Consider the following 56112-nt stretch of genomic DNA (forward strand, 5'->3'; position numbering starts at 1 on the left):
CGCGTCCACACCGAGCTTGCGCGCCGTGGCTGCGACTTCGAGCCCGATCCACCCGCCCCCGACCACCAGCACGCGCTTGCTTGCGCGCAGCCGTTCGCCGAGAACAACCGCTTCGTCGAGCGTACGCAGATAGGTGATGTGCGAGGTCCTCACCAGCGCGTCCGGCAAACGGCGCGCTGCGCCACCGGTTGCAATCACGAGGCGGTCGTATTGAACTTCGCGACCTGACTGCGTGCGCACGATGCGCTGTTCACGATCGATCGACGTCGCGCAATCGGGTTGCCATGCTTCCACGTTCAGCGCGTCGAAATCGTCAGGCTTCACGAGGCGCACGGTTTCAATATCGGCTTCACCTGAGAGCACGGCCTTCGACAACGGCGGACGCTCGTACGGCAGATGAATCTCATCGGCGATCATCACGAGGCGGCCATCGAAGCCTTCCTTGCGCAACGTCTTCACAACCCAGCCCGCCGCCTGGCCGCCGCCGATCACGACGATCGTGCGCGGCGCTTCGAGTCCGGCGTGTGCAGCTTGTGCCTTTTCAGCAGCAGCGTCAGTCATTTTTCCGCTCCGTCATGAACTTGCCTTCCGGCGCCTTCGCGTTTTTCTGGCGACGCGTGTTGCCGTCGATACCGCCGTCGATCGCCCATTCGGCGAACACAGTCGGACCCGGTTCGAAATCGCGCGGCTGCCATTCGGGCGTGAGCTGGTCTTCGTCGGCGTAGTACTCGATCAGGCCGCCAGCCGGATTCTGGAAGTACCAGAAGTAGGCAGACGACACCGGATGACGCCCCGGGCCGAGCTGCGTATCCCAACCGCAACGGCTGATATGCATGCCGCCGCCGAACACTTCGTGGATATCGCGTACGGTGAACGCCACGTGATTCAGGCCGCGCTTACCGCCGGGCAACGCCAGCAGGAAAATGTCGTGGTGGCCGCCGTGCGGCGCGCAGCGCATGAACGCGCCGCGGCCTGGATAGCGGTCCGACATTTCGAAGCCAAGCAGTTCCTGGTAGAACTTTTCCTGTTCCGCGAGTTGATTCGTGAAAAACACGACGTGACCCACTTCAACCGGTTCAGCGCGCTCATAAATTGGCGACGGTTGATCGACGCGCAACGTTTGGCCCCACACGTTCGAAGGCGACCCGTGAATATCCAAAGCACGCTTGCGAGTCACTTCAACGCGAATCGCCATGCCGTTCGGATCGATACAACCCACAGCGTCTTCCGTTTCGAAGTGGCCCGGCTGGCCGGCAAAGCGGCCGCGCAGTTCGTCGAGTTCGGCTTTCGTTGCCACGCCCCACGTCACTTCACGCAACGTCGGACCTTCTTCGAATGCGGGCGGCAGCGACGGGTCGTTTGCATCGGCCAGGAGAATCGTGCAGCCGTTCAGCGTTTCGAAACGTGCTTGAGTTTCGTCGTGCGCGACTTCCTTCAAGCCCCAGTCCGCGAAAAAGCGGCGACAGGTGGCGAGATCCGTCACGCCGTAAATAATCTGTTCAATGCCGAGAATCGTCATAACGTGCCTCTTGCGTATTTCGCGTATTAGTTCGCCCACGCCAGCGGCGCGTCGTTCAAGCCCCAGTAGAGGCTCTTCTGCTGCATGTATTCGCGGATGCCCAGTCGGCCTTTCTCGCGTCCCATACCACTCTCTTTCCAGCCGCTAAACGGCGTCGAGATCGAGAACAGCTTGTAGGTGTTGATCCATACCGTGCCGGTTTCGAGCGCACGGGCGATCCGGTAAGCGCGTTTGTAATCGCGCGTCCAGATACCGGCGGCAAGGCCGAACACACTGTTGTTGGCTTCTTTCAGGAGCGATGCTTCGTCGTCGAACGGCATTGCGACCAGCACCGGGCCGAAGATTTCTTCCCGGCAGATGCGGGCGTCGTTCGTGAGGCCTTCGAGAATGGTCGGCTGGAAATAGGTGCCTGCTTCGCGGCCATCGCCGACCGGACGTTCGCCGCCACACAGCAAGCGGCCGCCTTCTTCCAGGCCCAATGCAACGTAACGTTCGACGGTTTCACGATGCGCGGCAGTGATCAGCGGACCCATCTGCGTTTCCGCACGCGACGGATCGCCGACGCGCAGCTTGCGTGCGCCTTCCGCGAGACGCTTCATAAACGCGTCGTAGATCGAGCGCTGCACGAACAGGCGCGAGCCCGCGATGCACGCTTCGCCCGATGAACTGAAAATGCCGTAGAGCACGCCGTTCACTGCGTGATCGAGATCGGCGTCATCGAACACGATGGTCGGCGATTTGCCGCCCAGTTCGAGCGAGACCGGCATCAGCTTGTCCGCAGCGATGCGCGCGATGCCGCGGCCCACTTCGGTGCCGCCCGTGAACGACACTTTCTTCACCAGCGGATGGCGCACCAGCACGTCGCCGATCACCGAGCCTTTGCCCGGCACCACGCTGAGGACACCCTTGGGCACGCCGGCTTCTTCACAGATGCGCGCCAGCGCCAAAGAGACTAAAGGTGTCACTTCAGCGGGCTTCAGTACCACGGCGTTCCCGCCTGCTAACGCCGGAGCCAGCTTCTGCGCGTCCGAAGCAATCGGCGAATTCCACGGCGTAATCGCCGCTATCACACCGATCGGCTCGTAAATGCTCATCGTCAGATAGTCGCCACGCGAGGGCGTTACCTCTTCATCGAGCGTTTCGAGGCACGCCGCGAAATAGCGGAAGGTGTTCGCAGCACTCGCCACCAGCACGCGCGTTTCGCCGATCGGTTTGCCGTTGTCGCGGCGCTGCAATTGCGCGAGCGCTTCGTGACGCGCCATGATCAGATCGGCAATGCGGTACAGAATCAGCGCGCGTTGATGCGGCTTCAAACCCGACCAATCCGCGCGCCGCCATGCGATATCAGCGGCTTCTACAGCTTCGCGGGCGTCGTCTGCATTGGCCGTTGAGATTTCCATGTTGACCGACTGATCCGCCGGATACAGGCTTTTGTACGGGTTGCCACGCCCTTGCCGCCATTCGCCGCCGATGAAAATATCGCCGGTGGGCACGAGGCTGGTATCGAAGTGAGTCATGTCGGTCGTTCCAGATTGCTTCAGCTAATCAGCGAATGTCTTAAATCACGCAGCGAGCCGCGCGATTGCGTAGCGCACGGATCGCGCTATACGCGGTCAGTGCGGACGTCTTGGGGTTGTCCGGCAGCGGCTTGCCGCACATCTCCAGCGACATCTCGCCGAAGGCGCCGCGTGCCACGATGCGATGCACGTTGCGCGACACGTTCGGGTCGGCGATCAGGCGGACCATGGTGTGGTCCAGACCCAGACCGGCCAGCGCGATCGTCGCGGCGACGTTGGCGTTCTTCGGATAGAGGCGCGCGGCTTCGCGCGCGCTGCCTTCAAAAATCACGGTCTCTTCGCTCAGCGTATGCAAATTGCAGAGCTGTTCCGCGGGCGTGCCGAGCCAGCCCGAAGGCGGCTTGCGCCCCGTGTACAGCACTTCGTCGAGGCCGCCGAGCTTGGCGGCGGACAACGCATCCACGCCACCGATCGCGCCCGACAACAGCGTCAACGTCGCGTCGCCTTCGTCCGCCGCAGCGGAGAGCGCGTCCAGCAGCATCATGTCGGACAGCGCGCCGATCGACGCGACCGCGCAATCCGTACCGGCTTTCAGCAAGGGCACCACGTGATCGACCAGGGCGCTGTGCCCCGCGCATTCCAGCGCGAAATGCGGCTGGCTGCTCAACGCGGACACGGAAGCCACCACATCGACCGACGCGCCCACCACTTCACGCACCGACGCCATATGGCGCTCCGGCACGATCACATGCGACACGCGCACGGTCGGATCCGACTCGACCGAGCGATACACCGCCTGGCCGATCGCGCCGAAGCCGATCATCGCGACGTCGACGGGTGCGTGATGCCCCGCGTAGCCGGTCTCACGCATGTTCCGGCTCCTTTTCCTTGACCGGCGGCCCTGCGAACGCCGTGGCGAACGAGCCGACTGACAGCATGTCCACTTCAACCAGTACCGGACCGGTCTTCGCCATGCCTTCGCGGATGATCTCTTCGGCCTGGTCGAGCGATTTGATGCGGTAGTGCGTGAGCTTCAGGCTCTCGCAGAATTGCGCGAAATCCGGCTGGTGCAGATCGACGTAGCAGCGGCGGCCGCCGTATTGCGCGTCCTGAATGTTGCGGATCACGCCGTAGCACTGGTCGTTCATCAGCACGATCATCACGTTGGCGTTTTCCTGCACGGCCGTTGCGAGTTCGCCGACGTTGACCATCAAGCCGCCATCGCCAACCAGGCATACGGTCTTCGCTGCATTGCCCGCGAGTGCCGCGCCGATACCCATCTGCATGCCCTGGCCGATACCGCCGCCGAGTGCATGAACGCCTGCGCGCGGCGAGAAGATCTTCAGCATGCGGTTGCCCCACGTGCTGTTCGAGATCGTGACGTCGCGCACCCAGTTGTAGTCGCGGCCCACGGCCTGTTGCAGGGCGTCGACGAGGCGTTTGTACGGGCCGAGACCTTTGCCCACATCCGCAACGGCGCTTTCGCGCGCGGCAGCCAAGTCTGATGCGAACGTCGGATCGACTTTCAGACGGCCTTCGAGCAGCGTCGCGAGTTCTTCGAGAACCGCCGATGCATCGCCGTGAATGAACATGTCGTTGCGATAGCCACGGTTGTCGGCGAGCGCGTCGGCGTCGACGCGATACAGCGGTTGCGGCAGCGCCAGCTTGTACTTCAGCGTTTCATTGCCACGCAGACGCGAACCGACCACCACCAGCGCATCGCATGTCTTGTAGAAGCTTTCGACAGCGGCATGCACGTTGAACGCGCCGAGCGTCGCCGGATGATCTTCGGGCAGCACACCACGGCCCTGCACGCTGGTCACCACACCGAAGCCCAAGGCCACGAGACGTTCAACCGCAGCACGTGCATGACGCGTACCGCCGCCGAGCCACAACAGCGGACGCTTCGCATTCGCCAGTTGATCCGCGAGTTGCACAACACGCTGACTGCAATGCGTGAGCGTGGTGACGTGCGGCGCGGCCAGATCGGCGGGCCATTCGATTTCGGCGGCTTGAATGTCGATCGGAATTTCAACGCTGACCGGACCGCTCGGCGCGGTTTGCGCGACACGCACGGCTTCGCGGATCGTCGGCAGTGCGGTTTCGACCGAGCGCACGCGGAACGCGGCCTTCGAGATCGACGACAGCATCGACAATTGATCCGGTGCTTCGTGGATATACGCGAGGTCCTTGTCGAGGTATTCGGTTTCGATCTGGCCGGTGACGTGCAGCAACGCGGTGCCTGCGGTCAGCGCTTCGACCATCGCGCCGGCAGCATTACCTGCTGCAGTGCCCGTGCTGGTGAATGCAACACCGAGGCCGCCGGACACACGCGCCAGGCCATCAGCCATGTTCACCGCGCCCGCCTCGCCACGTGCGCCGACGTAGCGAATCTTGCCGCGGTTGTGGATCGCGTCGAGGATCGGCATGTTGTGGATCGAGATCACGCCGAATGCGGTTTGAACGCCGCATTGCTCGAGAAAAGCGGCGATCAGTTCGCCAACGGTGGTTTTATTAGACATGTCGTGCAACGCCTCCAGAAACATCGATATGACTGCCCGTCGTATAGGACGACAGCGTCGTAGCCAGATAAAAGAGCGCTTGAGCGGCTTCTTCGGGTTTGCCGAAGCGGCCCAGCGGAATGTTTTTCTTGCGCGCCAGTTCGGCGGTCCAGTCTTCCCAGCTCTGGCCCGGCTGCGCTTCTTTCGCGTAACGGCGGCGCCATTGACCCGATTCGACGATGCCGATCAGAATCGAATTCACGCGAATGCGTTGCGGCGCGAGTTCCACCGCGAGCGATTTGATGAGGCTCAGCACGCCGGCGCGTGCCGACGAAGTCGCCACCATGTGCGGTTCGGGTTGCAGGGCGAGCAGCGAGTTCACGCAGACCACAGCCGGGCTTGATGCGTCGCGCAGCATCGGCAGGAACGCGCGGGTCGGGCGGATCACGCTGAAGTACTTCAGGTCGAGTTCTTCGCGCCAGGCGTCGTCGGTGGTGTCGGTAAAAGTCGACACGCGCCCCTGGCCTGCGTTGTTCACCAGCATGTCAGTGCGGCCGAAACGCGCTTGCACCGCTTGCGCGAACGCTGCGACTTCGTCTGCGTCGAGCACGTCGCAGGTTTGCGCCAGCAATTGCGCTTGCGGAAACTGCGTCTTCAGCGAGGCTTCCGCTTGCGCGAGACGTTCGCTGTCGCGTCCGCAGATCGCAACCGAGGCGCCTGCTCGCAAAAACAGTTCGGCAGTCGCGAGGCCGATGCCGGACGAGCCGCCCGTCACCACCGCTACCTGTCCGGTCAAGTCGATTTGAATCATTTGAGCCCCAGTGCCTTAAAGTATTTCGCGCCCGAGTTCGAGCTGCCCGTCGGCCGATAGTTGAGCCGCTGCGAGAGTTCGTCAGCCGCGCGGCGGACCTTGTCGATCAGGCCGCTATCGAGCAGCGATGCATCGATCTCGTGGCGCGGAATCGTCGTCGTAATCACGGCGACGATGCGGCCCGTGTCGTTGCGCACCGGCGCGCTCACCACCGAAATGCCGCGTTCGAACGACGACTCGCTGATCGCGAAGCCGCGCCTGGCGTCGTCGCGAATGCGTTCGTACAGATCGTCGATGGTGGCCGGCGTTTGTTTCGTGAAGCGCTCGAGTTCCGGCTCGGGATAGAGCTTTTTCAGGTCGTCGAGCGTCATGTCACCCATCAGCACCTGACCATGCGTTGTCGCGTGGGCCGGCAGGCGCGTACCGACATTCACCTTCACCGAACTGAAAATCGGCGCATGGCTTTGTGCTTTGGCCACGAACACCACATCACGGCCGTCGCGAATCACGATGTGGCTGGTAAGGCCAGTGTCGTTACGCAGCGCTTCGATGATCGGCAAACCAAGGTCGGTCAATTCAAGCGAGCTCAGATATTCGAAACCGAGTCGCAGCACCGCGACGCCGAGGCGATAGTTGCGGTCTTTATCGGCACGCTCGAGAAAGCCGAGTGATTCGAGCGTTTGCAGCAGACGGAACACCGTCGTGCGGGGAATCTTCAGGCGCTTCGATAATTCCGGTGCGCCGAGAACCGGCTCGCGTGGCGAGAACTCCGTCAGAATCTTCAGACCGCGTTCCAGACCTGGCACGCGATAGCTGATATCGCTGCCTGTGTCTGCGTCGTTGCGGTCGTCGTCCGCGTCGCGCTCGGCGCTAACCATGTCATGCGTATCGGACGTCATTCATTGGCTCCGTTGTCCGTCGCTTACGCGGCAGAACGTGTCGATGATCGCGGTATACGCGGCGGGTGCTTCGATATAACCGGCGTGCCCGGCGCGCGGCACGACCAGCAGTTTGGTGCCCGCGGCCAGTACGAGTCGCTCGCAGGCTTCGGGGGGCGTAATGGTGTCCTCGGCACCGACCGCGACGTTGACGCGGCCTGTGTAGCGCGCGAGATCGCTGGTGAGATCGGCGTTGGCGAGCAGATGCGTCGCTTGCGCGTAGCCGTGCGGGATCACGCGCGACATGTTCCAGCGCACCCATGCGCGCGCTTCGTCGCTCGCGTGGGTGGACAACATATTGGTGCTGCGTTTTTCCGCGAGACCTTGCGGGCCGAGTTCGTTGATCATGGCGAGACGCTGATCGCGTTTTGTTTCGCGCACTTCAGCGGATGCCGCGCCATAACCACCAGCAGGCGACAACAACAGCAAACCAGCCACGCGCTGCGGATTCGTCACAGCAAACGCACCCGCGATGATCGCGCCGAGCGAGTGGCCCAGCAGCACGCAGCGTTCAATGCTGAGCGCGTCGAGCCATTCCTTCAATACAGTGGCGTAGTCGCTTGCAGCGGGCGAATCGGCTTCTACGGGTGTCGATGCGCCATACCCCGGCGCATCCCACGCCAGTACACGGCGCGTCTCGCCCAGCACTTCAAACTGCTGCACCCACGAAGCCGCGCCCGAACCGATACCGTGAAGCAGCACCAAAGGCAGCGCTCCACTTTCGGCGCTATCCACATCGCGATAGCTGACCGCACGTTGCGATGCCAGCCAGATCTGCTGGGCCGGGAAACGCGCAAGGCGCGCTTCGAGCGTAGCGTTCTGATCGACGGTATCGGACGGGACTGCGGACATGATTTCCTTCGTGGGTGTTTTCAAAGTGAACTTGAAGGCTTAGCGCTTCAGCTTGGCCAAAGGAGAATCCGGCGGATACGTCGGCGTAATCGGCTTGGCCGCACCGAGCATCACGCACATCAACGCGTCTTCTTCGCCGATATTCACTTCCGTGCGATACACACCCGGCGGCACCGAAATCAGATCGCGCTCGCCCAGCACGGCTTCCCACGTTTCGCCGTCTTTCTCGCAGATCACCTTCATCTTGCCTCGCAGCACGAAGAAAATTTCTTCGACATCCATATGGATATGGCTCGGACCGATGTTGCCGGCCGGGATCACCATCGTCGAAAACGTGAAGCCGCCTGCGGGCACCGTGTTCATGTCTTTCGCGACGCCCGTGCCGCCCGTGCCGACATAGCGCATTTGCGCGCGGCGATATTTGGGGTCGTAGTCGGCCTGGAACTTCAGCGCGTCCCAGTCATAGCGACGCGTTTCCAGGCGCGCGACGCGAGTGTCCAGCCATTGTGCAAAGCTCGCGTCCGCGGGTTGTTCCCACGATTTGCGTTCGAGTTCGGCGTCCGCCATCTCTTTCTCCTTTCGATTCGACAAGATCAATTCATCACGAAGCCGCCGTTGACCGGCAGCAATTGGCCAGTCACGAAGCGCGCGGCATCGGACAACAGGAACAGCACGGGCCCGGTAACGTCGTCGGGCACTTGTGCGCGCGTGAGCGCGCGGCCTTGCAGGTAATACTGATGACGCTCGGCGGGCACGTAAGCGGTGGCCTCGACTTCGGTGAGACCTGGCGCGATGGCGTTGACCGTCACTTGATGTGCACCGAACTCACGCGCCAGCGAGCGGGTCATCGAAATCACCGCGCCCTTGCTGGCCACATACGCGAGCAGCTTCGGCGCGCCCCACATCGCGGTATCCGACGCGATGTTGACGATGCTGCCGCGGCCCGAGTCGCGCAGATACGGCAGCGCGGCGGTGCTCATCAGCCACGTGCCGCGCACGTTGACGTTCATCACGGCGTCCCACGTCTCGACCGACAACTCGTCGGCGAACTTGCCGCCTGAGTTTGTGATCGCCGCGTTGTTGATCAACGCGTCGAGGCCACCGAGTTGCGTTACGGCCTGATCGGCGAATTGCTTGATGCTGACGGGGTCGGCGAGATCGAGCGGCAGATACGTCACTGCGTGGCCTTGCTCTACAAGGGACGCCGCGAGCGCCCGGCCTTCGTCATGCAGCACATCACCGAACACGACTTGCGCACCGGCTTGCACCAGCGAGCGGACGAACGCCGCGCCGAGGCCGCGCGCGCCGCCCGTCACGAGGACGCGCCTGCCCTGGAGTGCAGCCAATGCCGGAGACGCTTCGTTATGCATGGCTGTGGCCTGCCGCTTCGGTTTGCGCAGTGCCGGCCTGAGCGGCTTGAGCGTGATAGGCATCCAGCTCAGCAAAATGCTGCTGCGCGCGCTGACGGAACATGCGGCGCACACGCGTCATGCCGACGTCGTGCTGATAGAGGAACTCGTGCTCGCGTGCATTCGGCGCCATGCTTTCGAGAACATAGCGGTCCTGTTCCAGCACGGCCCAGTGCAGACCTTCCAGACGGTTGCGATACATGAAGCGCCATGCGTCGCGCTGCCAGCCCGACACCTTGCGCGTACGCCAGAAGTAAACCTGGCAATTGTTTTCGTCGACCGGCGTAGCAAAGCCGATGATCCCGAAGTTGCCGCCCGGGCCGAACTTCTTCTTGTACGGAATCGCGAGACGCATCCACAGCGCACCGGTTTCGCCCAGTTCGACCCAGTCGAAATTCACGTCGCGCTGGCCGACCTTTTCGAACATCAGGCCGGTTTCGGTCTTGCGCACGCGCATGTCGGCCTGCTTGTCGCCTTCGGCCATCGAGTGCGAGGTCGCATGCAGATACGCGCCGTGCATCGGGTCCATCACGTTGTCGATCGCGTACTGGTAATTGCACTTCCAGTTCGACATGCACAGGAAGTTCGCGTACTCGTCGCCCACCAGCTCTTCCGGCAGCACGAGCGGCGTGGGTTCTTTATGAGCGTCGTCGCCGAACCACAGGAAGATCGCGCCGGCATGCTCTTCAACCGGATACGACTTCACGCACTTCTGGCCTTCCAGCGGGCAGGCCGACACCGCCGGCACCTTGACGACCGTGCCGCCGCCGTCGATTTCAATGCCGTGATACCAGCACGCGACGCTGCCGCCGAGGTTCCAGCCGAGCGACAGACGCGCGCCACGGTGCGGGCAGCGGTCTTCGAGCGCGCGGACCTGGCCTTCCTTGTCGCGCCACAGCACGATCTGATCGCCGAGGCGCGTCACGCCGACCGGCGCGTCGCCAACTTGCCAGCTCGGTGCAACGGGATACCAGTAATTGCGCAGACCTTTGTTCAGATACGACTGAATCGGATCGGCCGCGCTTTGAGTCGTTGTATTGGGGGACGTCATGAAGAGACTCCGGATGCGAAAGCGAAGAGACGTGTGCGGAAGAGCGCGCTTATTCAGCGAGCAGGCGGAATTCGGCGGCAAGGCGATCGGCATCCCACGTGTTGCCTTCCGGGGTGCGGAAACCCACGCGGTTCAAACCGTCGACGACTTCCTGCAACTCATTCGCGCCGGCTTCGAAAACTTTCTCGAGCGCATCGCCGAAGTCGTTTTCGTACTGGGTCGGCTCAGCCTTGCGCGTTTGCCAGATGAAGTTTTCGGTCTCACCCGGCTTTTCGATCACGCCCTTGCCGGCAACGTTGGTCGGCTGCGGCGCGAGCCACGGCTTCAGGAAGGGATTGAAGTTCACGATGTGTTCTGACATGTCATTCCACCTTGATCTGGATTTCTTCGCCGGCGAGACGTACCGAGTACATCTTCAGGTCGCGGCCACCCGGCTCTTTCAGGCATTTGCCGGTCGGGATGTGGAACACGGCTTCGTGCAGCGGGCATTCGACGGTGTCGCCGTCGACAAAGCCCTGCGTCAGCAGCGCGTACGCATGGGGGCAGACGTTTTCCAGCGCGTACAGCGCATCGCCCACCTTGTAGATGCCGATTTCGGTGCCGTCGAGTTTGAACTCGAGCGGCGCGTCTTCGGACAGGTCGCCGGCATGGCCGGCGCAGCGCCATTGTTCAGTCATTTCTCGCCTTCTCCTGAAGCTCTATGTTCCATATAAGGAACATCAGTTCGTGTATGGATAATTATAGGAGTGGCTTTGGCTCGAGAAAATAAAAATCTGGGCTGGTAGGGGAAAACACCGACTGTGGCGTTGGCAAGACAGCTTTGCGTGAACTGGCGTGAGCGGCGGCTTCCGCTTGAAAGCCTTTCTGGGCTTGGGTTTCCCCATAATTTTCAGACAAATGCCGAAGCCCTCATGCGGGTTTGTACGGGGTCCGAAAATTTATTTTGACCACTTCCAGACTCACTATACTTTTCCATAGGCGATACAGACGCCCATAGGTGGAACATAAAGCGGAGCAGTTTTGGCGCATAAACCCGAAGCTGCATTCAACCCAAAGCAAGGATCAGGGACGACGAAATCGGCGCGAGCTATCCGTCGTGTGATCAGGAGAACCAACGGTGAAGCACATCATTGCGGCGGCCGGCTTGACGGCAATCTGCGCAACGACCGGCGCCTGGGCGCAAAGCAGCGTGACGCTATACGGCAGCCTGGATGCCGGTATTGCGTACATCAGCAATGCGGGTGGCCATTCGAAGTGGATCGAAGAGCAGGGCAACATGCAGCCGGACCGCTGGGGCCTGAAGGGCGTCGAGGATCTGGGCGGTGGCCTTAAGACGGTTTTCCAGCTGGAAAACGGCTTCTATACGAACACGGGGGCATTCGCCAAAGCCGGCACGCTGTTCAATCGCCAGGCTTTTGTCGGTTTGAGTTCGGACCAGTTCGGCACGGTGACGCTCGGCCATCAGACGCCGTTCAGCTTCGACGTGCTGGACCCGTTTAGCACGGCCTATCTGGCCGCGAGCTGGTATGCGTTCCACCCGGGTAACATCGACGAACTCGCCGACACAGGCGTGGTGCCGTTCGACAACTCAGTAAAGTTCCGCTCGGCGAGTTACGCCGGCTTCTCGGTCGGCGCGATGATGGGCCTCGGCAATACGACCAACTTCTCCACCGGCAAGACGCTGAGCTTTGCGCTTAGCTATGCGAACGGTCCATTCAAGGCCGGCGCGACCTATGCGAACGAGCACGACCGTACGCCGTCAATCGTGACGACGGGCATCACCAGCTTCCAGGGTGTCGCGGCGGCGAACTACACCGCAGCCAAGGTCGAGAACATGGGTGCAGGCGCGTCATATCAATTCGGCAAGCTGCTGGTGCACGGTTTGTACACGCGTGTGAAGCTGGAATCGTCCGGCCATTCGGACACGTATCAAAGCTACGACGCGGGCGCGAATTATCAGTTCACGCCGTTCAACAGCGTTGCAGGCGGCGCCGCGACCACGACGATGGCCGGCCATCGCTGGACGCAGTTCGAGATCGGCGACATCTACGCGCTTTCAAAATCGACGCAGTTGTATGTGAATGCGCTATATGAGCGCGCGGGCTCGAATACGGATGCCGCGTTCTTTACCGCGGGGGTGTCGAGTGGCCGGAGTCAGACGATTCTCCTGACAGGTATCCACCACTCCTTCTGAGATCAGTTCGCCGCAACCGGTCTGCGACGCGCTTGAGCCGCGGTCGGATCATCCGGCCGCGGACGATAGCTAAGCCGCTCGGACAATTCGAGCGCCGCCTGGCAAACCGCGATGATGAGCGGCTCGCGCTCTTCCGCTTCGCCGATATCGGAACGGGGAATGGTGACCGTCAACGCGGCCGTGATCTTGCCGCTTTGGTCGCGCACCGGCGCGCTCACCACTGAAATGCCACGTTCAAAAGACGCTTCGCTTAACGCGTAGCCGAGCGCCGCGCTTTCGCGCACTCGTCCGTACAGTTCTTCGACGGTCGCCGGCGTGCGCTCGGTGAAACGTTCGAGTTGCGGCTCGGGATACAGCTGACGCAATTCTTCGAAACTCAAATCGCCCATCAGCACCTGACCATGCACCGTGGCATGCGCGGGCAAGCGCGTGCCGACATGCACCTTCACCGAACTGAACATTGGTTCATGGGTTTGCGCTTTGGCGACGAACACCACATCACGCTGGTCGCGGATCAGCAGATGCGTGCTGAGGCCGGTTGCGTCGCGCAAACGTTCGAGAATCGGCGTGCCGACGTCGGTTAGTTCGAGCGAGCTCAGATATTCGAAACCGAGCCGCAGCACCGCGACGCTCAAACGGAAATAGCGGTCGCCGTTCACACGCTCGAGAAAGCCTAAAGCTTCGAGCGTTTGCAGCAGACGAAACGTGGTGGTGCGCGGAATGCCGATGCGCTTCGACAATTCGGGCGCGCCCAGTATCGGCTCGCGCGCGCTGAATTCCGCGAGGATGCGCAGGCCGCGCTCCAACCCCGGCACGAGATAAGTCGATCCGCCGGTGCTCTCTTCATCGGTGGAATCGGGGGAATCGGCGCCGTCCGCCTGGGACAAGACCGCCTCGTCTCGCGGAGTTGAAACCGTCGCGCCGCGTGGCCTCGCGTGCTTGCGTCCCGCTCCTGTCTGCTCTTCTTTTGCCATCTTGGCTGCCGTCTTTGCCGTTGTCTCTGCTGTTCATCGGATACAGATCAACATGATAGCGCGAAGCATAAGGCGGTCATTTCCGTTTCGCGCGGTGCTATGCTTTGATGCGGTCCATCGCGCGAGGTCTCACTGCCGCGCTTTGGCTCGCGCCAGGCGTCCGGAGGCCACGCTCATGTCCGATTCCGTACAGATCCAGGTTGCCGACTCACATCTTTATCCGGGCTGCGCAGTGCAGATCGCGCACCTGCCCGAACCGGCCCGCGCGGCGACTGCGATAGTCGAATTCGCGGACGGTTCCGGCGCGCACGCCACCTGCCATCGGCGAACATTCGACGAACTCGAATTGACCGTTGACCGCTACGCTACTCAGCGGCGTCATCCCGTGGACGCCCGGCATTGGCTTCTGTTCGCCGTCGACTCCACGCACAACAGTTGGCGCGTGAAGCGACGATTGCCGTAACCGTCACTGCGCCACCCCGTGAAGCTTGGCAATCACCGCATCTGAGATCTGCTGCGCGGTCTTCTCGATGGTCTTCTTCTCGTCACCGCTCGCCATCACGAACTTGGCCGCGATCACGTACGGATTGAGTTTGATCGCCGCGCCTGGCTTTCCCTTGCTGTCGGCTTCTTCGACGGCTTCATAGAGCGGCGGCAAATCAGCCGTCGCCAGGCTGTCGCACGATACGGCCACTTGAATATTGTTCTGACCTGCACCAAAACCGACCATTGCGCGTCTTAGACGATTGCCGTCGTCGACGTTCAGAAACACGCCGCGCACCTGCCAGCCCGTTGCGGGTAATGGCTGACCGGGAGCAATACGGCGCGCGTCGACACCGCCTTTTTTCAGGTCCGCAGTCAGCGCATCCCCCATCTCGTTCACGATGTCCCTGGCGTGGTCCTGAGGATTCTTGTCCTTGCCCATTGGCCCCGGACCGCTCGGCAGCAGACCGCGCAGGCGGCGCACACGTTGTCCCGGACCGCTGTCAGGCGTCACGTTGGCCACGTCGAGGTCGAAATCGGACACGTAAACGATCGGCACGGGCGCGGCGAACGGCGTACTGTCCGCGGCTGCGCTGAGCGTCGATATCGCGCCGAGGCATCCCGCCACCACCGTGAGTTGCAGCAATCGACGCAGCATGGCTTGCCCCCACAAAACGTGTTTCAGACGCGGCTATCGTACAGCCGTGCGCGCTCGGCATAAGTTTTTTTCGTGCCCGATCGTCGTACCTTTTCGCCTTGCATAACACGCGTTGCGACATAGACTGATAAAGCATTACTTCGCAATTTGTACGGAACTGCCATGCGCCTGACCATCCTCATCAACGGTTCCGATCCCACCGTCAGCCACGACTACGCTGTGTTATGGCTCGACACCGACGAACATCGGTGGTCGAGGGAAGCGCATCAAGGGATCGATCTGCCCCCGTGGGGCGAGTTACACGACGACAATGGCGTGACCACCCTCTGTGCGCCGAGCACGGATGCGCCGCTGTGCACGCTGCGCGGGTTGCACGTGGATCGCAAACAACGCGTGAGTGCTGCACAAGGTGCCGCTGCGTGGACAGCGTTGCCGACACGCTCGCCGGCCAGCGGTTTCTGGCGCTTGCAAGCTGTCGATCGGCAGAACGTGCACGCCGAACACAGTGTTTTCGGCAATTAGGTTTCGGCGCTTTTTTTCGTCGGTCGAATTTTCCACCTATCCAGACCGCGCCACCTGCGCGCGGATGGATGGGTGCATTCGTGTACGCGCCTGACCATCGGCCCATTTCCGAACTCCGCAAGCCGCGCTTAAGTCCGTCTTAAGTTTGCGTGCGTAGAGTCAGAATTCCACGCATTAGGGTCGCTGCAAAGCGGCCCGTTTTTTTTGGTGCAGCGGTTTTTGCCGTGCCCGTTCCGCTTCTTCCGCGTGCTGCGATTTTCGTCGTCGCGGGCACTGCGCAAAACCACTTCTCTCCCTCGCTTTCTTCCGCATTCCCCGTCGCTCGACACTGGTTCGCGACGCTATACTTGCGCCCCCGATCCTTCAACTGACCCACACATGAAGAAGTGGTATGCCTGTCTGCTGTTCGCCGTTGCCGCTCACGCGAGTGCGGCGCCTTCCTGCACCCAGTTCACCCCGAATGCGCAGTGGCCTGTTCTGACTAATCAGAAGATGACGCCGAAAACGCGCATGCTGTGCTATAGCGATTTCGCGGTGCTGCATTCGGGTATCACGCATGGTCCGCTATGGTCTGCAGAGCATCTGACGCGCGACCATATCGAAGCGGCTAAAGACATGGTGCGCACCAACAAGTTCTTCGAAGACGCGCGTTTGCCGGACGGTGAAGGCGCGACGCTCGCGGACTACAAACGCAGCGGTTTCGATCGCGGTCATATGAGCCCGGCAGGCAATCGCTGGAATCAGGAAGCGATGGCACAATCGTTTTCGCTGGCGAACGTCGTGCCGCAAAATCGCGAGAACAATCAGCGCCTGTGGGCGCGTATCGAAACGTCGGTGCGTAAAATCGCAATGTCGTACAACGATACGTATGTCATCACCGGCCCGATTTTCAGCGGCCAGCAATTGCAGACCATCGGACCGACGCGGGTCTTCGTGCCAACACAATTGTTCAAGGTGGTCTACGTGCCGTCCCGGCAGATGGCATTCGCGGTAGTCGTGGACAACGTCTCGACCAACCGCTACGACATCAGGACGATTCACGAACTCGAGACAGCATCGGGCATCCGTTTTCCGGGCATTCCGGAGAACCTCAAAGATCAGCGACCGGGAGGACTAAAAGGTGTTTAAACCCTATTCGAACGATGACGACGTGCTCAACATCCAGGGCGATTCACTCACCGTCAGCAACGGCACCACGCGCGTAGTGCTGAACGGAACGCTGGAGTTGACACAAGATCAGCGCGGACTGAAGGCGGCGCTAGCGCTGAAGGAAGCGATCGATGCGGTAGTTGCCGCGCTGCAGGCGCAGCGCAATCTGCCGGCGCAGGTGAAGGACGAACCAGATACGAAGCCGGGTGTCGCGCAGAATCCATTTCAATAGCGCATTCACGCATTCACGCAATCGCTCACGCGCGAAGGTATGGGACCTCCCCGCTGCCTTTGCGCCTGAGAAGTGAAACCGCTTCGGGCTGATTCAGGACCCCGATATGTATCCGCCGTTACGTTTTGTCACCAGAGCACCGTCAACTGCTGTCTTCCGGCCAACGTTAAACCGGCAGCGCTGAAACATTTCAGCCGCGACACAAAGAACAACCGGTTCAACCAGGAGTTACATCATGAAGACGCTTTTCGCTGCTCTCGCTTCCGCCCTCGTCGTGTCGACCGCATTCGCACAAACCGCAGCACCGGCGGCCGCGCAACCTGCGCAAACGCAACCTGCCGGTCAAGCGAATCTGAAGGCGAGCACCGCCGTGCAAACCAACGCCACGGACGAAGGCGCCGCCACGACCAAAGCGCCGACGAAGGCCGCAACAAAGGCGCATGTGAAAAAGGCTTCCGCCAGCCACACAGCAAAGGCCCATAAGGCCACCAAGAAGACTGCAGTAGATACAAGCGCAAGCAAGACAAAGACGGAGAGCGCGAAAGAGGCCAGCAATGCCCCGGCAAAAGCCGACGGCGCAAAGACCGACACGACGAAAACGCAATAACACGTGATCGGTTTTCGGCACGCACCGGCCAGGCATCTGTAGTTAATCGAAGCCGAACTCTGCCGTTCAGGGAGGGCGAGTCTCACGACTCGCCTTTTTTTATGGGCGCGTCATACGGACCTGGTTGCAGCTCACGCAAAGTCAACTTGCCAGCACGGCCCTTGATTCAATTTCAATTCGAGCAACTCGTCTAGTCCTCGTGATTTTTTCAGCGGACACCCCAATTTTTGCACTGCGTTTACCTGGAGACGTCTAATCTCGAACTGTCTTGATCAACCATGGCGTCAACGAACGCCGCATCAAATGGCACTCACGCAATCAATCGACAACTTCGAAACGCAGCCGCTTAGCGCGCCGCCCGTCCAGCGCAACAACGTCATCCCCTTCCCCGCGGCGCGCGCCCGCTTGCAGATCACTCTGCCTCATCCCCCGCATGATCTTCCTGGCACCCAGCTCCGCACACTGCTTCATTCGCCGCTCGGCGTGTACGTAGTGAGCACGGAGGCCGTGCGTGAAGAAGTGCGCGTGCAACTCGACATTGCGCTCGACGATCTCGACTTCACTTTGCATACGCTGATCTCGACACTCCCTGCAGCACTCATCGGACCATTGAAGCGCCGCCATGCCGTCGCAAAGGCGCGCTAATCATGTTCTCAGGAATCTGGCTGCCCATCGTCACTCCGTTTCGCAATGGTGAAGTCGACGTCGACGCGTTACAGCGCCTCGCGGACTATTACCTGCGCACGGAGATCAGCGGATTTGTCGCCTTGAGCACGACGGGCGAAGCCGCTTTGTTACAGGAATCCGAACGCCTCACCGTCTTGCAGGCGCTGACCGATGTGATCGGCTCCCGTCTGCCGATGCTGATCGGCGTTGGCGGCGCCAATACGCGCGACGTCCTGCACGATATTCAGCGCTATGAGCGCTGGGATTGCGCGGGCTATCTGGTGTCTCCACCGTCGTACGTTTGTCCGGATCAGGCCGGCGTGCAATGGCATTTCGAACAGGCCGCGCTCGCAACCGAACGCCCTATCGTTTTGTACGACGTGCCGCATCGCACCGGTGTGGCGATCGCGCCTGAGACGGTTGCGCGTTTGGTCGAATTCAGCAACATCGTCGCGATCAAGGAATGCGTGAAGGAACACTTCAGCAAGCTGCGCGGCCTGCCGATCAACGTGCTGTGCGGCACCGATGAAGCATTGGACGACTGTCTGCACAGCGGCGGCACCGGTGGCATTCTGGCAAGCGCACATGTTTGCGCAGACCTGTTGGTAGCCGTACAGGAATTGATCCGCGCCGATCGCGATCCGGACGAGCGCAATCTGTTCGCCAGTTTGCTGCCGGTATTGCGTCTGCTGTTCGCCGCACCCAATCCGTCCGCGATCAAGGCGATGCTGGCATTCGATCATTCAATGACCGACGAAACGCGTATGCCGATCACGCGCGCGTCGGCACAACTCGTCGAGCGACTGGGCACCGCGCGCGACAGGTTGCAGGATCTGCGCGCCGAGTTTGCCGGAGCGATGAGCTAAAGCGCTGGAGCAACAACAAGAGGGTTCAAGGAGGAATGCGCCGCGAATGAGTACATCATTCGTGGCGCAAACTTGCGTCCAGCCGCTGCATCCGCAGCACGACGCGCTGCGCGTAACCGCGGCCGCCGCCGCTGTAGCGAACGAGCGCGGCGTCGAGATCGCCGCCGCTCGCATCAAGGTAGCCGCGCAAAATGGTCGAGCCGATCCGCACGTTGATTGCGGGATCGGATAAATCGGTTGTGCCCGCAATCAATTGCGGATGCGCAGCCGGCAAGACCTGCATCAGCCCTCGCGCGCCCGCGATGCTGACGGCGTGGCGATCGAAACTCGACTCGACCGACATCACGGCAAGCAGCAATACCGGCGAGATAGCTTGACGCTCGGCTTCGATCAACACCGCGCGCGCGATCTTCATGGATTCCAATGGCGCCACGCGAAACTGCGCGCGCAGCATGGCGGTGATGTCGCTGAGCGCCGGCAAGCCGGCATCAGGTGATGCGTCGCTCGCGACAGTTGGAGCGGCCAACGGCAACACCGACTGCGCGTCGGCAGCGTGCGTCGCCGCGGCGAACGAGAAGGCGATCGCCGCGAATATCACCTTCAGGCCAGCTTTGCGGCGAGGATTTCGTTGTACCTGGACACCATCCAGAGCGCTATTTCCATGCATAGGTTCGCTTCCTGACCGGGGTACATCGACCTTACCGGGCTTGGTGTAGCGAATCGCCAAAGAAATAGGGGTGCGCCGTAAAATGCTTATAAAGATGCAGCGGCGCGCGAGTGGACGTATAGGGGCGGCAGCGGCGCGCTTTGCGCGTAGATCGCAACGATCAGTCCGCGGCCGGATTCAGATCGGCTAGCGTCCTGAGTTTTTGCACATCGGTGATTTCGATTTCCGCATAGCCCAGTTTCAACGCCCCCTGCGTTTCGAACTGCTTGAGCACCTGATTGATCGTCTGCCGCGACAACGCCAGCATCATCGCCAGGTCCTCCTGCGGTACTTTGAGTACACGCCTTAATGCGCCGGGTTCGCCGTAGCCGCCGGCCATCAACAACAAACGGCGCGCCACGCGTGGTGCGGCAGGCAGCAAGGCGGCTTCTTCAATGGCGTCGAAGGCGAGACGCAGCTTTTGCGTCAACAGCAAACCGAAGACATGCCAATACTCGGGCTTGCGTTCGAGCAATGCGGCAAGCGCGGCGCGCGACACATGAAACAACTCGGAATCACGTTCGGCATACGCGTCGTGGGTTCGCGGACGGTGATCGAACAGCGAGATCTCGCCGAACCAGTTGACCGGTTCGATGACCGCGAGCAACGCCTCTTTGCCATCCGAGCTGGCCGCGCCGATTCTCACGAGACCGTCGAGCACGCAATAGAGGCCGTCGTCGGAATCGCCGCGCGTGAACAGCCGTTGACCGGCGGCGAGGCGCTCGACACGCCCCGCTTCGATCAACTGCGCCTGCATGGCAGCGGGCGCCGAGCGAAACCACGCGCTGCGTTCAAGGCGCGCGGCAAGCTCATTGGATGAAAAACTCGCAGTCATAGAACGGTATCCGTGCCCGATTGTCGGCTACCCGATGGTTTCAAATTCCGCTGCCCGCGATTATGCTGGCTTTGATTGAGGAGCGGCATCCATGAGAACGCTGACGCAACAGCTTACGCAATACGCGGCCTACCATCGTGACCGGCGCAATATCGCCACGCATTTCATCGGCATTCCGATGATCGTGCTCGCGCTGGCGGTGTTGTTGAGCCGGCCTGCTTTCAGCATCGGCGCGCTGCCATTTGCCTTATCGCCCGCGTGGGTATTGTTCGCCGCAGCGACCGTCTATTACCTCGTGCTCGATGTGCCGCTTGGCGTAATGATGGCGGTCGTATCGTTACTGTGCGTTGCGTGCGGCGAGTGGCTCGCCGCGCAAACTACCCTCGCCTGGCTCGCCTCCGGCATCGGACTCTTCGTGGTCGGCTGGGTGTTTCAGTTCATCGGCCACGTCGCCTACGAACATCGCAAGCCGGCATTTGTGGACGATGTGATCGGTCTGCTGATCGGGCCGCTATTCGTCCTCGCTGAAGCGTTGTTCGGTTTTGGCTGGCGACCGGCGCTGCGCGAAGCGATCGAGGCACAGGTTGGCGCAACGCGTATCAATGCGGATCGTGCAGCGTATTAACGCGGTGCAAACCGAATGAGCCGCACGCTATGCAAGGCCGTCAGCGCAACCGCCATCCAGATCGGAATATATGTGGCTAACTGCGCGGCGCTGAGCGTCTCGCCAAGCAGCGTGATCGAGACAAACACAAGCAACACCGGTTCGACATAGCCAAGAATGCCGAACAAGGCGACCGGCAATAAACGGCTCGCTTTCAGATACGAAGCCAGCGCAATGGTGCTGAGGGCGCCGAGTCCCGGCAACAACAAGCACCACATGTCGATCCGGCCGCCGATCATCGCCAGCGAACCACCGATGGCAATGAACACAGCCGCCGCAGGCAACAGCAACGCCATTTCGACCGTGAACATGGCGAGCGAATCCTGGTTGATTTTGCGGCGCAGCACGAAATACGGCGGATAGCCGAGCGCAACGAGCAACGTGGGCCACGAAAAGGCGCCCGTCATCCACAGTTCATGCACGACGCCCAACGCGGCGCAGATAACGGCGAGCCACTGCAAGCCGTCGAGGCTCTCGCGATAGTAGAAGCGCCCCACCAGCACCATCACCAGCGGCAGCAGAAAATAACCGAGCGAGACTTCGAGCATGCGCCCATGCAGCGGCGCCCATAGAAACACCCACAGCTGCGCGCCTAGCAACGCCGCGCTGACAACCATCGCGGCGCCGAGCGTCGGCTCCGTCACCATGCGGTAAAGAAGTTGCCGGAGAATCGGCAGGCGTTTGCGCAATATGATTAGCACCAACGCCCCGGGGACAGTCCACACAACACGCCACGCGAAAATGTCGAGACCGCTCAACGGCGCAAGCAGCTTGGCGTAAGCCGACAGTAAAGCAAACATCGCCGACGCGCCGACCGACAACGCGATACCGCGCTTTGGGTCATACTGGTTCATTGCGCGGCCCGTGGCGCAATCGCTTTGACATGGGGTGCAGGTGTGTGCGGCGCAGCATAGGGCTGCACGCCTCGAGTTATTGTCATTGGAAGTAAAGTCTCTCAAGCAGGCAGTACGGCGGGTAGTGCATATCAAGCGCGAATCAAGTACGTGTCAAGCGCTGCGTTTTTATCTTCGATATGCGATGCAAGCCGGCATTCTAGACGGGTTCCCGAACAGCGTGCCCGTTCGTTCCTTGCAGTCAATAGCAATTTTTCCCGTGCGCATCGCGCGCCGATGCACTAGAACATAACTTCACGCGCGACAGGCGAATCAGCAGTTGCAACGCCGGCAACTTTCCGCGCAGTTGCGCAAGCGCGAATCTTGCTACGAAGTCTAGCGGCATGGTTTGCAACGTCATCCGAGACATCCTGGATATCCGTCGCAACCGTCATTTTCAACTGTCATCACAGCATCAATGAGCCGGGCCGGCAAAGGCAGTCCACACGGACCGAGCCCGCCCTTCTTTCCCGCGGCATACAGCAACTGTGAGCAGCAGCGCTCCGTTGCACCTGCCGCCGCCCGGCCAGCAATCCCGCTCATCGAATGTGACTACTGGAGCCAGCATGACCCAGCCAGCCCTATCGCACGACGCATCGCCCGACCTGCTCCGCGCCACCTTCGCCGCCGAAGTACGCGCCGGACTCACGCACACGCCGCAAAAAGAGTTGCCGTCGAAGTATCTGTATGACGAAGTGGGTTCTGCGCTGTTTGAAGTGATCACCGTACTGCCCGAGTACGGCGTGACACGCGCCGAGGAGCGCCTGCTCGCGAAGCACGCAGCGGACATCGTCGCGCATCTGCCGCACGACGTGACCGTTGCTGAGCTGGGCAGCGGCAGCGGTCGCAAAACGCGGCGCATTCTGGAGGCGCTGTGTAAAAAGCGCCCCACTTCTTACTTCCCGATTGAAATTTCGCGCAGCGCGTTGCAGTTATGCAGGCGCGAACTTGGCGACATCGAGCGGATTTCGATCGTCGGTTACGAGCGCGATTACCTGGCCGGGCTCGCTGAGGTGAGCCAGGACCGCGCGTCGGACGAGCGCTTACTCGTGCTGTTTCTTGGCAGCACGATCGGCAATTTCGGCCGGCTCGCGGCGACGCGTTTTCTGCGCGATATCCGCAACATGCTCGCACCCGGCGACGCATTGCTGCTCGGCACGGATCTGATCAAGCCGATACCGGTGCTGGTGGCCGCCTACGACGATTCGGTCGGCGTGACCGCATCGTTCAATCTGAATCTGCTGGCGCGTATCAATCGGGAGCTCGACGGCGATTTTCCGCTCGATGCGTTCGAACACGTTGCGCGCTTCAATCCGGACGCGCGCAGCATCGAGATGCATTTGCGTGCGAAGCGCGATGTCACCGCGCATGTGGGCGCTGCGCAATTGACGGTCTCGATCAAGACAGGCGAAACGATCTGGACCGAGAGCAGCCACAAATATCGCGCGGACGAGGTGCCCGCGATCGCCGACGACGCGGGCTTCGTATGCAGCCATCAATGGATCGAAGACGGATGGGGGTTCGCTGAGAGTTTGCTGGTGGCGCGCTAGGCACAAAGCGTTATCGGCAGGCAAATCGGGCAAACAGGATGCGCAAACGGCAAGGCGGCGCGCCATCGAAGTGATGGCGCGCCGCCTTTGTTTTGCGTGAAGCTCGCGTACTCAGTGCTGCTCGAAACGCTCGAAACGCTTTTCAGTCGCGCGCTCTTCGCCGGTCACTTCGGTGACGCGCGCCGCCGGCGGCCCGTGACGCAGCCACGACAGCATCCGGTCGACCTGATTGGCCGAACCCTGCAACATGGCTTCGACGGAACCGTCGTCGAGATTCGCCACCCATCCCTTGATACCGAGCGCGTGGGCCTGCCGCACAGTGGCGTGGCGAAAACCCACGCCCTGCACGGTGCCGCGCACTCGCACGTAATACGTTTCGATCCGCTGATCCAGATCCGGGGTCATGCCGTCCTCTCCAAACATCCTTTTCAAGCCGGCATTCTAGACGCGTCGCGACGAGAATGCTCGGCGGCATCTCAGTTCCCCTGCGCGCCTGGGCCCCCCGGCGCGACACGCGGCCCGCGCGACACGTACAATCCGTCGACTGTCACGCAGGGAATCAAACAGAATGACCGAACAGAATCGCGATCTCGTGCTCGTGACCGGCGCATCCGGCTTCGTCGGCTCGTCGGTGGCGCGCATCGCGCAACAGAAGGGTTTCAAGGTGCGCGTGCTCGTGCGCGCCACCAGTCCGCGCAAAAACGTCGAAGCGCTGGACGCGGAAATCGTCGTGGGCGATATGCGCGACGAAGCGTCGATGCGCAACGCGCTGCGCGGCGTGCGCTATCTGCTGCACGTGGCGGCAGACTACCGTTTGTGGGCGCCGGACCCGAGCGAAATCGAGCGCTCGAATCTCGAAGGCACCGAGGCGACCATGCGCGCGGCGCTGAAGGAAGGCGTGGAACGCATCGTCTACACGAGCAGCGTGGCGACGCTGAAAGTCACCAGTTCCGGCCAGTCCGCCGATGAAACCTCGCCGCTCAAAGCCGACCAGGCGATCGGCGTGTACAAGCGCAGCAAGGTGCTGGCCGAACGCGCGGTGGAGCGCATGATCGCCGAAGACGGCCTGCCGGCCGTGATCGTCAATCCGTCCACGCCGATCGGTCCGCGCGACGTCAAGCCGACGCCGACGGGGCGCATCATCGTCGAAGCGGCGCTCGGCAAGATTCCCGCATTCGTCGACACGGGACTGAACCTCGTGCACGTGGACGACGTGGCCGCCGGCCATTTTCTCGCGCTCGAACGCGGCAAGATCGGCGAGCGCTACATTCTCGGCGGCGAAAATCTGCCGCTGCAACAGATGCTCGCGGATATCGCCGCGCTAACCGACCGCAAGGCGCCGACGCTGAGTTTGCCGCGCTGGCCGCTTTATCCGCTCGCGGCGGGCGCGGAAGCCGTCGCCAAGATCACGAAGCGTGAACCGTTCCTCACCGTCGACGGTCTGAAGATGTCGAAGAACAAGATGTACTTCACCTCGGCGAAAGCGGAACGCGAACTCGGCTACCGCGCGCGGCCCTATCGCGAGGGCTTGAGCGATGCGATCGAATGGTTCAGGCAAGCCGGGTATTTGAAGCCTTGATATAAGCGCTGACGCAGGTCACGCCGATCCGGCGCGGCCTGCACGCACTTTGTTACAACGTCACTGTGTTTGCGGCAGGTAAAAGCCTACGCGCAGCAGTTAAAATCGTGGGTCTTACCAGAGAAAGCTCGCATGAATCTTCACGAACAGCTCGGCGCGCTGGAAATGGGCGTCGATCAGCTCATCCAGGCTGTCGTGGCCCCGCAGGCCAAAAACATCCCCGAGACACCCGCACACGCTGCAAACACCGCACAGGTAGCAGCACAGGAAACGCCGGCGGCGAATCACGCCCCATCGGAATCAAAAACGCAAACTGTTGCGTCTGAGGCAACGACGGCGGAAATAGCGGTTGAAGCCGAGGAATCCGGCGAAGATCCGGCCGCCCAGGTGCAGCCCACGCTCGAAATCAACCGCCCCGCGCAGAACGAAATCACCATGACGATCGGCGGCCAGATGGTCGCGCTGCGTGCCGAGCAGATCGGGCAGCTGATCGAGGAATTGTCGAACGCGCGCGCCTCGATGACGCCGGAACCGCCGCCGGGCATTCCGCCGGGCTGGCGCTTCGTCTCGACGAAGAATCCCGTCATGGCCGTGCAGAAACAGTCGAATGGCGACCGCCTGCTGGTCATGCGTCACACCGGCCACGGCTGGGTGCCGTTCACGTTCTCGCCCGATATGGTGATCCAGATGTACATGATGCTCACCAAGGGCTGAAGCAAAGGTCGATATAAAAAAACGGCGCCCAAGGGCGCCGTTTTTTCGTCTGATCAATCGCTGAGCACGCGCGTCTCAGCGCTCCTGCACCGGCGCCTGCACCCGCGCTTTCCATTGGCCGCCCTTGCCGCGCCAGTAACGCACCGCAGACGCGAACGTCGCGCCGACATAGAACAGCGCCACCAGCGGCAGAAACGGGGCCCACAGCGGCGAGCGACGGTAGTAGCTGAGCATCGGCGCGTACGCGCAGCACATGAGCGCCCAGGCAAGCCACGCGGGCGCGCCCTGAGGACCGAGCACCAGCGCGGCCACTGGCGGCATCAGGTAGATGATCGTCATGCCCAACAGCGTGCCGGCCAGCAGCAGCGGTGAGTAACGCAACTGGGTAAAGGCCGTGCGCGCGATCATGTTCCAGATCTCACGCCAGCTATCGTAAGGACGCAGTGACACGCTGCGCGCCGCCACATCGAGACGGATCGGATGACGCCCCGTGCCGCGATGCTTGATACGCGCGGCGAGGCTGCAATCGTCGATCAGTTCGGCGCGAATCGACTCGATGCCGCCCGCTTCCTCGAGCGCGCTGCGGCGCACCAGCATGCAGCCGCCCGCTGCCGCAGCCGTGCGGTTGCGCGGGTTGTTGACCCACGAAAACGGATACAGTTTGGCGAAGAAGAACACGAAGGCCGGAATCAGCGCCTTCTCCCAGAACGAATCGCAGCGCAGACGGACCATCAGCGAGACGAGGTCGCGCTTTTCCGCATCCGCACGGGCGACGAGTTGCGCGACGGCGTCGGCGGGATGGCCGATGTCGGCGTCGGTGAGCAGCAGGAAATCGGCAGGCAGGCCAAGCGTGCGCACTGCCTCGATACCTTGCGACTGCGCCCACACCTTGCCGGACCAGCCCGGCGGCAGCGGCTTTGCGCTCAGCACCGTCAGGCGATCAGGGCATTGCAGTTGCAACGCGGCCGCGCGAGCGGCGTCGGCGGTGCCGTCAGTGCTGTGGTCGTCGACCACGATCACGTGAAATTCGCCCGGATAGTCCTGTTCGAGCAGGGTGGTGACCGCTTGCGCGATCACGTCGACTTCATTGCGTGCCGGCACCACGGCGGCGACCGCCGGCCATGTTTCGCGCGGTTCAAGCGTGAGCGGCGCGGCGGGCCGCGCCCGCCAGAAACCGCCGCGCGCAAACAGCAACACACACCAGATCAGCAGGGAAAGACACGAAAGAAGAAACAGAACCACCGCCATTAAGCATTGCCCTCAAGTGAACCGGCTGCTACGCCGACGCGCCGCGACAGGCGCATCACCACAGTGCGTACCGCGACGACGCACCAGTCAAATGTGTTGAGTACCGGCCGCTCGCGAAACACGTCGTAGCCGGCCTTTTCGATCCGTTCGAGGATCCGCAAACCGCCGTGGATGGCGCCGCACAGCTCGATCCCCAGACGCCCAGGTATCCGCAAAGCGAGCGGCGCGCCACGTATCAGCGTGGTCCGCACGAACGAAATTTCGTAGGCCATCAGCTTCGTCCAGGCATCGTCGACGACACCTCGCGCAATCTGCGCCTCGGTCACGTTGAAGCGCCGCATATCCGCGAGCGGCAGATACACGCGGTCTTTTTCCCAGTCGGCGGCGACGTCCTGCCAGAAACTGATCAGTTGCGAAGCCGTGCAGATCGCATCGGCGTCGGCGAGATTCTCCGGCGTGGCGGCGCCCACCAGATGCAGCATCAACTGCCCGATCGGGCTTGCCGAGTGGCGGCAATAGTCCAGCAAGGCGGAGCGGTCCGCGTAACGACGGGTGTCGATGTCCTGACCGCAGGCGTGGAGCAGATCGTAGAACGGCGCGAGCGGCAGTTTATACTGCGCGATCACGCCGGCAAGCTTGCCGAACAGGAGCGGGTGCACGGGCGCCGCGCGCCGCTCCGCTACCGCGTCGAGGCCGGCGCGGAAGTCGGCGAGGCGGGCATGCCGCTCGGCCGGGCTCCAGTCGCCCTCATCGGCGATGTCGCCGGCGGTGCGGACAACCTGATAGATAATGCCGATAGGCGCGCGCAGCGCCTTTGGCAGCAACACGCTCGCGACCGGAAAATTTTCGTATTGATCGACGTCCATCCAGCGAGCCTCGAAACCTTTTTGTAATGCGGCAGCCGATACGTACCGCAGGACCACGTAGTTTAAGGGTTCCGCCAAACCAGTGCAGCGTGTAATCATTGCCACCTGCGCCACGCGGGCGGCGCCGGCCAGCGGCCGGCAGTGCGGCGCGGTCCCAACACCCTGGCGGGCGCGCCAAAGCAAAGCCGGCCTGATAGCGTTAGAATGCGCGTTTGGTTTTGCTGTACCGGCTGGTCGCCGGGGCTCAAGACGTCAACTAAATAGATGATCGCGGCGATAAAGTCATAGTTACCGACTTCTTCGAAACCCGCGTCAGTCGGAGTTCGCCAATTTATGCGAGTCATCCTTGCTCAGCCCCGCGGCTTTTGTGCGGGTGTTGTACGTGCAATCGAGATCGTCGATCGCGCGTTACAGCAACACGGCGCGCCCGTGTATGTTCGCCACGAGATTGTTCACAATCGCCACGTGGTGGATAACCTGCGCCAGAAAGGCGCGCGCTTTGTCGAAGAACTCGATGAGGTGCCGCACGGCGCCGTGGCGATTTTCAGCGCACACGGTGTCGCGCAAACTGTCGAGCGCGACGCGGAACAGCGCGGCCTCGACGTGCTCGACGCGACCTGCCCGCTCGTGACCAAAGTCCACGTGCAAGGGCGCCAATATGTGGCGGCGGGTCGTACGCTGATCCTGATCGGCCATGCGGGCCATCCGGAAGTGGAAGGCACGATCGGCCAGATTCCCGGCAAGGTGCTGCTGGTGCAAAGCGAGGCTGAAGTCGCGCATCTGGACCTGCCGCTCGATACGCCGCTTGCGTACGTCACGCAGACCACGCTGTCGGTCGACGACACACGTGGCATCATCGATGCCCTGCTGCGCCGTTTCAGCGACATCGTCGGTCCCGACACGCGCGACATCTGCTACGCCACGCAAAACCGTCAGGCGGCGGTGCGCGAACTGAGCAAAGAGGTCGAAGTGCTGCTGGTGGTAGGCGCAACCAACAGTTCGAACTCGAACCGGCTGCGTGAGATCGGCAGTGAAACCGGCGTGGCGAGTTATCTCGTCGCCGACGGTTCGGAAGTGAAGCCGGAGTGGTTTGCGAACGTGCAGACCGTCGGCATCACGGCTGGTGCTTCAGCACCGGAAGAGATGGTAATGAATGTAATCGATGCGCTGCGCGCATTGGGGCCTGTCGATGTCACGACGATGGCAGGCCGTGAAGAGAAAGTCGAATTCAAGTTGCCATCGAAACTGATGCAACCACTCGCTGCACGCGAAGTTTAAGGAGGACATCTTGTCTATTCCGCTGCTACAGAAAGTCCGGGTTGGCGCATACATCATGCGTCAGCATCTCTCTGGCAACAAACGCTACCCGCTCGCCTTGATGCTGGAGCCGCTGTTCCGCTGCAATCTTGCCTGCAATGGCTGCGGCAAGATCGACTATCCGGATCCCATCCTGAATCAGCGTCTGTCGCTCGAAGAATGCCTTGGCGCAGTCGACGAATGCGGCGCACCGGTCGTTTCGATTGCAGGCGGCGAGCCGCTCCTGCACAAGGAAATGCCGCAGATCGTGAAGGGCATCATCGCGCGCAAGAAGTTCGTGTATCTGTGCACGAATGCGTTGCTGATGGAAAAGAAGATGGACGACTACGAGCCGAATCCGTACTTCGTCTGGTCGGTTCACCTGGACGGCGATCAGCAGGCGCACGATCACTCGGTGTCGCAGGAAGGCGTGTACGACAAGGCTGTCGCCGCCATCAAGGAAGCAAAGCGCCGCGGTTTCCGCGTGAACATCAACTGCACGTTGTTCAACGACGCCGTGCCGGAACGCGTCGCCGCGTTCTTCGATACGCTGGGCCCGATGGGCGTGGACGGCATCACCGTCTCGCCGGGTTACGCGTATGAACGCGCGCCGGATCAGCAACACTTCCTGAACCGCGACAAGACCAAGCAACTGTTCCGCGAAATTTTCAAGCGCGGCAACAACGGCAAGAACTGGTCGTTCAGCCAGTCGGGCATGTTCCTCGACTTCCTGGCCGGCAATCAGACGTACGAGTGCACGCCCTGGGGCAACCCGGCGCGTACCGTGTTCGGCTGGCAGAAGCCGTGCTACCTGGTCGGCGAAGGCTACGTGAAGACCTTCAAGGAATTGATGGAAACCACGGAGTGGGAAAAGTACGGTACGGGCAACTACGAGAAGTGCGCGGACTGCATGGTGCACTGCGGCTTTGAAGCGACCGCCGTGATGGATACGGTGGCGCACCCGTTGAAGGCACTGAAGGTCAGCCTGCGCGGCCCGAAGACTTCGGGTGCCTTCACCAAGGATATTGCTTTGGATAAGCAGCGTCCGGCTGAGTACGTGTTCTCGCGACACGTCGAGATCAAGCTCGAGGAAATCGGGCGTGCTGGAAAGGGCAAGAAGGTGCAGACGGCGGCTTCCGCTTCCGCACACTAAGCGCTGTGCCTGGGGCGGTTTTATCCGCTCCGTGAAGTACATATCCGGTAGAAAAAAAGCGCGGTGGCCTGATTGCCACCGCGCTTTTTTTTGCGCTGTTATATGTCAGCCTGCGGTCAGCCCGCGCTTCGTGCGTTATGCGCAGTCAGAAACTTGATCAGCCCGTCCACGCCGCCCTTGGAAATCTGATCGGCGAACTGCGTCTGATACACCTGGATCAACCAGGCGCCCATCATGTTGATGTCGTAAATCTTCCAGCCGTTCGCGCCCTTGGTCATCCGGTAATCGATGGCGTCATCGCCGCCATTACTGAGCACATGCGACTGCACCACCAGGTCCTTGGAGCCGGCCGCCACATTGACCGGCAAGAACTTGAACTTCACGTCCTGATCCCGCAACTGCGACAGCGAGGCGGCGTACGTGCGCACCAGCAGCAACGTAAACTGGTCATATAGCTGCTTCTGCTGCTCGGGAGTGGCCGTGCTCCATGCCTTTCCTACCGCGATCCGCGTGGTTCGCTGAAAGTCGGTAGCCGGCACGAAGCGCGTTTGAACCAGCTCGGTGATCTTCGCCATATCGCCACCGCGCGCCTGCGGATCGGCCTTCATCGCGGCCACCGTGCCTTCAACGGCACTCTTCACCACCGCATCAGGCGCGCTTTGCGCATAGGCCGCAGTAGACACCACGGCCGCAGCCAGAAAAGCAGACAGATAACGTTTCATACGCTCGCCAAAACCCCAGGAAGTAAGCGCCGGCAGGCTCGCAAGCCCGCAGCTAAAGCAAGATAGACCAGTATACCGATATTGCGTTCCCGCCCCCAGCCGCGCCGCCCGGGCGTCGTACTTGCTACCGAAGTGGAGCCGAGTCGCTCCGGCTCTGTATACTTGTGCACTTTCGTCAAAAACACCACTCGTGATAAGGCCACCTCCGCCTACATGCTGAAGTCATCTATCGTCCGTCTCGTCGCCTATTCGGTGCGCCATCCGTTACGGATCATCGCTCTGTCGCTCGTGCTCGCCGTTTTGAGCGGCTTCTACGTTGCCCATAATTTCAAAATCAACACCGATATCAGCAAGCTGGTCGAGACCGACAAGCAATGGTCCGCGCTCGAAAATGCGATGGACGCGGCCTTCCCGGATCGCGGTCAAACCGTGCTGGTGGTCGTCGAAGCGCGTGCCCCGGAGTTTGCCGACGCCGCCGCCAGTGCCCTGACCGCCGCGCTCAAAGCCGATCCGAAGGAATTCGTCGCCGTCTCGCAGCCCGCCGGCGGCCCGTTCTTCGAACACAACGGCCTGTTGTTCCCGTCAACCGATGAGGTGATGTCGACCACCTCGCAACTCGTCCAGTCCCGCCCGCTCGTCAATGCCCTCGCGCACGATCCGAGCCTGACCGGCCTTGCCGGCACGCTCACCACGAGCCTGTTGCTGCCGCTGCAACTGGGTCAGGTGAAGCTGGCCGACATGAGCCATTTGCTGTCACAGAGCGCAACCACGCTCGATCGCGTGCTGGCCGGCCAGCCGGCGGCGTTCTCGTGGCGCGCGCTGGTCGATAAGAGCGCTGCTACGGAACCGGCGCGCGCCTTCGTCACGGTGCAGCCGGTTGTGAACTACGACGCGCTGGAGCCGGGCGCGACCGCGTCGAAAGCGATCCGCGACACCGCCGCCTCGCTGCATCTCGATGCGCGCTATGGCGCCACGGTCCGCCTGACCGGCGAACAGCCTCTCGCGGACGAAGAATTCGCGTCGGTGCAGGACGGCGCCGTGCTCAACGGCATCGGCACCTTCATCGTCGTGCTGGTCATTCTGTGGCTGGCGCTGCGTTCGGGCCGCATGATCCTCGCCGTGTTCATCACGCTGTTCGTCGGGCTTGCGATCACCGCAGCGCTCGGCCTGCTGATGGTCGGCGCGCTCAACATGATTTCGGTCGCCTTCATGGTGCTGTTCGTCGGGCTCGGGGTCGATTTCGGCGTGCAGTTCGGCGTCAAATACCGTGAGGAACGTAATCGCGACGATCGCCTTTCCGCCGCGCTGATGCATACCGCACACAGCATCGGCGTGCCGCTGACGCTCGCTGCCGCGGCGGTTGCACTGAGCTTTTTCTCGTTCCTGCCGACGGCCTATCGCGGCGTGTCTGAATTGGGCGAGATCGCCGGCGTCGGCATGTTCGTCGCGTACTTCACCAATATGACGCTGCTGCCGGCGCTGCTGAAACTCTTCAACCCGCCGGGTGAGCCTGCCTCGCCAGGCTTCAAGCAACTCGCGCCTGTCGACGATTTCCTCGATCGTCACCGCAAACCGGTGCTGATCGGCACGCTCATCGTCGTGATCGGCGCGGCGCCTTTGCTGACGCATTTGCGCTTCGACTTCAACCCGCTGCATCTGAAGGACCCGCATACGGAATCCATGGCCACGCTGCTGTCGCTGAAGGATTCGCCGGAAGCGGCGGTCAACAACGTGCATGTGCTGGCGCCCACGCTTGCCAATGCGGATCAGAAGGCCACGCGTCTGCGCGCGCTGCCGGAAGTGGGCCGCGTGACCACGCTGAGCACCTTCATCCCGACCGAGCAACAGCAAAAACTGATGCTGGTGGCAAGCGCCGCGCAGCAACTGCTGCCCGCACTGCAGCAACAGCCGGCGCCTCAAGCCACGGACGCGGTGCGCGTTGCCGCGTTAAAGCGCGCGTCGAACCAGCTCTCGCTCGCCGCCGACGATCACCCGGGTCCGGGCGCCGCCGAAGCCAAGCACCTGTCCACGACGCTGCAAAAGCTGGCCGCCGCCGATGCTGCCACGCGCGACCGCGCCGAAACCGCGATGTCCGAGCCGCTGCGCATCGCGCTGAAACAACTGGCGGATCTGCTGCAGCCGACCGAGATTACGCGCGACAACCTGCCCAAGGAGATTTCCACGAGCTGGGTTTCGAAGGACGGCCGCGCGCTGGTCGACATCGCGCCGAAGGTCAAACCCGGCACCGATCCCAACGATGACGCGATGCTCGCCCGCTTCGTCCACGCGGTGAAGAAAGCGGAGCCGAACACGATCGGCGGCCCGATTTCGATCCTGAATTCCGCGGACACGATCATCAAGGCGTTCCTGCAGGCCGCCGGCTGGGCTTTGCTGTCGATTGCAATCCTGCTGTGGATTGCGCTGCGGCGCCTCAGCGATATGCTGCGCACCCTGGTTCCGCTGCTGGTGTCGGCACTGGTAACGTTGGAGTTGTGCGTGGTGTTCGGCATGCCGCTGAATTTCGCGAACATCATTGCGTTGCCCCTGATGCTGGGCGTCGGCGTAGCATTCAAGATTTACTTCGTCATGGCATGGCGCCATGGCCAGACCAGCCTTTTACAGTCAAGCCTCACGCATGCCGTGCTGTTCAGCGCGGCAACTACGGCGACGGCGTTCGGCAGCCTCTGGCTGTCGCACCATCCAGGGACGTCGAGTATGGGACGCTTGCTGGCACTTTCGTTGTTTTGCACGCTGATCGGCGCAGTGGTGTTCCAACCGGTACTGATGGGCAAGCCGCGCCAACGTCGCGCGAAGCAGAAAGGAATATAAGTATGAAGAAGCTGCGAACCACTGTGCTGGCGCTGGCCGCCACCGGTCTCATCTCTGGCTGCGCGACCGGCCCCGACCGCAAACCTGGCGACCCGTTCGAACCGGCGAACCGCGTGATTTTCAATTTCAACGACGGTGTGGACCGCTTCATCGCCGTCCCGGTCGCCAAGGGTTACCAGAAGGTGACGCCGCAGCCGTTGCGCACGGCAGTGAGCAACTTCTTCTCGAATCTGGGCGACCTGACCAACGCCGCCAACAACCTGTTGCAACTGAAGATCACGGACGCGACCGAAGATTTCGTGCGCTTCGCGTTCAACTCGACCTTCGGGCTCGGCGGCCTGCTCGACTGGGCGACGCCGGCCGGCCTACCGAAACACCACCAGGACTTCGGACTGACGCTGGGCCACTGGGGCATTCCGTCGGGCCCGTACCTTGTCCTGCCGCTCTTTGGTCCGAGCACGGTACGCGACAGCATGGGGTTGATCGTGGACGTGAAGTTCAACCCGTTGAACTACATCGAGCCGGCGGAGCGCAATCCGCTGTACGTGCTGCAGTTCGTGAGCGTACGTTCAGATCTGCTGGGCGCATCCAGCCTGCTGAATCAGGCCGCGCTGGACAAGTATTCGTTCGTTCGCGATGCCTACACGCAGCAGCGTAAGGCACGCCTGCGCGGCACCAGCGACAACGCCGCACCGCTCCCAACCTACGACGACCAGGACGACTCCGGCGCCGCCGCCCCCGCCAAGGGCGCATCAGGAGCCGCGGCAGGCGCCCCAGCGGGCGTCCCGAACTACACCGACCCAGGCGACACACCGAGCGCTCCAGCGGCGGCGCCTACTGCGGCGTCAGGCGCAATGACGCCGGCACCACAAACCGCACCAACGGACAAGAAACCGCAGGAAGCAGCACCAGCAGTCCAATAAGGGATGTGAGTCAGGCGTCCGGCGCGCTTTGCGCGCGCCGGACGCACCCCTGAAGAGCAGGCGGACGATATGCCTGACCAAACCAGACGGTTTTATGAAATACGTTTCGGCGCGCGCAGCGCCGCCGGAAGTATGACGCCCTTGTCACTGGCGCATGCAGGTGCACGAACCCAGATTCCAGATGCACCACTACCTGTAGCAGACCACGGGCCCCACTTAGCATTAGCGGTTTGAGCCGCTTTCTTTGCTTATCTTTCTTTGCGGCGGCAAAGAAAGTAAGTGCCGCCCCGCACAGGGGCAACGCTAATAGACCACTAACAAGACAAGGAAAGGCACCAAACCCAGATCAAGGAAAAGCCAAAACCCCCGCCTCCCCCACAGCATGCCGCGCCTGCACCAGCGAGGTCCGCGCCGCCCGCGCATCAACAGCCACCTGAATCAGCGCCGCAAGCTGCGAAGGCTGCCGCAACAACTCTCGCAAAATCGGCCCTAACGCCGTGGTGCCATCATCCCGCAAGCCAGCTGTAGCAGCGGATGGCAACGTCCGCCATGCCGGATCAACAACCGCCCGACAAACCGCAAACGGCACCCCATGCGCCGCAGCCGTCGCACCGGCAATATGCGACTCCATATCAACGGCCAAAGCACCCGTCGAGCGATGCAGCAAACGCTTGTCATCAGCGGTGACCAAAGGCGCGGTGACAGCGGCCATCACCCCACGCCGCAGGCGCGCCGCCAGCGGCCCTGTCGCCAGAGCGGCGGCAAACCTGTCAGCCCATGAGCGATCGGTCTCGAGCCGCCCAAACGGCCCATCGACAGCCTCACCGACGATCAGCGCTCCCGGCTCCAGATCAGGCGCCAACCCGCCCGCCGTCCCGAAACTAACGATCCCCGAGCAGCCCCGCGCAACCGCCGCGCTCAACGCCCGCTCCAGCAGATCGGCGCGAGCCGCGTAGACCACCTCGACGCCCTTGCCGCGCGCGATGCGCGCTTCGAACGCCATACCCGTCACCACGATCACCGGCGAGGTGTTGCGGCCGGCGTCGGCTGACAGCGTTGTCGAAAACGCCATCCGTTACATCCCGACCGCGACGCGCGTCAGCCCGTTGCGTTTCAGATGACGGAAACGCGCCAGCGCCCACAACGGGAAGAACTTGCGATAGCCGTGGTAGCGCAGATAGAACACGCGCGGGAAGCCGGTCGCCGTGAAGCGCGTTTCGTCCCACAGGCCGTGCTCGCGTTGTTCGCGCTGCAAATACTCGACGCCGCGCGCCACCGCCTCGTGATTCACCTCGCCGGCCGCCATCAGGCCCATCAGCGCCCACGCGGTTTGCGAAGCCGTGCTCGGCGCGCGCTCGTAGCCGTGATAGTCGAGCTTGTAGCTCTCGCCGCCCTCGCCCCAACCGCCGTCTTCGTTCTGGATCGACAGGAGCCACAGCGCAGCGCGCTTCATGCGCGGATCGTCGTGCGGCAGGCCAGCGGCGTTCAGCGAACACAGTGCGGTCCACGTGCCGTAGATGTAGTTCAGGCCCCAGCGGCCGTACCAGCTGCCGTCCGATTCCTGTTCCTTCAGCATGTAGTCGAACGCGCGCTGCGCCGGTTCGCTGCCCTGCGGAAATTCGCCGAGTTGCGCAAGCATCGACAGGCAGCGGCCGGACACGTCCGCGGTCGGCGGATCGAGCAAGGCGCCGTGGTCGGAGAACGGAATGTTGTTCAGGTAGTACTGCGTGTTTTCCGGTTCGAACGCGCCCCAGCCGCCGTCGCTGCTTTGCATGCCGACCACCCATTCGCGCGCCCGTGCAATGGCTTCGCGGTCTACGTCCGATTGCGTCAGTGCCGCCGAGCGTTGCATCGCCATCGCCACCACCGCCGTATCGTCGACGTCCGGATAGTGCGCGTTGTTGTACTGGAACGCCCAGCCGCCAGGACGCACATTCGGACGGCGCGAGATCCAGTCGCCGCGCACGTCGAGAATCTGCAGCGGACGCAACCAGGCGAGCCCGCGTTCAGCCGCCTGTTCGGCACGCGCTTCGCCGGTCTCGAGCAACGCATGCGCCACAAGCGAGGTGTCCCACACCGGCGACAGGCATGGCTGGCAATATGCTTCGTCATCCTTGATGACAAGCAGCTTTTCGATCGACTGACGGGCGATGGCGCGGTTCGGATGATCAGCCGGATAGCCGAGCACGTCGTACATCATCACCGAGTTGGCCATCGCCGGGAAAATCGCGCCGAGGCCGTCTTCGCCGTTCAGCCGTTCGTCGACGAAGCGCACCGCCTCGCGCACCGAACGCTCGCGCGTCGCCTTCGGGAACAAGCCGTCGACCATGCGCAGCATCACGTCCACGCCGCGGAAGAAACGGAACCAGCCGAGGTGCTGATGCGGCGCCCGGTCGCGCATGCCGGTATTCACCGGCGCGCCGCGGAACAGCTCGTCGATCCGCACACGGCGCGGATTGCGCGCCACCGGCCGCTTCGCGTTCAGCACCAGCAACGGCACGATCACGGTACGCGCCCAGTACGACACCTTCGACAGATGAAACGGGAACCACTGCGGCAACAGCATGATTTCCACGGGCATCATCGGCACGGCACGCCACGACACCACGCCGAACAGCGCGAGCAGAATCCGCGTGAACACGTTCACCGTCTCCGCGCCGCCGTTCGCCAGAATCGCTTCGCGCGCACGCACCATGTGGTCGGCGTCCGGCGAGTCGCCGATCATCTTCAGTGCGAAGTACGCCTTGACGCTCGCGCTGATGTCGAGCGCGCCGTCGGTGAAGAGCGGCCAGCCACCGTCCGCCAACTGGATGCGGCGCAGATAGCGGCCGATCTTCTGCTCCAGTTCCACGTTCGGCGTTTCGCCGAGATAGTGGACCAGCAGCACGTATTCGGCGGGAATCGTCGCGTCGGCTTCGAGTTCATAGACCCAGTGACCGTCCGCTTTCTGCGCGCCGAGGATGGCGTCGGTGGCGCGCGTGATCGCGGCGTCGAGCGACGTTGTGGACGCTTGCGGCGCTGCATCGGGTGCAGCGCTCGACTCCGCGTTTGGCACATTCAGCGCCGCTTCGGCGATTTCGGGCAGGACGGCGTCCAGCGGCTGGGCTTGAGATAAGTCGTTCATCGGCGTTCCATCGGTTGATTCAGCAGCGTGTCCGCGGCCTTCTGGCCGGAGCGGATCGCCCCTTCAATCGTCGCGGGCAGGCCGGTGGCCGTCCAGTCGCCCGCGAGCATCAAATTGTTCCAGCGAGTGCGCGTGCCAGGGCGCAGCATTTCCTGATCCGGCACGGCAGCAAACGTCGCGCGTTTTTCCACCACGACCTGCCAGGCGGGCATCGGCTCGGCCGGCACGTTGGCAGCCTGAGCCACTTCGGCCCAGATGGTTTTCGCCAGCGCTTCATGCGGCGTGTCGAGCAAGCGCTCAGCGGCGTTGACCGTGACCGACATGCGGCCCTCGAAGGCAAAAAGCCAATCGGCCGTCGCATTCAGCAGCCCCGTGATCGGCGCCATGCCGAACGGCGGCTCGACCGCGAAATGCACGTTGAGGGTCGCGGTGAAGCGATTCGGCGAGCGCAAGCGAGGTACGAGCGTCTGTGCGATGTCTGGCGGCACTGCGAGCACCACGGCCTGATTGACCTCGATCGCGATGCTTTCGTCCGCGAAATTCAGTGCTGAGACGCGGCCGGGGCCGGCGCCGGTGCCGGCAAACACGATGTCCGTCAGGCGCGACCCGAGCCGGATTGCCGCGCCGCCATGCTGCAACAGACGCAGCGCCGGGTCGACAAAGGCGCTGCCCAGACCGTTCTTTGCCACCAGCGGCCGGCACGCGAGGCCACCGGCGACCAACGTCTCCCTGAGCATCGCGGCCGTGAGCTCCGCCGACGCTTCACGCGGCTCGACATTGAGCATCGCGAGAAACAGCGGCCGCAGCAGACGGTCCCACAGCGGGCCATTGCAGCGCATGGTTTGCGCCACACTGCGCCCGGGTTTGGCGAACAGCAGCGGCACGACCGCCAGATAGTCACTCGGCCCGGTGTTCGGCACACGCGCGTTCGGGTCGAATATCCACCAGGGCAGGCGGCCCGGCGACATGCGCACGGTCCAGCGCGCCCGCGTCGCCATATCCATGAATGGATACTCAGGCTGAGCCGGGCCCACCAGTTCGTCGGCGGCGCCGATCGCGCGTACGTAGTTGAGCGTGGCGTAATTGCCCGACAACATCATGTGATTGCCGCTGTCGATGGTGGCGCCCAGCTTGGAGTCGTAATACGACCGGCAACGGCCACCCGCCTGCGACGCCGCTTCATGCAACACGACTTGTGCGCCGCGGCGCTGCAATTGCACCGCCGCGGCCAGGCCGGCGAGGCCGGCGCCGATCACATGGATGAGCTTTGGCATCAGCTCAGAAGAGCGCGTAACGCGCGACGATCCACAGCATGCGCAGTTTCGGCTTGCTGACCTTCGTACGCGGAATGTCGAAGCCGCGTTCGAGCGTGCGTTCGAGCAGCACGCGATAAACGCCCGACATGATGCGCGGTGCGCGTACGTGGCTGCGCGGCTCGCGGTCCATGATCGCGTCGGAGGCGGCGAAATGCTCCTTGGCGCGCTCGGCGAGCGTCGCGCAGACGCGCGGCAACGACGGATCGTCGGCGATCTGGGTCGGGCTCGTCACGGCAATACCTTCGCGCGCCAGCAATTCGTGCGGGAGGTAGCAGCGGTTGATGCCGGCGTCTTCGTCGATATCGCGCAGGATGTTGGTCAGTTGCAGTGCGCGCCCCAGATGGTGCGCCAGCAAACGGCCCGGCTCATCCTGCATCCCGAATATCCTCACCGATAGACGGCCCGCGGCACTCGCGACGCGGTCGCAGTACAGGTCGAGCGTGGCTTCGTCGGGCGCGCAGATGTCGGCGGCGGCATCCATCGCCATGCCGTCGATCATCGCGTAAAAATCTTCGCGTTGCAGATGAAACGTATGAATGTGCCGCGTCAGCGCGCGCAAGGACGCGCGCGGTGCGCCGGCGTAGCACGCGTCGATATCGGCACGCCAGCGCTCGAGCGCGGCGGCGCGTTCGGCGCGTGGCATGTCGCTGTCGGCGATATCGTCGACAGCGCGGCAGAAAGCGTAGACCTGATACATCGCGTCGCGCTGCGCGGCCGGCAGGATGCGCATTGCGAGATAGAACGAGCTGCCGGACGTAGCGGCAGCGGCGTCGATTTCTGTATCGTCCACGACAAGATTGGAAACAGCCAAGACGATCTCCGCTGGAGGCGCCCGCTGAAAGGCGTTCAAGAAATTTGGTGTTTACTGCAGGGCAAACGGTCCGCGCGCGCGGACACGCGCGAAACACCCGGCTGGGATGCCGGAAACGGCGAAAAGTATAACAACCTTTGTGAGATGCCGCAGTTTAGGGGTGAATAAGGGGCCGGATTGAGGGGAGTAGCGCTTCGCGAGAAACGCTCAGGTAAACGCCACCGAGCGGTTGCGCCCCTGCCGCTTGGCGCTATACAGCGCCGCGTCGGCCTCATTGATGAGCACGTCATACGCCGGCACGCCCAGCCGCGCCGCCGCGCCGCCGACGCTGGCCGTCACCGGCACGCTCGTGCCCTGCACGTCGACCGGCGTGTCGGCGATCGTGCAGCGAATTTTCTCCGCGACCCGCATGGCGTCTTCGAGCGGCGTACACGGCAACAGCAAGGCAAATTCCTCGCCACCGAAACGCCCGAAGGTATCCTGCGCCCGCACCACCTCGGCGACCCGCTGCGCCATCACGCGCAACACCGTATCGCCCACGCCATGGCCGAACTGGTCGTTGATTTTCTTGAAGTGATCGAGATCGAACAGCAGCACGGACATCTCGCCGCCGTAGCGCTGCCAGCGCGTGAATTCGTCGCGCAGGCGGGCTTCGAAGTAACGCCGGTTGGCGATGCCCGTCAGGCCGTCGCGGTCCGCGTATTCCTGCAGCTTGGCGACCGCCTCTTCACGCTCGCGCTGCACGATGCTGACATGCGTGACGTCCGAGATAGTGACGCACACGGCCACCACTTCGCGATCCCGCGTGAGCGGCATGAAGGTGCAGTCCTGCTGCATGAAATCGACGCCGCCGGTAATCGGCCGGTCGTGATCGAACTTGAAGAGGTACGGGCGCTGTTCCCACGAACTGAACGCGAAACTGCCGAGCTGAAACACGCTTTCGATCTTGCGCGACAGCCACACGCGCGGCAATTCCGGAAAGTGCGTGAAGAGCGATTTGCCGACCACCTGCTCCGGCGTCAAGCCGCTGTGGTCCTGCATGAAGCGATTCCACATCAATACGGTCATGTTGCGATCGAGCACGAAAATGCCGAAACCGACACGTTCGACCACCAGATCGCTCAACGACTCCGCGGACACATTCATAAGCTGGACAACAGCTCGTCGAGCGCCTCATTCATATGGCGGATCGACTCTTCGGCCATCAGCATCACGAGGTGCGCGCGGAAACTCTGGTCTTCGAGCGCGAAATTGACTTCCACCAGCAGCGCGACTTCCCATTGCAGCACGCCGGGCTGGAACACTTCGTCGAGCGTCATCGCCTCACCGAGCAGGCCCGGCGCGGAAAAGACCGGCGTGCGGCCGAGCTGGTCGAGAATGCACGAGACACACGCACCCGTCAGCACGTTCGCGACGTCGAACACGAATTCCTGCTGGCTTACCGCCTCATAGCTCGAGCGCGAATACGGGTCGCTCACCAGCGAACACAACTGGTCGATGCTGTCGCTGCGGCAGATCACCAGCGCTTCGCCCTTGATGTCGGAGCGAAAGCCCTGGCGCACCGCGCTCACCGTGTCCTCGATCCCGGTCATCTCGCGCAGCGCCTCAGCCGCCTCGCTCACCGCCACCACCTTCACGCGCGGCACCGACAATTCGATGAACGCATCGAGCAGGCTCGCGAGACGCGTCGCGGCCTGGCCCATCGCCAGATTGGCGACCTCTTGCAGCGCGTCGCGCCGGTCTTCGGTGAGGACTGGCTCAGACATACAACCCGTACTCCTTGAGGATGGGTAGTACCGCCTCGGGCGTCACGGGCTTGGCGATGAATGCGGCGGCGCCGAGCGCGCGCACGCGCGACTGGGCCATCGGCTGGACATCGGCGGAGACGACAATGACGAAGGTATTCAGATCCTCATGCTGCAATGCTTCCAGCACCTGATAGCCGGTCATGTCCGGCATTGTCAGGTCGAGGAACATCACCGACGCCTTGCCTTCCCGATACAGGCCGAGCGCTTCGCGCCCGTTCGTCGCGTAGGAGACGTCGACATCCCAGTCCGGCGGCAATGCCTTGGTGAGCACCTTGCGGGCAAGCAATGAATCGTCGGCGATCACAATGGGCAAAGGCATGGGCGGGTCGGTAAGCGGAATTAGCTCTTGCGCGTTAACGGCGGGTAGAGGTGATTTCTTTAGCGTGCGGTCTGTCGACCGGCGCTCAAACGGGCTGAAGCTTGCGAGAATGAAGCTTGCAAACGAGCGGGGTGCGCGCACAGCGAGGCGCTTGTGACGGAAGCCGTGGGCGCGCATGGATGCGCGCGGGCACGGTGGACGACGGCTATGACCGGCATGTTCGAGCCTACCCCGTAGATGAATCCGCGCGGCTCAACGGATCGGGCTGGTCCCTTGCCGCGCGGCTGTTTCCGCGAGCGCCTTCGGTCACGCGTTGTGCGCGTTGCCTGGCGGTCCTCGCGGCAGATGCATCCGAACATGGCGGACGCATTATTTGTGATGGCATCGATTCTCGAAGCAAATTGACGGAAAGGCAACTCGCCAATTTCGCTTTGATTAAAGAGATTTTCCCATTAAGTACTATTTTTGAAAATATTTCGGTAGATTTGGAAGGCTTTATTTTACATTTATACTTTTGTGTACGTTTGCGCTGCTCGATTTGTCACTGATTCAAACGGCCGACAAATCGGCGGCCGACCATTTGTCACAGTAACCAGTACGGCTGCTACATGTCTATGCTTTTCGTATGACGCCGACTCCCGGCCTTTTCGTCCAGAACGACCTTAGCGTTACCGACCATGACATCAGAACGGTTCGACCCGCCTGAAGCGAGCCGCCCACCCGCTAGCCACCAGGACGAGGCGCGGTTTCCGGCCGTACCGGAACAGAATTTCCACGTCCGGCGCATCACGCTGATCGCGCTTCTGGTCGCCGCCATCGTGCTGCCGTGCGTGTACGTCGCCGCGATGGCGTTCAGCGATCTGCGCGCGCGCATGGCCGACGCGACCAACGTGACGCTGCGCACCGTGCGCGTGGCGGAAGAACACGCGCTCAAAGTGTTCGACATGAACGAGACGCTCGACTCGCGCATTGTCGATCTGACGCAAGGTCTGGACGACACCGGCATCCGCGCTCAGGAAGGCGAGATTCACGAGAAGCTGCGCACCATGGGCGGCGGCTATCCCCAGGTGGCGGCCGTCTCGATCTTCGGCCGTGAAGGGGATCTGCTCGCCACCAGCCGTTTCTATCCTGCGCCGGAGTTGTCGATTGCCGACCGCGACGATTTCACCGGCATTCGCGACGGCAAGGGTCTCGAGCATGTCTCGAAGGTCATGACGGGACATGTTGTGGGCGAACAGGTATTCAACACGGGCGTGGAGCGGCTCGCCGCCGACGGCTCGTTTGCGGGAGTGGTCTCGGTCGCCCTGCGGCCCAGCTATTTCGATGCGTTCTACCGCGAATTGCTCGGCGGCAGCGACACCACGCCGATGATCATGAGCCTCGTGCGCACCGACGGCGCTATCCTCGCGCACTATCCGCGCCGCCCGCGCGAGCCGCAGGCCATGGCGCCGCATTCGCCACTGGCCGAAGCACTGGCGCAAGGGCGGCGAGCCGGCGTCGTACGCATGCATTCCGACATTGACGACGACAACGAGATCCTCGCGTTCCGGCGCATCGGCGCCTATCCGGTCTACGCGTTGTGCGGCTATCGCACCTCGGCGATCTGGGCCGCGTGGTATCGGCACCTGAGCGTACTGATTCTGTCGATGTTCACGCCATCCATCGTGCTGTGGTGCGTGATCTGGCTGTCGCTGCGGCGCCTCAGCGCCGAAGAGGAGGCGTGGGAGCGCTGGCAGGCGGAGGCCTCGATGCGCCGCTCGATCGAATCCGCGTATCGTCAATCGCGCAAGATGGAGGCGCTCGGCAATCTGGTCGGCAGCGTGGCGCACGATTTCAACAACCTGCTGATGATCGTCTCGGCCAATGTGCAGATCGCCCGGCGGCGCGGCGCGCCGGGGCTCGACCGCGAATTGTCGGCGATGGAGCGGGCGCTCAAGGGCGGCCAGTCGCTCACCCGGCAATTGCTCGGCGTCGCGCGCAAGCAGCCGTTGCGCAACGAGACGCTGGCGCTCGAGCGTTGGCTTCCGGCGTGCCGCGAACTGCTACGCGCATCGCTCGGCGCGAAGATTTCGCTGGTGATGGATATCGGCGTCGATATCTGGCCCATGCGGGTCGACGTCGCCGAGCTCGAACTGGCGCTGATCAACATCGCGGTGAACGCGCGCGACGCCATGCCCAACGGCGGCCGCTTCACGGTTCGAGCCGCCAATATCAACTTCCGCCGCCAGGACGGCTTTCCGCTGACCGGCGATTTCGTGCAACTGTCGCTTGAAGACACCGGTGGCGGCATGCCGCCTGAAGTGCTTGCGCGCGCCTTCGAACCGCTTTTCACCACGAAGCCGAAAGGCATGGGCACCGGTCTCGGCCTGCCGCAGGTTTTCGCCTTCTGCGAGCGCTCCGGCGGGCTTGCCGCGATTGACAGCGCAATCGGCGCAGGCACCTCGGTGCGCCTCTATCTGCCGCGCGCCACAGCCGCCCCCGAGGCCGAACCGCCGGTTGAAACGGGCGTCGAGGAAAGCGGCGCGCCGCAGGGCTTGCGCATCCTGCTGGTGGAGGACAACGACGAAGTCGCCGCCGGCACTGAGGCCCTGTTGCAGATGATGGGCCACCAGGTCACGTGTGTATTCAACGCCGATATCGCGCTTTGCCTGTTCGACGACGCCCACGCGAGGCAGGCGCGCACCGGCGAGCCGCTGCCGTTCGACCTGGTGCTGTCGGACATCCACATGCCCGGCACGATGAACGGCATCGACCTGGCCGAAGCCGTGCAGGCTTTCGACACCCGGCTGCCGGTCATTCTGGTCACCGGTTATGCGGAAGAACTCGACCGTGCACGGCATGTGAACGTACGGGTGCTGTCCAAACCCTTCGATATCGCGTTGCTGGAAGAGCTCCTGCAAGCAATTCAGCGCGAACTGGCGCAAACGGGCGCTGATCCGGCTGCGGCGGCCCATCCGGCCGACTAACGCCGGCCTTTTCGGCGTCGCCGCCAATTACCGGCGGTTGTAAAAGCGCGGCAGCGAAATGCCGCGTTTCTACGTGATCACATTGGCGCAAGCGGCCAGCAGCGGGCGCGCGGACACGCGGCGCCGCCCCGGCATGATCGTTGCGATCTTTTTTGGGGAAGGAGGCCGACGCGTTCTTGCGCCGTTCGATCCACCTGAAACCGTCGGGAGACAGCCATGCAACATACCGTGATTGGTTTATTCGACACCTATTCTCAAGCCGAAGCCGCGCGCGACACGCTTGTACAGACCGGTTTTGCACGCGAAACGATCGAGCTGCAGGCGAATCCGGAACCCTCCGTCGACTCCGCAACCGGCGAGGTCGCCGGTTCGGGCGTGCTCGCCAACATCGAGCGTTTTCTTTCGAGCCTTTTTGCGAGCGGCCCTCGCGCGCCGGAAACGGCTCGCTACGCGGAAGCGGTGCGCCGCGGGGCCGTGCTGGTCTGCGTGAACGCAGCCAGCGAATCGCATGCAGAACTCGCTCGCAATACCTTGATGAGGCTGGGCGCGACCGACATCGGCGAGCGCTCGCCCGATTGGGACACGCCGGCGGAATCGAGCCGCGATCATTCGATACTTGATGAACTCGGTATTGGCGCGGTGACGCCTGGCACGCCGCATACGTCGAGCGCGACGACGCCAGGCGTAGCGACACCGGCTTCGACGGCACAACCCGCGTCCCCGGCCGATCCTCTCTATCCGCCGCCGCTCATGGGCACCGACGCCGAGCCGTTCGTGCCGCCACCGCTGGCTGAGCGGCCGATGCGCGACCCCGTCAGCGAACCGGTCATCGACCCGCTGGTTGGCGATGCGGGGCGTACCGCGATTGCGGCCGGTTCGATGCCGGGTTCGGGCGCGATCCTGCAGCCGTCGGAAGTCGTCTCCGAAGCGGGGCAGCCAACCGCGGGCTTAGGCAGCCAGATGCCTAACGAGTATCTGGAATACGAAGAGGATTTCCGCACGCACTACGACGAGCAATACGCGGCCGAAAACGCGCGCTATGAAGATTACGTGCCCGCCTATCGCTACGGCGCGGAAATCGGTCAGGACGCGCGTTTTCGCGACCGGGCATGGGACGACGTCGAGCCGGAAGCCCGCCGCCATTGGGAAACCACCTCGCCCGACAGCACGTGGGAGCGCTTCAAGCTCGCCGTGCGCCATGGTTGGGAACGGGTGACGGGGCACCATCACGTCTAAACGGGGGGCGGTGGCGCCGGCGTGCCGTGAAGTTGCGGCGACGCCGGCGTTTTTCGGTCTTTTTCGGTCTGGATGGATGCGGGCAAAATCGCCTGGTTTGGCCCGAATCGGCCGTCAGGCAGCGGTCTGACGTTTGACCCACGCGACGTAGCGGTCGACGAAGCTCTGCAAGAACTTGCGGGTGCCGTCGTTCACGATCTCGCCTTTCTCGTTGATGGCCGCCGGGTCGTGCTTGATGAATACCTCAGGCTGGCCAAGCGTGGCGACATCGAGGTACGCCAGCACGTTGCGCAGATGCTGTTGCGCCAGCGCCGTACCGGTCGCGCCGAGCGAGGTGCCGAGCACCGCGCCGGGCTTGTTACCCCACGAATTGGTACCCCACGGCCGCGAACCCCAGTCGAGTGCGTTCTTCAGAACGCCCGGCATGGAGCGGTTGTACTCGGGCGTGACGAACAGCAGGCCGTCGGCAGCTTCGACTCGCTGCTTCAGGTGTTTGGCGACTTCGGGATAATCGGCGTCGTAGTCCTGGCTGTAGAGCGGCAGGGAGCCGATATCGATGAACTCGAAGGTGAAGTCCGCGGGCGCGAGTGAAATCACAGCTTGCGCCAATTGGCGGTTGAACGACTCGCGGCGCAGGCTGCCGACGACCACTGCGATGTGATGGGCCATAGTTCGCTTCCTCGAGGTTAGGCGCTTGACGCGCTAAAGGGTACGAACTGTCCATCATAGGTAATAAGCCGGGCGGTGCGGCGGCCGCGCGCTCAAAAAGCGCCGACTTCTGGCTACGCGTTCAAAACCTCGAAAGTTGCTACCGGTGGATAACCCTGTGGCAGCAAAAGTTATCCACAGATTCTCTGAATAACCTTGTGGATAACTGGTACTTTTGCCTTGTCAATCAAGCATGCTTTCGGCCTAGGACGATTTGAGGCAACTCAACGTTCTTCGCTGTCATTCCGGGACAGCAATGTCGCCATCCACGAGCTGCCAGCCGTACGTCTCGGCAAACACCTGAGCCGCATCCGCATTGTCAAAAAACGGCATGTCCGCGTGGCCCTGGAAGGGATAGATCACACGCTCGTCGCTCAGCCGGGTCACTTTTAGCGTCGGCACCGTCCCGCTTGAGGTTCGACGCGATGACACGGCGACCTGATAGTTCGCGCGGCCCGTCAACGGCGTGGAATTCGCGCCCTGCGAGCGCCTGGAAATATGGCTTGCCATCGGTGCGCGCATCAGAGTCCGGCGATCGACTCGCCGGCAACCATGCCGTCGATCACCCGCTCCGCGTAACTCGCTGATGCAATACGTGCGTCGCCGGCCGCGCCGAACGGAGAACGGCTCGGCACGCGAAATACACGGCTGCTGGTCAAGGAATCGTCAGTGCCGCGCCGGCAGATTCGCACTGCGGCGTCGAAGCCCGAATCGTAGTGGCGGACGCCATCGGCGGAACGCGGCTGGTGCGGATAAACCAGTGGATAAATCTCAAGGCCTCGGTAGCTTCTGATCGTATTGTTCATGGTAGTCGTCTCCGGTAAAGGATCTCGCTTGAAACGTGTGCGCTGTGTGTTGGGCCTGACGCCGGGCGAGTCGCGGCGTTTCAGCGAACAAGGTGTTGGTCGGCGACGATGCGCGTCAGGAGCGGTGCTTGTGAGGCCACGCCGACAACACCGTCAAGCGAAGTAGAAGGAAAGGACCCCGTTCGATTCAGGGCGCTGTGATGAGAGGCTGATGCCTGAGGGACTGCGCAGGAGAACTGCAAGCTGTTGGCTCACTGTAACACGTTAGAAGAGTGAGCATTAGGCGCATTTGCGCGCCGGGCGCGGGTGTTGCTTCGGAGTGCCGGGTATTGCGTACCGCTTTCTGTTTCTCGACGCTCGTACACGAGTGAAATGGATTCGCAGCCCTGTTCTGCGGATGCTTCGCACGTGCGTCAAACGTGCGGGATTAAATGCAAAAAGGGCGCCTTTATCGGCGCCCTTTCTTGATTTCGAAAACCTGTCTCGTCAACAAACTTGTGCCGGACCGATGTCCGACCGTGTCCGCCAGACGATTAGTTGCCGAAGAACACGTTGCAGTACGATGCCGGGCCGCTGCATTGGCTCGGTGCAGCAGCTTGAGCTGCGCCCGACGCGGCAGCAAACAGGGCGACGGAAGCGATCAGGGCGGTAAGAATGCGTTTCATGGTGCTACTCCTCTTCGGCGATTGGTTCGCGATCTGTGGCGATCGATGGAGTGGAGAATAGCGATTCAGTGTCCGCCTACAAATACCGAAGACAAGAAGATGTTTTTTCAAATATTGAAATAATCCGGCGGCGTGTTTGCTGCGGGCTTGAGACGCGCGCCACTGCAGGCCTCGCCCATGCGCTTGAAGTTACGGTTGCACTGCCGCAGCCTTGATTTCATTTTTCGCAATAATGTTTTTTACTGTCATAAAGCCCGTTGCGGCACGACTAAGGGCATCAGGTCATCGCTTGCAGGCGGGCATATGTTCAATACCAATTCGCTTGCGCTGGAACGTGCGGGAGAATGGCGCACCCGTCCGGGAACTGCGCAAGGAGACCCACCCGCCTATGAACCACAACGATCCAGAAGAAAACATGCGGCAACCTCGAGCGCGGCGATGGAGCCTGCCATGGCGCAAGTAAGCGGGCCGGCGCTCGATGATCCCGTTTATCTAACGCAACTGCGGCGCGACCTGTTGCGCTTCGCCCGTTTGCAACTGCGCGATGCCGCTGCCGCCGAAGACGCCGTCCAGGAGGCCCTTGCCGCCGCCTGGACACAAGCCGACCGGTTTGCCGCGCAATCGGAGCACAAGACGTGGGTGTTCGGCATCCTGCGGCACAAGCTTGTCGACACCTTGCGCGCCCGGCAGCGCACGGTGAATCTGTCGGCGCTCGAATCCGAAATTGACGGCGAGGCGCTGCTCGATCGCGAGCTCTTCAAGGACAACGGCCACTGGTCACGCGAGAGCAAACCGCAACCATGGCCGACACCGGAAAGCGCGCTGCGCCAGCAGCAATTCTGGACCTTGTTCGAGATGTGTCTGGAACACCTGCCTGAGCACATCGGCCGCGTGTTCATGATGCGCGAATTCCTTGATCTCGAAACCGAAGCAATCTGCGCTGAACTGCAGATGACCGCCAATCACTGCAGCGTGCTGATCTACCGCGCGCGGCTGCGCTTGCGCACTTGCCTGAGCGAAAAGGGCCTATCCAGAGAGGATGCGAATGGGGAAGTGTAAGCACATCACGCGGCTGTTGTCGGACGCGCTCGACCGCCGTTTAACGACCGGCGAATGGGTCGCCATCCGGCTGCATCTGCCGACTTGCAGCGGCTGCCGCAATTACCGCAAACAGATCCGTCTGCTGCGCGTGGCGGCGCGCACGGCGAGCGGGATTGCGACGCCGGGCACGGGCGGTAGTGAGGATTGAGGTGGCGCTGGTTAGCGCTCGCCGGGCGGCGTGTTCCGGTAACGCTCGAAGAAGCTTACGTGTGACGCTTCGTCGATGGATACGGGGTGCGCTTCGGCACCGGCCGGATGTTTGGCCAGCTGCGCGCGTGTGCGGATCGGCCGATGCTGGAAATTGCCGCCACAGTTCGGACACACGTTACGCAGCGTACTGAGCGCACACACTTCGCAGAAGGTGCATTCGTACGTGCAGATCATCGCGTCGGGCGCGTTCGGCGGCAGTGATTTGCAGCATCCTTCGCAGGACGGTCTCAGTTCAAGCATGGAGGCTCCGGGTCGGCAGGGAAACGACGCGCGAGACTGCGCGTCGTTTGTGTCGAAGCAGTGTAAGCGGACCGGGCCATACGGAATTGACAGCCAGGCGTCAATTCCTGCCACCGTTTGCGATCCCCAGGCCAGGCTCAGGTCAACACGGTCCACAACGCGAACGTCAAAACGAGGCCGACGACGGATACGATCGTCTGCAGCACAGACCAGACCATCACCGTCTGCTTCAATTGCAGCGCGAAGTACTCGCGCACCATCCAGAAGCCCGCATCGTTCACATGGCAGAAGAACACGGAACCAGCGCCGATCGCGAGCGCCATCAGCGAATTGTGCGTGGCGCTGAGGCCCGCGACGACCGGCGCGACGATACCGGCGGTCGTGGTGGTCGCAACCGTCGCGGAGCCGGTGGCCTGCCGCAGCGCGACGGCGATCAGCCACGCCAGCAGAATCAGCGGCATGTGCGCGCCGACCGCGATCTTGCCGATCGTCGTGCTGATGCCGGCCACCACGAGCGCCTGCTTGAGTCCGCCGCCTGCGCCGATGGTCAGCAGCAACGCGGCGATCGGCGGCAAGCTCTTGCGCAGAATGCCGCCGACCCGGTCGCGTGCCATACCGCGCGACCAGCCCAGCGCCACCACCGCGAATAGCACGGTGAGGCCGAGCGCGACCAACGGCTCACCGAGAAAATTGAGCGCGTCGAACAGGAAAGTCTCGGGTTGGAGCAGAAGCCTGGCAACCGTGCGACCGAGCATCAGCACGACCGGCAACAGGATCGTGATGAGCGAGATCGCGAAACTCGGCGGCTCGCCGGTGCTCTGTTCCGCGGTGAAGAGCTTGCCCATTTCTTCCGGCTCGACCACGTGCATCCGCTTCGACAACCAGATACCGTAGACCGGCCCCGCCAGAATGACCGCCGGAATCGCAACGATCAGACCGAGACCGAGCGTCAGGCCGAGATCGGCATGCAGCGCGCTCACGGCAATCAGCGGACCCGGATGCGGTGGCAACAGCGCGTGCAGCGTGGTCATACCGGCGAGCGCGGGAATCGCAATCCGCAGAATCGGCTGCTGCGAACGGCGCGCCATCACGAAGATGATCGGCACCATCATCACCAGGCCCACTTCAAAGAAGAGCGGCAGGCCGACGATGATTGCCACCAGCGCCATCATCCACGGCAGCGTGCGCGGCGTGGAATGTTTGAGGATGGTTGAGACGAGCCGGTCGGCGGCGCCCGATTCGGCCATTAGCGCACCGAGCATGGCCCCGAGCGCGATGATGATGCCGACATCGCCGAGCAACGCACCCGCGCCTTTGCTGAATGCGCTGGCTACGGCCTCCAGCGGTAGACCGGCCGAAAAGCCCGCCGCGAACGTGCCGACCAGAATCGACAGAAACGGCGCGAGCTTCAGCACGCTGATGAAAACGATGATCAGTGCGAGCCCGAGCACGCACGACAAAATCAGTTGAGTGTCGTGGGATGACCACGGCGCGAGTGTTGTCGTCAGATGCACGATGTCCCTTTTTCCGATTGACGCAGCCGCGACCGCGCGCGGATGACGGATTGTAGCGGGGCAAGGTGACTTGACGCAGTCAGACACGCAGAGCGGAATCTCCAGGGTGTCCCGCCCCCGCCGACGTGATTTGCTTATGCGAATTTATCGGTTCGTCCAGGCTTGCAGACGAATTATCGTCGAAGCTAATCGGTCCGTTTCGCGTCCGTTTTTTTAACGAGCACTTTTATGTCCCGTCATCCTTTGCTCACGCGCCGTGCGTTTATCGCCGGCGTGGGCGCCTCGCTGGCCGCCGCGGCCTTGCCCGTTGTCTCCACGTCAGTCTTCGCCGCAGATTCACATGCGAAAGAATTTCGCATCGGTTATCAGAAAGCGGCCAATACGCTCGTGTTGCTGAAGGCGCACGGCACGCTCGAAAAGCAGCTCGCCCCGCTTGGCATCACGGTCAAATGGACTGAGTTTCCCGCCGGCCCGCAGCTGCTCGAAGGATTGAATGTCGGCGCGATCGACTTCGGTTACGTTGGCGAGGCGCCGCCGGTGTTCGCGCAGGCGGCCGGCGCGAACTTCGTCTATACGGCATATGAAATTCCGACGCCGCATGCCGAAGGGATTCTCGTCCATCAGGACGCACCGATCAAAACGGTCGCCGATCTGAAGGGCAAAAAGATCGCTTTCAATAAAGGTTCGGACGTTCACTGGTTTCTGGTCGCCGCATTGCAGAAGAGCGGCGTGAAGTACAGCGACATTCAACCCGTTTTTCTGGCGCCCGCCGATGCGCGCGCGGCCTTCGAACGCGGTGCGATCGACGCATGGGCGATCTGGGACCCGTTCCTCGAGGCAGCAAAACGCCAGTCGAATGCCCGCTTGCTCGCCGACGCCGAAGGTATCGTGAGTCACCATCAGTTCTTCCTGAGCGCGCGGCCGTTTGCGGAGAAAAACGGCGAAGTGATCGCGATCGTGATGGATGCAGTGAGTAAAGAGGGCGAGTGGATACGCGGGCACTACAGCGAAGCAGCCGCTCAGCTCGCGCCGATTCAGGGCCTTGACGCCGGCGTGATCGAAGCAGGTTTGCGGCACTACGCGCACGTCTACAAACCGATCGACGCGACCGTGCTTGCAGAGCAGCAACGTATTGCCGACACATTCAGCGATCTGCGCATCATCCCGACAAAGATCGTGACGAAGGACGCGGCATTGCCTGCCAAGGCTTAGGTCACCTGCGCTCAGGTCACATAGACCGCGATGCTTCTACACCTGGGCGAATAGCGCTTCGACATTTTCCGGCGGGCGGCCAATCATGGCTCGCCCGTTTCGCACGACGATCGGTCGTTGCAGAAGGATGGGGTGCTTTGCCAATGCTTCGTATAACTGAGCGTCGCTCAGTGTGGTGTCGGAGAGATTGAGTGCTTTGTATTCGGCCTCGGTGTCGCGGATCATCTCGCGGACGGTGCAGCCTAGCTGTGTGTTGATTTGCTTCAACTGCGTGATCGTGAGCGGCTGCTTCAGGTATTCGATGATTTCCGTTGGTTCGTTGCCGCTGTTGTAGGTGGTGGCGATCAGGTCGCAGGTAGCTCGCGATTTTGAACAGCGAGGGTTGTGGTAGATGGTGATCATGGTTGATTGGGTGAGCGTTGCTTGTGGTGGGGTGCAGGGAGTTTTTCGTGGGGATTTTAGCGGGTGCGGGGAGTTGGGTGGATATCAGTGCAGGCGGATGGGGGCGGTCGAGTTTCGTTGGGGTGGGAAGGGGCGCTGCCTGTTGGTGATGGTGTCGTTCGGTTTATGCGCATAAAGCGGCTGCCGGAAGTTGTCGAGTTTTCGTCACGTGCTGTGGGATGGCTTGGGCCGTTCGCCTGAAGGCTTCAACTCATGCTGGTTGATCTCCTCCTTTCTATACATGGGCGCGAAGCTTCAAACGGCCACCACGCCAGTCCCAGTCCCAGTCCCAGTCCCAGTCCCAGTCCCAGTCCCAGTCCCAGTCCCAGTCCCAGTCCCAGTCCCAGTCCCAGTCCCAGCTCCGTGCCGTGCCGTGCCGTGCCGTGCCGTGCCGTGCCGTGCCGTGCCGTGCCGTGCCGTGCCGTGCCGTGCCGTGCCGTGCCGTGCCGTGCCGTGCCGTGCCGTGCCGTGCCGCAGGATCATGCATCGATCCCTGCGGTCACCCCCACAGCAACGGCGGCTCCATGCTTGACTCACGCCCGCAAAGTTTATGCGCATAAAGGTGCCTACGCGTGACGGCTCGCGGGACACGACTTGACCTGTATAAACCTCAATGCCGCCAACGGCAGCGCCATGCAAAAAGCGATGCGGCAACAGCGCCCCCTCGGCGAAGAGGACAGTGCCGGATCCGAGACAGCTGATGCACCACGCCCCATACCCGAGGAGGGCGTAGCTTCACATCGCACCGAATCCTTTAGCCGAGTCCTCTTCGATACCTCGCAGCAGCTGAAATCTCTCAGGCGCCGTAAACCTATCGCCATTGATACGCGCATCACACCCATTGCGCTTTAGCTCAGCCACGCCACACCCTTTATGCGCATAAACCTATCCCGTTCGGCTAATTCTTCTCGCGTTTACACAAAAACGATTGAAATGCGAATTCATCCAGGTAAAATCCTTTTGCGTCTAAAAAGAGGAGGTGAAGATTGGCAGCAGAAATCATCGCGGTAACTCAGCAGAAGGGTGGGGTCGGGAAGAGCACAATCGCGATGCACCTCGGGGCTGCGTTCCATGAAAAAGGGAAACGCGTCCTCGTCGTAGACGCAGATGGTCAAAACACCCTGGTCCATTGGGCCAGCGCATCATCAGACGGCGAAACTGGCATTCCTTTCCCGGTCGTCAACCTCTCCGAAGCCGGCAGCCAGATCCATCGCGAGATCAAGAAATTCGTGGCTGACTACGACATCATCGTCGTCGACTGCCCACCCTCCATCACCGAGAAAGTGTCCGGCGTCGTGCTGCTCGCGGCGAGCGTCGCGATCATGCCGACGTCGTCGTCGCCCGCCGACTATTGGTCGAGTGTCGGACTGGTGAAACTCGTGCAGCAGGCTCAGGTCATGAACGAGGATCTGCGCGCCGTCTTCCTGCTGAATAAGACCGAAGAGAAACGGATGCTGACGCGCGAACTGAAGCGTGCGTTGGAAGAGCTCGGTTTCCCACTGCTCAAGACCCAGATCCCGACGCGCGAAGCCTATAAGCAGGCAATGGCGTTAGGGCAGACAGTGCTTCAGATGAACGATCGTGGCGCCAAGCTCGCCGCCATCGAAGTACGGGCGTGCGCCAACGAGATCGCAGCCCTGCTCCCCTGAATTTATGCGCATAAAGGACCCTGAATGAAACCCTCCCAATTCGCCAAAGGCTTTCAAGCACGTCCTGATACGACTAGCAGCGAAAAGCGAACCGCTCTCGACCGCCTGAACGCGATCGACGGTTTGGTCAAGAATGGCGCCCCGACTGGCGACGTACCGAACCGCGTCATCCAGCCGGTCCTGTCGCAGGACGTTGCCGAACTCGAAGATGCGGATATCGCCAATGAGTCGGCGGCCTACCGTGCCTGGCGGATCGAACACGCTTACCGGCCTGGCCAGGTCATCGAGCTCGCGCTCAAGACGATCAAACCGAGCCCGTTCAACCCGCGCCATTTCTATCTGAAGGCGTCGATTGCCGAGCTTGCTGTCAATCTGGCGAAGCAGGGCCAGCAGCAGGCAATTCACGTCATTCCCGATTACGACAACCCCGGTACCTACTTCGTCAGCGACGGCGGCCGGCGCGTGCGGGCGCTTAAAGAAGCGAACAAGGAATCGGTGAAGGCGATCGTCATCGATCTGCCGATCGGCATCCAGAGCTATAAGCTTGGCTACGACCTCAACGTCCAGCGCGATTCGCAGACCGTGTTCGACAACGCCGTCGTCTGGAAACGCTTTCTCGACGATCGGCATTTCCAGAGCCAGAAGGAGCTTGCCGAACACCTCGGACTAGACGAGTCGACCGTCGCGGTCGCCCTGTCGATTGCTAAGCTACCCGAGGTGGTGATGCACGAGATGGTCGCAAGGCCTGACCGTTTTGGTTCGAACATGGCGTATCAGGTGGGCCGCTATCACACTGCCCGCGGCGCCGACGCTACGCTGCGCCTGATCAACAAAATCCTCTCGGACGACCTGAGCACGCGACAGGTTGCGGACATCGTCAAAGGCCGAGCAAGTGCGCAGGAAAGTACCAAGCCGGCGGGTCGGCAGCGCTATGCGCAGCGTCTGGAAATCAAGCTCGGCGGCGTCTCGGTCGGCGATCTGAAATCGTATGGGGACGACCGAATCGAACTGCGCCTGAAGGGCCTCACCCGTGAAAAGCGTGACGACATCCTTCGTCAG

General features: G+C 62.1%; 61 protein-coding genes (2 of these 61 only partly in view). 24 read left to right on the plus strand and 37 right to left on the minus strand.

Translation table 11 applies throughout. The features are described from left to right. The 13 genes in view from R8871_RS06435 to R8871_RS06495 are tightly spaced (at most 49 nt apart) and all read right to left on the minus strand, a layout consistent with a single transcriptional unit that may run on beyond the window. A protein-coding gene (locus R8871_RS06435; protein WP_175049564.1) for an NAD(P)/FAD-dependent oxidoreductase crosses the window boundary here: on the minus strand, positions 1-561 show its 5' portion. Its footprint begins 705 nt before the window's first position; the window shows 561 of its 1266 coding nt (coding positions 1-561); it begins with the start codon at positions 559-561; the stop codon falls past the left edge of the window. Beyond that, positions 554-1519 (minus strand): VOC family protein, encoded by a 966-nt coding sequence (locus tag R8871_RS06440; RefSeq protein WP_175049565.1) that lies wholly within the window; start codon positions 1517-1519, stop codon positions 554-556. Before R8871_RS06440 ends, R8871_RS06435 begins: the two co-directional genes overlap by 8 nt. 26 nt (positions 1520-1545) lie before the next feature. Beyond that, positions 1546-3036, minus strand: coding sequence for an aldehyde dehydrogenase (locus R8871_RS06445; protein WP_175049566.1), 1491 nt, complete (start codon positions 3034-3036; stop codon positions 1546-1548). A gap of 40 nt (positions 3037-3076) precedes the next feature. After that, a complete protein-coding gene (locus R8871_RS06450) occupies positions 3077-3907 on the minus strand; it encodes an aspartate dehydrogenase (RefSeq protein WP_054034124.1) in 831 nt (276 codons plus the stop codon). Next, complete coding sequence (locus R8871_RS06455; RefSeq protein WP_175049567.1) at positions 3900-5558, minus strand: thiamine pyrophosphate-binding protein; 1659 nt, start codon at positions 5556-5558, stop codon at positions 3900-3902. Before R8871_RS06455 ends, R8871_RS06450 begins: the two co-directional genes overlap by 8 nt. After that, complete coding sequence (locus R8871_RS06460; protein WP_175049568.1) at positions 5551-6348, minus strand: SDR family oxidoreductase; 798 nt, start codon at positions 6346-6348, stop codon at positions 5551-5553. Before R8871_RS06460 ends, R8871_RS06455 begins: the two co-directional genes overlap by 8 nt. Continuing rightward, a complete protein-coding gene (locus R8871_RS06465; RefSeq protein WP_407673124.1) occupies positions 6345-7226 on the minus strand; it encodes an IclR family transcriptional regulator in 882 nt (293 codons plus the stop codon). Before R8871_RS06465 ends, R8871_RS06460 begins: the two co-directional genes overlap by 4 nt. A 21-nt stretch (positions 7227-7247) precedes the next feature. Continuing rightward, positions 7248-8138 carry an alpha/beta fold hydrolase gene (locus R8871_RS06470; RefSeq protein WP_175049570.1) on the minus strand — a complete coding sequence of 297 codons (891 nt, stop codon included), beginning with the start codon at positions 8136-8138 and terminating at the stop codon, positions 7248-7250. Positions 8139-8177: 39 nt separating this feature from the next. After that, positions 8178-8705, minus strand: coding sequence for a cupin domain-containing protein (locus R8871_RS06475; RefSeq protein ID WP_175049571.1), 528 nt, complete (start codon positions 8703-8705; stop codon positions 8178-8180). 26 nt (positions 8706-8731) lie between these two features. Beyond that, the gene (locus tag R8871_RS06480) at positions 8732-9508 is read right to left on the minus strand and encodes an SDR family oxidoreductase (protein ID WP_175049572.1); all 777 of its coding nucleotides are present in this window, start codon (positions 9506-9508) and stop codon (positions 8732-8734) included. Then, positions 9501-10598 carry an aromatic ring-hydroxylating dioxygenase subunit alpha gene (locus R8871_RS06485; RefSeq protein WP_175049573.1) on the minus strand — a complete coding sequence of 366 codons (1098 nt, stop codon included), beginning with the start codon at positions 10596-10598 and terminating at the stop codon, positions 9501-9503. Before R8871_RS06485 ends, R8871_RS06480 begins: the two co-directional genes overlap by 8 nt. A gap of 49 nt (positions 10599-10647) precedes the next feature. Beyond that, positions 10648-10959: a recombinase-like helix-turn-helix domain-containing protein gene (locus R8871_RS06490; RefSeq protein WP_175049574.1), complete on the minus strand. Its 312-nt coding sequence runs from the start codon at positions 10957-10959 to the stop codon at positions 10648-10650. Between the two features lies 1 nt (position 10960). Beyond that, a complete protein-coding gene (locus tag R8871_RS06495; protein ID WP_020068683.1) occupies positions 10961-11275 on the minus strand; it encodes a non-heme iron oxygenase ferredoxin subunit in 315 nt (104 codons plus the stop codon). A gap of 440 nt (positions 11276-11715) precedes the next feature. On the opposite strand from R8871_RS06495, the gene R8871_RS06500 reads away from it, so the two are divergent. Next, positions 11716-12792 (plus strand): porin, encoded by a 1077-nt coding sequence (locus R8871_RS06500; protein WP_175049575.1) that lies wholly within the window; start codon positions 11716-11718, stop codon positions 12790-12792. Positions 12793-12794: 2 nt separating this feature from the next. On the opposite strand, the gene R8871_RS06505 is transcribed toward R8871_RS06500, so the two are convergent. Next, positions 12795-13766: an IclR family transcriptional regulator gene (locus tag R8871_RS06505; protein WP_175049576.1), complete on the minus strand. Its 972-nt coding sequence runs from the start codon at positions 13764-13766 to the stop codon at positions 12795-12797. A gap of 175 nt (positions 13767-13941) precedes the next feature. Between R8871_RS06505 and R8871_RS06510 the strand changes: the two genes are divergently transcribed. Further along, entirely contained in the window at positions 13942-14229 is a 288-nt protein-coding gene (locus R8871_RS06510; RefSeq protein WP_175049577.1) for a hypothetical protein, read from the plus strand. Between the two features lie 3 nt (positions 14230-14232). Here the strand turns inward: R8871_RS06510 and R8871_RS06515 are convergent, their stop codons facing one another. Beyond that, positions 14233-14907 carry a DUF4410 domain-containing protein gene (locus R8871_RS06515; RefSeq protein WP_175049578.1) on the minus strand — a complete coding sequence of 225 codons (675 nt, stop codon included), beginning with the start codon at positions 14905-14907 and terminating at the stop codon, positions 14233-14235. Between the two features lie 162 nt (positions 14908-15069). On the opposite strand from R8871_RS06515, the gene R8871_RS06520 reads away from it, so the two are divergent. The 6 genes from R8871_RS06520 (at position 15070) to R8871_RS06545 (ending at position 18949) form a co-directional block, all read left to right on the plus strand. Continuing rightward, positions 15070-15429, plus strand: coding sequence for a DUF3564 domain-containing protein (locus R8871_RS06520; protein ID WP_175049579.1), 360 nt, complete (start codon positions 15070-15072; stop codon positions 15427-15429). Between the two features lie 378 nt (positions 15430-15807). Beyond that, positions 15808-16557 carry a DNA/RNA non-specific endonuclease gene (locus R8871_RS06525; protein WP_175049580.1) on the plus strand — a complete coding sequence of 250 codons (750 nt, stop codon included), beginning with the start codon at positions 15808-15810 and terminating at the stop codon, positions 16555-16557. Then, the gene (locus R8871_RS06530; RefSeq protein WP_175049581.1) at positions 16550-16810 is read left to right on the plus strand and encodes a hypothetical protein; all 261 of its coding nucleotides are present in this window, start codon (positions 16550-16552) and stop codon (positions 16808-16810) included. Before R8871_RS06525 ends, R8871_RS06530 begins: the two co-directional genes overlap by 8 nt. A gap of 235 nt (positions 16811-17045) precedes the next feature. After that, positions 17046-17417, plus strand: a complete 372-nt coding sequence (locus tag R8871_RS06535; protein WP_175049582.1) for a hypothetical protein — start codon at positions 17046-17048, stop codon at positions 17415-17417. A gap of 303 nt (positions 17418-17720) precedes the next feature. Continuing rightward, a complete protein-coding gene (locus tag R8871_RS06540; RefSeq protein WP_175049583.1) occupies positions 17721-18062 on the plus strand; it encodes a hypothetical protein in 342 nt (113 codons plus the stop codon). Positions 18063-18064: 2 nt separating this feature from the next. After that, positions 18065-18949 carry a 4-hydroxy-tetrahydrodipicolinate synthase family protein gene (locus R8871_RS06545; RefSeq protein ID WP_175049584.1) on the plus strand — a complete coding sequence of 295 codons (885 nt, stop codon included), beginning with the start codon at positions 18065-18067 and terminating at the stop codon, positions 18947-18949. A 55-nt stretch (positions 18950-19004) separates the two neighbouring features. Here R8871_RS06545 and R8871_RS06550 read toward each other — a convergent pair whose 3' ends face one another. Then, positions 19005-19616 (minus strand): lytic transglycosylase domain-containing protein, encoded by a 612-nt coding sequence (locus R8871_RS06550; RefSeq protein WP_175049585.1) that lies wholly within the window; start codon positions 19614-19616, stop codon positions 19005-19007. A 160-nt stretch (positions 19617-19776) separates the two neighbouring features. Beyond that, positions 19777-20490, minus strand: coding sequence for a Crp/Fnr family transcriptional regulator (locus R8871_RS06555; protein ID WP_175049586.1), 714 nt, complete (start codon positions 20488-20490; stop codon positions 19777-19779). Positions 20491-20581: 91 nt separating this feature from the next. Between R8871_RS06555 and R8871_RS06560 the strand changes: the two genes are divergently transcribed. Next, positions 20582-21115: an Mpo1 family 2-hydroxy fatty acid dioxygenase gene (locus R8871_RS06560; protein WP_175049587.1), complete on the plus strand. Its 534-nt coding sequence runs from the start codon at positions 20582-20584 to the stop codon at positions 21113-21115. Here R8871_RS06560 and rarD read toward each other — a convergent pair. Next, positions 21112-22008, minus strand: a complete 897-nt coding sequence (rarD, locus tag R8871_RS06565; protein WP_175049588.1) for an EamA family transporter RarD — start codon at positions 22006-22008, stop codon at positions 21112-21114. The genes R8871_RS06560 and rarD overlap by 4 nt on opposite strands. 605 nt (positions 22009-22613) lie before the next feature. Here rarD and egtD point away from each other — a divergent pair. After that, the gene (egtD, locus tag R8871_RS06570) at positions 22614-23597 is read left to right on the plus strand and encodes an L-histidine N(alpha)-methyltransferase (RefSeq protein ID WP_175049589.1); all 984 of its coding nucleotides are present in this window, start codon (positions 22614-22616) and stop codon (positions 23595-23597) included. Positions 23598-23708: 111 nt separating this feature from the next. Here the strand turns inward: egtD and R8871_RS06575 are convergent, their stop codons facing one another. After that, positions 23709-24002 (minus strand): acylphosphatase, encoded by a 294-nt coding sequence (locus R8871_RS06575; protein WP_175049590.1) that lies wholly within the window; start codon positions 24000-24002, stop codon positions 23709-23711. A gap of 163 nt (positions 24003-24165) precedes the next feature. On the opposite strand from R8871_RS06575, the gene hpnA reads away from it, so the two are divergent. Together hpnA and R8871_RS06585 are read left to right on the plus strand one after the other, a co-directional pair. After that, a complete protein-coding gene (gene hpnA, locus R8871_RS06580; RefSeq protein ID WP_175049591.1) occupies positions 24166-25176 on the plus strand; it encodes a hopanoid-associated sugar epimerase in 1011 nt (336 codons plus the stop codon). 132 nt (positions 25177-25308) lie between these two features. Further along, a complete protein-coding gene (locus R8871_RS06585; RefSeq protein WP_175049592.1) occupies positions 25309-25890 on the plus strand; it encodes a hypothetical protein in 582 nt (193 codons plus the stop codon). Between the two features lie 75 nt (positions 25891-25965). Here the strand turns inward: R8871_RS06585 and R8871_RS06590 are convergent, their stop codons facing one another. Then, positions 25966-27138: a glycosyltransferase gene (locus R8871_RS06590; protein WP_175049593.1), complete on the minus strand. Its 1173-nt coding sequence runs from the start codon at positions 27136-27138 to the stop codon at positions 25966-25968. Beyond that, positions 27138-28004, minus strand: a complete 867-nt coding sequence (gene hpnC, locus R8871_RS06595; protein ID WP_175049594.1) for a squalene synthase HpnC — start codon at positions 28002-28004, stop codon at positions 27138-27140. The genes R8871_RS06590 and hpnC overlap by 1 nt, the downstream gene beginning before the upstream one ends. A 333-nt stretch (positions 28005-28337) precedes the next feature. Here hpnC and ispH point away from each other — a divergent pair, with 333 nt between their 5' ends. Together ispH and hpnH are read left to right on the plus strand one after the other, a co-directional pair. Then, a complete protein-coding gene (gene ispH, locus R8871_RS06600; RefSeq protein ID WP_175049595.1) occupies positions 28338-29282 on the plus strand; it encodes a 4-hydroxy-3-methylbut-2-enyl diphosphate reductase in 945 nt (314 codons plus the stop codon). Positions 29283-29292: 10 nt separating this feature from the next. Beyond that, on the plus strand, positions 29293-30453 hold the full coding sequence (gene hpnH / locus R8871_RS06605; protein ID WP_063500562.1) for an adenosyl-hopene transferase HpnH: 1161 nt from the start codon (positions 29293-29295) through the stop codon (positions 30451-30453). A gap of 116 nt (positions 30454-30569) precedes the next feature. Here hpnH and R8871_RS06610 read toward each other — a convergent pair whose 3' ends face one another. Next, the gene (locus tag R8871_RS06610; protein WP_175049596.1) at positions 30570-31175 is read right to left on the minus strand and encodes an MlaC/ttg2D family ABC transporter substrate-binding protein; all 606 of its coding nucleotides are present in this window, start codon (positions 31173-31175) and stop codon (positions 30570-30572) included. Positions 31176-31388: 213 nt separating this feature from the next. Between R8871_RS06610 and hpnN the strand changes: the two genes are divergently transcribed. Beyond that, positions 31389-34004, plus strand: a complete 2616-nt coding sequence (gene hpnN / locus R8871_RS06615) for a hopanoid transporter HpnN (RefSeq protein ID WP_175049597.1) — start codon at positions 31389-31391, stop codon at positions 34002-34004. A gap of 2 nt (positions 34005-34006) precedes the next feature. Further along, the gene (locus R8871_RS06620; RefSeq protein WP_175049598.1) at positions 34007-34927 is read left to right on the plus strand and encodes an MlaA family lipoprotein; all 921 of its coding nucleotides are present in this window, start codon (positions 34007-34009) and stop codon (positions 34925-34927) included. A gap of 346 nt (positions 34928-35273) precedes the next feature. On the opposite strand, the gene R8871_RS06625 is transcribed toward R8871_RS06620, so the two are convergent. The 7 genes from R8871_RS06625 to R8871_RS06655 form a co-directional block, all read right to left on the minus strand. Continuing rightward, positions 35274-35999: a phosphorylase gene (locus R8871_RS06625; RefSeq protein WP_175049599.1), complete on the minus strand. Its 726-nt coding sequence runs from the start codon at positions 35997-35999 to the stop codon at positions 35274-35276. A gap of 3 nt (positions 36000-36002) precedes the next feature. Further along, entirely contained in the window at positions 36003-38051 is a 2049-nt protein-coding gene (shc, locus tag R8871_RS06630; protein WP_175049600.1) for a squalene--hopene cyclase, read from the minus strand. Next, positions 38048-39325: a hydroxysqualene dehydroxylase HpnE gene (gene hpnE / locus R8871_RS06635; protein WP_175049601.1), complete on the minus strand. Its 1278-nt coding sequence runs from the start codon at positions 39323-39325 to the stop codon at positions 38048-38050. The genes shc and hpnE overlap by 4 nt, the downstream gene beginning before the upstream one ends. A 4-nt stretch (positions 39326-39329) precedes the next feature. Then, complete coding sequence (gene hpnD / locus R8871_RS06640) at positions 39330-40178, minus strand: presqualene diphosphate synthase HpnD (protein ID WP_154566452.1); 849 nt, start codon at positions 40176-40178, stop codon at positions 39330-39332. A 207-nt stretch (positions 40179-40385) separates the two neighbouring features. Beyond that, positions 40386-41324 carry a sensor domain-containing diguanylate cyclase gene (locus R8871_RS06645; protein WP_054034186.1) on the minus strand — a complete coding sequence of 313 codons (939 nt, stop codon included), beginning with the start codon at positions 41322-41324 and terminating at the stop codon, positions 40386-40388. Continuing rightward, positions 41321-41944: a chemotaxis protein CheC gene (locus R8871_RS06650; protein WP_175049602.1), complete on the minus strand. Its 624-nt coding sequence runs from the start codon at positions 41942-41944 to the stop codon at positions 41321-41323. The genes R8871_RS06645 and R8871_RS06650 overlap by 4 nt, the downstream gene beginning before the upstream one ends. After that, positions 41937-42305 (minus strand): response regulator, encoded by a 369-nt coding sequence (locus R8871_RS06655; protein ID WP_028195969.1) that lies wholly within the window; start codon positions 42303-42305, stop codon positions 41937-41939. The genes R8871_RS06650 and R8871_RS06655 overlap by 8 nt, the downstream gene beginning before the upstream one ends. Before the next feature lie 179 nt (positions 42306-42484). Here R8871_RS06655 and R8871_RS06660 point away from each other — a divergent pair, with 179 nt between their 5' ends. The 3 genes from R8871_RS06660 to R8871_RS06670 all read left to right on the plus strand — a co-directional run bounded on the left by R8871_RS06660 (position 42485) and on the right by R8871_RS06670 (position 46507). Further along, positions 42485-42853: a hypothetical protein gene (locus tag R8871_RS06660; protein ID WP_175049603.1), complete on the plus strand. Its 369-nt coding sequence runs from the start codon at positions 42485-42487 to the stop codon at positions 42851-42853. A 129-nt stretch (positions 42854-42982) separates the two neighbouring features. Beyond that, a complete protein-coding gene (locus tag R8871_RS06665) occupies positions 42983-45271 on the plus strand; it encodes a hybrid sensor histidine kinase/response regulator (RefSeq protein WP_175049604.1) in 2289 nt (762 codons plus the stop codon). A gap of 216 nt (positions 45272-45487) precedes the next feature. After that, positions 45488-46507: a hypothetical protein gene (locus tag R8871_RS06670; protein ID WP_175049605.1), complete on the plus strand. Its 1020-nt coding sequence runs from the start codon at positions 45488-45490 to the stop codon at positions 46505-46507. A gap of 114 nt (positions 46508-46621) precedes the next feature. On the opposite strand, the gene R8871_RS06675 is transcribed toward R8871_RS06670, so the two are convergent. The 4 genes from R8871_RS06675 to R8871_RS38685 all read right to left on the minus strand — a co-directional run bounded on the left by R8871_RS06675 (position 46622) and on the right by R8871_RS38685 (position 48686). Beyond that, positions 46622-47176, minus strand: a complete 555-nt coding sequence (locus R8871_RS06675; protein ID WP_175049606.1) for an NADPH-dependent FMN reductase — start codon at positions 47174-47176, stop codon at positions 46622-46624. 279 nt (positions 47177-47455) lie between these two features. Beyond that, entirely contained in the window at positions 47456-47725 is a 270-nt protein-coding gene (locus R8871_RS06680) for a DUF6723 family protein (protein ID WP_246287430.1), read from the minus strand. A gap of 11 nt (positions 47726-47736) precedes the next feature. Then, the gene (locus tag R8871_RS06685) at positions 47737-48021 is read right to left on the minus strand and encodes a hypothetical protein (RefSeq protein ID WP_175049608.1); all 285 of its coding nucleotides are present in this window, start codon (positions 48019-48021) and stop codon (positions 47737-47739) included. A 533-nt stretch (positions 48022-48554) separates the two neighbouring features. Continuing rightward, positions 48555-48686, minus strand: a complete 132-nt coding sequence (locus R8871_RS38685; protein WP_281370220.1) for a hypothetical protein — start codon at positions 48684-48686, stop codon at positions 48555-48557. A gap of 450 nt (positions 48687-49136) precedes the next feature. Here R8871_RS38685 and R8871_RS06690 point away from each other — a divergent pair, with 450 nt between their 5' ends. Further along, complete coding sequence (locus R8871_RS06690) at positions 49137-49745, plus strand: RNA polymerase factor sigma-70 (protein ID WP_175049609.1); 609 nt, start codon at positions 49137-49139, stop codon at positions 49743-49745. After that, positions 49732-49935 carry a zf-HC2 domain-containing protein gene (locus R8871_RS06695; RefSeq protein WP_175049610.1) on the plus strand — a complete coding sequence of 68 codons (204 nt, stop codon included), beginning with the start codon at positions 49732-49734 and terminating at the stop codon, positions 49933-49935. The genes R8871_RS06690 and R8871_RS06695 overlap by 14 nt, the downstream gene beginning before the upstream one ends. A gap of 11 nt (positions 49936-49946) precedes the next feature. On the opposite strand, the gene R8871_RS06700 is transcribed toward R8871_RS06695, so the two are convergent. Together R8871_RS06700 and R8871_RS06705 are read right to left on the minus strand one after the other, a co-directional pair. Then, a complete protein-coding gene (locus R8871_RS06700; protein WP_175049611.1) occupies positions 49947-50237 on the minus strand; it encodes a DUF1272 domain-containing protein in 291 nt (96 codons plus the stop codon). Between the two features lie 137 nt (positions 50238-50374). Next, a complete protein-coding gene (locus R8871_RS06705; RefSeq protein WP_175049612.1) occupies positions 50375-51751 on the minus strand; it encodes a GntT/GntP/DsdX family permease in 1377 nt (458 codons plus the stop codon). Between the two features lie 228 nt (positions 51752-51979). Here R8871_RS06705 and R8871_RS06710 point away from each other — a divergent pair, with 228 nt between their 5' ends. Further along, a complete protein-coding gene (locus R8871_RS06710; RefSeq protein WP_175049613.1) occupies positions 51980-52963 on the plus strand; it encodes a sulfonate ABC transporter substrate-binding protein in 984 nt (327 codons plus the stop codon). A 36-nt stretch (positions 52964-52999) separates the two neighbouring features. Here the strand turns inward: R8871_RS06710 and arsC are convergent, their stop codons facing one another. After that, a complete protein-coding gene (gene arsC / locus R8871_RS06715) occupies positions 53000-53365 on the minus strand; it encodes an arsenate reductase (glutaredoxin) (protein WP_175049614.1) in 366 nt (121 codons plus the stop codon). 274 nt (positions 53366-53639) lie between these two features. Then, a complete protein-coding gene (locus R8871_RS06720) occupies positions 53640-53891 on the minus strand; it encodes a hypothetical protein (RefSeq protein WP_175049615.1) in 252 nt (83 codons plus the stop codon). 499 nt (positions 53892-54390) lie between these two features. On the opposite strand from R8871_RS06720, the gene parA reads away from it, so the two are divergent. Continuing rightward, positions 54391-55053 (plus strand): ParA family partition ATPase, encoded by a 663-nt coding sequence (gene parA / locus R8871_RS06725; protein ID WP_054034704.1) that lies wholly within the window; start codon positions 54391-54393, stop codon positions 55051-55053. Positions 55054-55077: 24 nt separating this feature from the next. After that, positions 55078-56112 carry the 5' portion of a ParB/RepB/Spo0J family partition protein gene (locus R8871_RS06730; RefSeq protein WP_175049616.1) on the plus strand. Its footprint extends 21 nt past the window's final position, so only the first 1035 of its 1056 coding nucleotides appear in the window; its start codon is at positions 55078-55080; the stop codon falls past the right edge of the window.

Origin of the sequence: Paraburkholderia sediminicola, assembly GCF_902859805.1 — a bacterium.
In the GTDB taxonomy this organism is placed as follows: domain Bacteria; phylum Pseudomonadota; class Gammaproteobacteria; order Burkholderiales; family Burkholderiaceae; genus Paraburkholderia; species Paraburkholderia sediminicola.

Coding starts and splice junctions, on each gene's coding strand:
- R8871_RS06440 (WP_175049565.1), bottom strand. CDS start 1,519: ATGACGATTCTCGGCATTGAACAGATTATTTACGGCGTGACGGATCTC.
- R8871_RS06445 (WP_175049566.1), bottom strand. CDS start 3,036: ATGACTCACTTCGATACCAGCCTCGTGCCCACCGGCGATATTTTCATC.
- R8871_RS06450 (WP_054034124.1), bottom strand. CDS start 3,907: ATGCGTGAGACCGGCTACGCGGGGCATCACGCACCCGTCGACGTCGCG.
- R8871_RS06455 (WP_175049567.1), bottom strand. CDS start 5,558: ATGTCTAATAAAACCACCGTTGGCGAACTGATCGCCGCTTTTCTCGAG.
- R8871_RS06460 (WP_175049568.1), bottom strand. CDS start 6,348: ATGATTCAAATCGACTTGACCGGACAGGTAGCGGTGGTGACGGGCGGC.
- R8871_RS06465 (WP_407673124.1), bottom strand. CDS start 7,226: ATGGTTAGCGCCGAGCGCGACGCGGACGACGACCGCAACGACGCAGAC.
- R8871_RS06470 (WP_175049570.1), bottom strand. CDS start 8,138: ATGTCCGCAGTCCCGTCCGATACCGTCGATCAGAACGCTACGCTCGAA.
- R8871_RS06475 (WP_175049571.1), bottom strand. CDS start 8,705: ATGGCGGACGCCGAACTCGAACGCAAATCGTGGGAACAACCCGCGGAC.
- R8871_RS06480 (WP_175049572.1), bottom strand. CDS start 9,508: ATGCATAACGAAGCGTCTCCGGCATTGGCTGCACTCCAGGGCAGGCGC.
- R8871_RS06485 (WP_175049573.1), bottom strand. CDS start 10,598: ATGACGTCCCCCAATACAACGACTCAAAGCGCGGCCGATCCGATTCAG.
- R8871_RS06490 (WP_175049574.1), bottom strand. CDS start 10,959: ATGTCAGAACACATCGTGAACTTCAATCCCTTCCTGAAGCCGTGGCTC.
- R8871_RS06495 (WP_020068683.1), bottom strand. CDS start 11,275: ATGACTGAACAATGGCGCTGCGCCGGCCATGCCGGCGACCTGTCCGAA.
- R8871_RS06505 (WP_175049576.1), bottom strand. CDS start 13,766: ATGGCAAAAGAAGAGCAGACAGGAGCGGGACGCAAGCACGCGAGGCCA.
- R8871_RS06510 (WP_175049577.1), top strand. CDS start 13,942: ATGTCCGATTCCGTACAGATCCAGGTTGCCGACTCACATCTTTATCCG.
- R8871_RS06515 (WP_175049578.1), bottom strand. CDS start 14,907: ATGCTGCGTCGATTGCTGCAACTCACGGTGGTGGCGGGATGCCTCGGC.
- R8871_RS06520 (WP_175049579.1), top strand. CDS start 15,070: ATGCGCCTGACCATCCTCATCAACGGTTCCGATCCCACCGTCAGCCAC.
- R8871_RS06525 (WP_175049580.1), top strand. CDS start 15,808: ATGAAGAAGTGGTATGCCTGTCTGCTGTTCGCCGTTGCCGCTCACGCG.
- R8871_RS06535 (WP_175049582.1), top strand. CDS start 17,046: ATGAAGACGCTTTTCGCTGCTCTCGCTTCCGCCCTCGTCGTGTCGACC.
- R8871_RS06540 (WP_175049583.1), top strand. CDS start 17,721: ATGGCACTCACGCAATCAATCGACAACTTCGAAACGCAGCCGCTTAGC.
- R8871_RS06545 (WP_175049584.1), top strand. CDS start 18,065: ATGTTCTCAGGAATCTGGCTGCCCATCGTCACTCCGTTTCGCAATGGT.
- R8871_RS06550 (WP_175049585.1), bottom strand. CDS start 19,616: ATGCATGGAAATAGCGCTCTGGATGGTGTCCAGGTACAACGAAATCCT.
- R8871_RS06555 (WP_175049586.1), bottom strand. CDS start 20,490: ATGACTGCGAGTTTTTCATCCAATGAGCTTGCCGCGCGCCTTGAACGC.
- R8871_RS06560 (WP_175049587.1), top strand. CDS start 20,582: ATGAGAACGCTGACGCAACAGCTTACGCAATACGCGGCCTACCATCGT.
- rarD (WP_175049588.1), bottom strand. CDS start 22,008: ATGAACCAGTATGACCCAAAGCGCGGTATCGCGTTGTCGGTCGGCGCG.
- egtD (WP_175049589.1), top strand. CDS start 22,614: ATGACCCAGCCAGCCCTATCGCACGACGCATCGCCCGACCTGCTCCGC.
- R8871_RS06575 (WP_175049590.1), bottom strand. CDS start 24,002: ATGACCCCGGATCTGGATCAGCGGATCGAAACGTATTACGTGCGAGTG.
- hpnA (WP_175049591.1), top strand. CDS start 24,166: ATGACCGAACAGAATCGCGATCTCGTGCTCGTGACCGGCGCATCCGGC.
- R8871_RS06585 (WP_175049592.1), top strand. CDS start 25,309: ATGAATCTTCACGAACAGCTCGGCGCGCTGGAAATGGGCGTCGATCAG.
- R8871_RS06590 (WP_175049593.1), bottom strand. CDS start 27,138: ATGGCGGTGGTTCTGTTTCTTCTTTCGTGTCTTTCCCTGCTGATCTGG.
- hpnC (WP_175049594.1), bottom strand. CDS start 28,004: ATGGACGTCGATCAATACGAAAATTTTCCGGTCGCGAGCGTGTTGCTG.
- ispH (WP_175049595.1), top strand. CDS start 28,338: ATGCGAGTCATCCTTGCTCAGCCCCGCGGCTTTTGTGCGGGTGTTGTA.
- R8871_RS06610 (WP_175049596.1), bottom strand. CDS start 31,175: ATGAAACGTTATCTGTCTGCTTTTCTGGCTGCGGCCGTGGTGTCTACT.
- hpnN (WP_175049597.1), top strand. CDS start 31,389: ATGCTGAAGTCATCTATCGTCCGTCTCGTCGCCTATTCGGTGCGCCAT.
- R8871_RS06620 (WP_175049598.1), top strand. CDS start 34,007: ATGAAGAAGCTGCGAACCACTGTGCTGGCGCTGGCCGCCACCGGTCTC.
- R8871_RS06625 (WP_175049599.1), bottom strand. CDS start 35,999: ATGGCGTTTTCGACAACGCTGTCAGCCGACGCCGGCCGCAACACCTCG.
- shc (WP_175049600.1), bottom strand. CDS start 38,051: ATGAACGACTTATCTCAAGCCCAGCCGCTGGACGCCGTCCTGCCCGAA.
- hpnE (WP_175049601.1), bottom strand. CDS start 39,325: ATGCCAAAGCTCATCCATGTGATCGGCGCCGGCCTCGCCGGCCTGGCC.
- R8871_RS06645 (WP_054034186.1), bottom strand. CDS start 41,324: ATGAATGTGTCCGCGGAGTCGTTGAGCGATCTGGTGGTCGAACGTGTC.
- R8871_RS06650 (WP_175049602.1), bottom strand. CDS start 41,944: ATGTCTGAGCCAGTCCTCACCGAAGACCGGCGCGACGCGCTGCAAGAG.
- R8871_RS06655 (WP_028195969.1), bottom strand. CDS start 42,305: ATGCCTTTGCCCATTGTGATCGCCGACGATTCATTGCTTGCCCGCAAG.
- R8871_RS06660 (WP_175049603.1), top strand. CDS start 42,485: ATGCGCGCGGGCACGGTGGACGACGGCTATGACCGGCATGTTCGAGCC.
- R8871_RS06665 (WP_175049604.1), top strand. CDS start 42,983: ATGACATCAGAACGGTTCGACCCGCCTGAAGCGAGCCGCCCACCCGCT.
- R8871_RS06670 (WP_175049605.1), top strand. CDS start 45,488: ATGCAACATACCGTGATTGGTTTATTCGACACCTATTCTCAAGCCGAA.
- R8871_RS06675 (WP_175049606.1), bottom strand. CDS start 47,176: ATGGCCCATCACATCGCAGTGGTCGTCGGCAGCCTGCGCCGCGAGTCG.
- R8871_RS06680 (WP_246287430.1), bottom strand. CDS start 47,725: ATGGCAAGCCATATTTCCAGGCGCTCGCAGGGCGCGAATTCCACGCCG.
- R8871_RS06685 (WP_175049608.1), bottom strand. CDS start 48,021: ATGAACAATACGATCAGAAGCTACCGAGGCCTTGAGATTTATCCACTG.
- R8871_RS38685 (WP_281370220.1), bottom strand. CDS start 48,686: ATGAAACGCATTCTTACCGCCCTGATCGCTTCCGTCGCCCTGTTTGCT.
- R8871_RS06690 (WP_175049609.1), top strand. CDS start 49,137: ATGGCGCAAGTAAGCGGGCCGGCGCTCGATGATCCCGTTTATCTAACG.
- R8871_RS06695 (WP_175049610.1), top strand. CDS start 49,732: ATGGGGAAGTGTAAGCACATCACGCGGCTGTTGTCGGACGCGCTCGAC.
- R8871_RS06700 (WP_175049611.1), bottom strand. CDS start 50,237: ATGCTTGAACTGAGACCGTCCTGCGAAGGATGCTGCAAATCACTGCCG.
- R8871_RS06710 (WP_175049613.1), top strand. CDS start 51,980: ATGTCCCGTCATCCTTTGCTCACGCGCCGTGCGTTTATCGCCGGCGTG.
- arsC (WP_175049614.1), bottom strand. CDS start 53,365: ATGATCACCATCTACCACAACCCTCGCTGTTCAAAATCGCGAGCTACC.
- R8871_RS06720 (WP_175049615.1), bottom strand. CDS start 53,891: ATGCATGATCCTGCGGCACGGCACGGCACGGCACGGCACGGCACGGCA.